This is a genomic window from Collimonas sp. OK307 (assembly GCF_900113705.1).
Taxonomy (GTDB): domain Bacteria; phylum Pseudomonadota; class Gammaproteobacteria; order Burkholderiales; family Burkholderiaceae_D; genus Collimonas.
This window is the reverse complement of record NZ_FOQI01000017.1, coordinates 1-57,073: the sequence shown is the minus strand read 5'-3', so window position 1 is coordinate 57,073 and position 57,073 is coordinate 1. Positions and strand designations below refer to the sequence as shown.

General features: G+C 55.0%; 54 protein-coding genes and 1 pseudogene. 22 read left to right on the top strand and 33 right to left on the bottom strand.

The genetic code is table 11. The annotated features are described in order from the left end of the window. Positions 1-46: 46 nt before the first annotated feature. Entirely contained in the window at positions 47-466 is a 420-nt protein-coding gene (locus tag BM205_RS19630) for a cupin domain-containing protein (protein ID WP_092416553.1), read from the bottom strand. A gap of 676 nt (positions 467-1,142) precedes the next feature. Between BM205_RS19630 and BM205_RS19625 the strand changes: the two are divergent. Beyond that, positions 1,143-1,577, top strand: a pseudogene (locus BM205_RS19625) (electron transfer flavoprotein subunit alpha/FixB family protein); the annotation flags it as partial. A gap of 63 nt (positions 1,578-1,640) precedes the next feature. Here the strand turns inward: BM205_RS19625 and BM205_RS19620 are convergent. From BM205_RS19620 to BM205_RS19595, 6 genes are all read right to left on the bottom strand, one after another. Further along, the gene (locus tag BM205_RS19620) at positions 1,641-2,729 is read right to left on the bottom strand and encodes a porin (protein WP_092416552.1); all 1,089 of its coding nucleotides are present in this window, start codon (positions 2,727-2,729) and stop codon (positions 1,641-1,643) included. 47 nt (positions 2,730-2,776) lie between these two features. Then, positions 2,777-3,421 (bottom strand): maleylacetoacetate isomerase, encoded by a 645-nt coding sequence (gene maiA, locus BM205_RS19615; RefSeq protein WP_092416551.1) that lies wholly within the window; start codon positions 3,419-3,421, stop codon positions 2,777-2,779. Continuing rightward, on the bottom strand, positions 3,418-4,785 hold the full coding sequence (locus BM205_RS19610) for an MFS transporter (protein WP_092416550.1): 1,368 nt from the start codon (positions 4,783-4,785) through the stop codon (positions 3,418-3,420). The genes maiA and BM205_RS19610 overlap by 4 nt, the downstream gene beginning before the upstream one ends. 85 nt (positions 4,786-4,870) lie before the next feature. Further along, a complete protein-coding gene (locus BM205_RS19605) occupies positions 4,871-5,581 on the bottom strand; it encodes a fumarylacetoacetate hydrolase family protein (protein ID WP_092416549.1) in 711 nt (236 codons plus the stop codon). Positions 5,582-5,607: 26 nt separating this feature from the next. Further along, entirely contained in the window at positions 5,608-6,657 is a 1,050-nt protein-coding gene (gene gtdA, locus BM205_RS19600; RefSeq protein WP_092416548.1) for a gentisate 1,2-dioxygenase, read from the bottom strand. Next, positions 6,650-7,879 (bottom strand): 3-hydroxybenzoate 6-monooxygenase, encoded by a 1,230-nt coding sequence (locus BM205_RS19595; RefSeq protein WP_092416547.1) that lies wholly within the window; start codon positions 7,877-7,879, stop codon positions 6,650-6,652. Before BM205_RS19595 ends, gtdA begins: the two co-directional genes overlap by 8 nt. A 113-nt stretch (positions 7,880-7,992) precedes the next feature. Here BM205_RS19595 and BM205_RS19590 point away from each other — a divergent pair, with 113 nt between their 5' ends. Further along, positions 7,993-8,907, top strand: a complete 915-nt coding sequence (locus tag BM205_RS19590; RefSeq protein WP_092416601.1) for a LysR family transcriptional regulator — start codon at positions 7,993-7,995, stop codon at positions 8,905-8,907. Positions 8,908-9,569: 662 nt separating this feature from the next. On the opposite strand, the gene BM205_RS19585 is transcribed toward BM205_RS19590, so the two are convergent. From BM205_RS19585 to BM205_RS19575, 3 genes are all read right to left on the bottom strand, one after another. Next, entirely contained in the window at positions 9,570-9,842 is a 273-nt protein-coding gene (locus BM205_RS19585; protein WP_092416546.1) for a helix-turn-helix domain-containing protein, read from the bottom strand. A 326-nt stretch (positions 9,843-10,168) separates the two neighbouring features. Beyond that, positions 10,169-10,333: a TetR family transcriptional regulator gene (locus tag BM205_RS19580; RefSeq protein WP_092416545.1), complete on the bottom strand. Its 165-nt coding sequence runs from the start codon at positions 10,331-10,333 to the stop codon at positions 10,169-10,171. 74 nt (positions 10,334-10,407) lie between these two features. After that, positions 10,408-11,028, bottom strand: a complete 621-nt coding sequence (locus tag BM205_RS19575) for a TetR/AcrR family transcriptional regulator (RefSeq protein ID WP_092416544.1) — start codon at positions 11,026-11,028, stop codon at positions 10,408-10,410. Positions 11,029-11,163: 135 nt separating this feature from the next. Between BM205_RS19575 and BM205_RS19570 the strand changes: the two genes are divergently transcribed. The 6 genes from BM205_RS19570 (at position 11,164) to BM205_RS19545 (ending at position 17,528) form a co-directional block, all read left to right on the top strand. Beyond that, positions 11,164-11,607, top strand: a complete 444-nt coding sequence (locus BM205_RS19570) for a hotdog fold domain-containing protein (RefSeq protein ID WP_092416543.1) — start codon at positions 11,164-11,166, stop codon at positions 11,605-11,607. A 263-nt stretch (positions 11,608-11,870) separates the two neighbouring features. Beyond that, complete coding sequence (locus BM205_RS19565) at positions 11,871-12,830, top strand: acyl-CoA dehydrogenase family protein (RefSeq protein WP_092416542.1); 960 nt, start codon at positions 11,871-11,873, stop codon at positions 12,828-12,830. Positions 12,831-12,860: 30 nt separating this feature from the next. Next, complete coding sequence (locus BM205_RS19560) at positions 12,861-13,712, top strand: AAA family ATPase (RefSeq protein ID WP_092416541.1); 852 nt, start codon at positions 12,861-12,863, stop codon at positions 13,710-13,712. Between the two features lie 27 nt (positions 13,713-13,739). Further along, a complete protein-coding gene (locus tag BM205_RS19555) occupies positions 13,740-14,927 on the top strand; it encodes a vWA domain-containing protein (RefSeq protein WP_092416540.1) in 1,188 nt (395 codons plus the stop codon). 129 nt (positions 14,928-15,056) lie between these two features. Then, the gene (locus BM205_RS19550) at positions 15,057-16,730 is read left to right on the top strand and encodes a long-chain-fatty-acid--CoA ligase (RefSeq protein WP_092416539.1); all 1,674 of its coding nucleotides are present in this window, start codon (positions 15,057-15,059) and stop codon (positions 16,728-16,730) included. Positions 16,731-16,922: 192 nt separating this feature from the next. After that, positions 16,923-17,528, top strand: coding sequence for a Crp/Fnr family transcriptional regulator (locus tag BM205_RS19545; protein WP_175511331.1), 606 nt, complete (start codon positions 16,923-16,925; stop codon positions 17,526-17,528). Here the strand turns inward: BM205_RS19545 and BM205_RS19540 are convergent. Further along, on the bottom strand, positions 17,498-19,522 hold the full coding sequence (locus BM205_RS19540) for an oxidoreductase (protein ID WP_092416537.1): 2,025 nt from the start codon (positions 19,520-19,522) through the stop codon (positions 17,498-17,500). The genes BM205_RS19545 and BM205_RS19540 overlap by 31 nt on opposite strands. 160 nt (positions 19,523-19,682) lie before the next feature. Here BM205_RS19540 and BM205_RS19535 point away from each other — a divergent pair, with 160 nt between their 5' ends. Next, complete coding sequence (locus BM205_RS19535) at positions 19,683-19,898, top strand: hypothetical protein (protein WP_092416536.1); 216 nt, start codon at positions 19,683-19,685, stop codon at positions 19,896-19,898. Positions 19,899-20,231: 333 nt separating this feature from the next. Here the strand turns inward: BM205_RS19535 and BM205_RS19530 are convergent, their stop codons facing one another. Then, positions 20,232-21,407, bottom strand: coding sequence for a hypothetical protein (locus BM205_RS19530; protein ID WP_092416535.1), 1,176 nt, complete (start codon positions 21,405-21,407; stop codon positions 20,232-20,234). Between the two features lie 161 nt (positions 21,408-21,568). On the opposite strand from BM205_RS19530, the gene istB reads away from it, so the two are divergent. After that, entirely contained in the window at positions 21,569-22,402 is an 834-nt protein-coding gene (istB, locus tag BM205_RS19525; RefSeq protein ID WP_092416534.1) for an IS21-like element helper ATPase IstB, read from the top strand. A gap of 1,029 nt (positions 22,403-23,431) precedes the next feature. Here the strand turns inward: istB and BM205_RS19515 are convergent. From BM205_RS19515 to BM205_RS19500, 5 genes are all read right to left on the bottom strand, one after another. Beyond that, entirely contained in the window at positions 23,432-23,677 is a 246-nt protein-coding gene (locus BM205_RS19515; protein WP_175511330.1) for an Imm32 family immunity protein, read from the bottom strand. 85 nt (positions 23,678-23,762) lie between these two features. Further along, positions 23,763-24,050: a hypothetical protein gene (locus BM205_RS24120; RefSeq protein WP_139227327.1), complete on the bottom strand. Its 288-nt coding sequence runs from the start codon at positions 24,048-24,050 to the stop codon at positions 23,763-23,765. A 506-nt stretch (positions 24,051-24,556) separates the two neighbouring features. After that, complete coding sequence (locus BM205_RS24115; RefSeq protein ID WP_139227325.1) at positions 24,557-24,877, bottom strand: hypothetical protein; 321 nt, start codon at positions 24,875-24,877, stop codon at positions 24,557-24,559. A 374-nt stretch (positions 24,878-25,251) separates the two neighbouring features. Continuing rightward, entirely contained in the window at positions 25,252-26,682 is a 1,431-nt protein-coding gene (locus BM205_RS19505) for an IS1182 family transposase (RefSeq protein WP_092416531.1), read from the bottom strand. Between the two features lie 178 nt (positions 26,683-26,860). Continuing rightward, positions 26,861-27,766, bottom strand: a complete 906-nt coding sequence (locus BM205_RS19500) for a LysR family transcriptional regulator (protein ID WP_092416530.1) — start codon at positions 27,764-27,766, stop codon at positions 26,861-26,863. Positions 27,767-27,849: 83 nt separating this feature from the next. Between BM205_RS19500 and BM205_RS19495 the strand changes: the two genes are divergently transcribed. Further along, positions 27,850-28,866, top strand: coding sequence for a zinc-dependent alcohol dehydrogenase family protein (locus tag BM205_RS19495; RefSeq protein WP_092416529.1), 1,017 nt, complete (start codon positions 27,850-27,852; stop codon positions 28,864-28,866). Positions 28,867-28,911: 45 nt separating this feature from the next. Beyond that, a complete protein-coding gene (locus BM205_RS19490; RefSeq protein WP_092416528.1) occupies positions 28,912-29,202 on the top strand; it encodes a DUF1330 domain-containing protein in 291 nt (96 codons plus the stop codon). A 497-nt stretch (positions 29,203-29,699) separates the two neighbouring features. On the opposite strand, the gene BM205_RS19485 is transcribed toward BM205_RS19490, so the two are convergent. After that, on the bottom strand, positions 29,700-30,902 hold the full coding sequence (locus tag BM205_RS19485) for a tyrosine-type recombinase/integrase (RefSeq protein ID WP_092416527.1): 1,203 nt from the start codon (positions 30,900-30,902) through the stop codon (positions 29,700-29,702). Between the two features lie 347 nt (positions 30,903-31,249). On the opposite strand from BM205_RS19485, the gene BM205_RS19480 reads away from it, so the two are divergent. Continuing rightward, positions 31,250-37,141: an alpha-2-macroglobulin family protein gene (locus tag BM205_RS19480; RefSeq protein WP_092416526.1), complete on the top strand. Its 5,892-nt coding sequence runs from the start codon at positions 31,250-31,252 to the stop codon at positions 37,139-37,141. After that, positions 37,126-39,387 carry a penicillin-binding protein 1C gene (pbpC, locus tag BM205_RS19475; protein WP_092416525.1) on the top strand — a complete coding sequence of 754 codons (2,262 nt, stop codon included), beginning with the start codon at positions 37,126-37,128 and terminating at the stop codon, positions 39,385-39,387. Before BM205_RS19480 ends, pbpC begins: the two co-directional genes overlap by 16 nt. A 10-nt stretch (positions 39,388-39,397) precedes the next feature. On the opposite strand, the gene BM205_RS19470 is transcribed toward pbpC, so the two are convergent. The 9 genes from BM205_RS19470 to BM205_RS19430 form a co-directional block, all read right to left on the bottom strand. Beyond that, a complete protein-coding gene (locus BM205_RS19470) occupies positions 39,398-39,859 on the bottom strand; it encodes a YccF domain-containing protein (protein WP_092416524.1) in 462 nt (153 codons plus the stop codon). 157 nt (positions 39,860-40,016) lie between these two features. Next, positions 40,017-40,619 carry a hypothetical protein gene (locus BM205_RS19465; RefSeq protein WP_092416523.1) on the bottom strand — a complete coding sequence of 201 codons (603 nt, stop codon included), beginning with the start codon at positions 40,617-40,619 and terminating at the stop codon, positions 40,017-40,019. Between the two features lie 15 nt (positions 40,620-40,634). Continuing rightward, complete coding sequence (locus BM205_RS19460) at positions 40,635-40,877, bottom strand: helix-turn-helix domain-containing protein (RefSeq protein ID WP_092416600.1); 243 nt, start codon at positions 40,875-40,877, stop codon at positions 40,635-40,637. A 7-nt stretch (positions 40,878-40,884) separates the two neighbouring features. Then, the gene (locus BM205_RS19455; protein WP_092416522.1) at positions 40,885-41,427 is read right to left on the bottom strand and encodes a DUF2975 domain-containing protein; all 543 of its coding nucleotides are present in this window, start codon (positions 41,425-41,427) and stop codon (positions 40,885-40,887) included. A 21-nt stretch (positions 41,428-41,448) separates the two neighbouring features. Next, positions 41,449-41,670 (bottom strand): hypothetical protein, encoded by a 222-nt coding sequence (locus BM205_RS19450; protein WP_092416521.1) that lies wholly within the window; start codon positions 41,668-41,670, stop codon positions 41,449-41,451. A gap of 130 nt (positions 41,671-41,800) precedes the next feature. Next, positions 41,801-42,682, bottom strand: coding sequence for a DMT family transporter (locus BM205_RS19445; protein ID WP_092416520.1), 882 nt, complete (start codon positions 42,680-42,682; stop codon positions 41,801-41,803). A gap of 129 nt (positions 42,683-42,811) precedes the next feature. After that, on the bottom strand, positions 42,812-43,156 hold the full coding sequence (locus BM205_RS19440; protein ID WP_092416519.1) for an AtuA-related protein: 345 nt from the start codon (positions 43,154-43,156) through the stop codon (positions 42,812-42,814). Between the two features lie 8 nt (positions 43,157-43,164). Next, entirely contained in the window at positions 43,165-44,508 is a 1,344-nt protein-coding gene (locus BM205_RS19435; RefSeq protein ID WP_092416518.1) for an acyclic terpene utilization AtuA family protein, read from the bottom strand. A 29-nt stretch (positions 44,509-44,537) separates the two neighbouring features. Further along, positions 44,538-45,836, bottom strand: coding sequence for a CitMHS family transporter (locus BM205_RS19430; RefSeq protein WP_092416517.1), 1,299 nt, complete (start codon positions 45,834-45,836; stop codon positions 44,538-44,540). 135 nt (positions 45,837-45,971) lie between these two features. Between BM205_RS19430 and BM205_RS19425 the strand changes: the two genes are divergently transcribed. Beyond that, entirely contained in the window at positions 45,972-46,913 is a 942-nt protein-coding gene (locus BM205_RS19425) for a LysR family transcriptional regulator (RefSeq protein WP_092416516.1), read from the top strand. An 11-nt stretch (positions 46,914-46,924) separates the two neighbouring features. Here BM205_RS19425 and lepB read toward each other — a convergent pair whose 3' ends face one another. The 3 genes from lepB to BM205_RS19410 form a co-directional block, all read right to left on the bottom strand. Beyond that, positions 46,925-47,593, bottom strand: coding sequence for a signal peptidase I (gene lepB, locus BM205_RS19420; RefSeq protein WP_092416515.1), 669 nt, complete (start codon positions 47,591-47,593; stop codon positions 46,925-46,927). 533 nt (positions 47,594-48,126) lie between these two features. Beyond that, positions 48,127-48,591: a cupin domain-containing protein gene (locus tag BM205_RS19415; RefSeq protein ID WP_092416514.1), complete on the bottom strand. Its 465-nt coding sequence runs from the start codon at positions 48,589-48,591 to the stop codon at positions 48,127-48,129. Between the two features lie 80 nt (positions 48,592-48,671). Next, a complete protein-coding gene (locus BM205_RS19410; protein WP_092416513.1) occupies positions 48,672-49,283 on the bottom strand; it encodes a cysteine hydrolase family protein in 612 nt (203 codons plus the stop codon). A 98-nt stretch (positions 49,284-49,381) separates the two neighbouring features. On the opposite strand from BM205_RS19410, the gene BM205_RS19405 reads away from it, so the two are divergent. From BM205_RS19405 to BM205_RS19385, 5 genes are all read left to right on the top strand, one after another. Next, positions 49,382-50,368: a GlxA family transcriptional regulator gene (locus tag BM205_RS19405; protein WP_092416512.1), complete on the top strand. Its 987-nt coding sequence runs from the start codon at positions 49,382-49,384 to the stop codon at positions 50,366-50,368. 102 nt (positions 50,369-50,470) lie between these two features. Then, complete coding sequence (locus tag BM205_RS19400) at positions 50,471-51,001, top strand: hypothetical protein (protein WP_092416511.1); 531 nt, start codon at positions 50,471-50,473, stop codon at positions 50,999-51,001. Between the two features lie 84 nt (positions 51,002-51,085). Beyond that, positions 51,086-52,009: a DNA/RNA non-specific endonuclease gene (locus BM205_RS19395; protein ID WP_254783966.1), complete on the top strand. Its 924-nt coding sequence runs from the start codon at positions 51,086-51,088 to the stop codon at positions 52,007-52,009. After that, entirely contained in the window at positions 52,002-52,256 is a 255-nt protein-coding gene (locus BM205_RS19390) for a hypothetical protein (RefSeq protein WP_371326514.1), read from the top strand. The genes BM205_RS19395 and BM205_RS19390 overlap by 8 nt, the downstream gene beginning before the upstream one ends. A 29-nt stretch (positions 52,257-52,285) precedes the next feature. After that, positions 52,286-52,855 carry a hypothetical protein gene (locus BM205_RS19385; RefSeq protein ID WP_092416509.1) on the top strand — a complete coding sequence of 190 codons (570 nt, stop codon included), beginning with the start codon at positions 52,286-52,288 and terminating at the stop codon, positions 52,853-52,855. Positions 52,856-52,880: 25 nt separating this feature from the next. Here BM205_RS19385 and kynA read toward each other — a convergent pair whose 3' ends face one another. Genes kynA through kynB form a run of 3 tightly spaced genes read right to left on the bottom strand, consistent with a single transcriptional unit; the run spans position 52,881 to position 55,687 of the window. After that, complete coding sequence (kynA, locus tag BM205_RS19380; protein WP_092416508.1) at positions 52,881-53,735, bottom strand: tryptophan 2,3-dioxygenase; 855 nt, start codon at positions 53,733-53,735, stop codon at positions 52,881-52,883. Between the two features lie 18 nt (positions 53,736-53,753). After that, positions 53,754-55,016 (bottom strand): kynureninase, encoded by a 1,263-nt coding sequence (gene kynU / locus BM205_RS19375; protein WP_092416507.1) that lies wholly within the window; start codon positions 55,014-55,016, stop codon positions 53,754-53,756. 38 nt (positions 55,017-55,054) lie between these two features. Further along, positions 55,055-55,687, bottom strand: a complete 633-nt coding sequence (kynB, locus tag BM205_RS19370; protein ID WP_092416506.1) for an arylformamidase — start codon at positions 55,685-55,687, stop codon at positions 55,055-55,057. Positions 55,688-55,821: 134 nt separating this feature from the next. Here kynB and BM205_RS19365 point away from each other — a divergent pair, with 134 nt between their 5' ends. Next, positions 55,822-56,298, top strand: a complete 477-nt coding sequence (locus tag BM205_RS19365; RefSeq protein ID WP_175511329.1) for an Lrp/AsnC family transcriptional regulator — start codon at positions 55,822-55,824, stop codon at positions 56,296-56,298. Positions 56,299-56,331: 33 nt separating this feature from the next. Then, the gene (locus tag BM205_RS19360; protein ID WP_092416504.1) at positions 56,332-56,556 is read left to right on the top strand and encodes a hypothetical protein; all 225 of its coding nucleotides are present in this window, start codon (positions 56,332-56,334) and stop codon (positions 56,554-56,556) included. Positions 56,557-57,073: the final 517 nt, after the last annotated feature.

Here is a 57,073-nt window from a genome sequence, read left to right as displayed (position 1 = left end):
CGCGCCTCGTGTTGCCGCAACTTGCAGGATCAGTTGATTCGGAAGGTCATTTACTGAGTGGAACGGTAACTTGCTTGCCGTCCTCGACCAATGACCACACTAACAACTTGGCGGGTTTTGTCGGACTGGCGTTTTTTGATATCAGGTGAGGGGTGCTTGGCGGCTCATACCACGACTCTCCGGTTTTGTATCTTACCGGCGCTTGCCCCTCCAACTGTGAAATAACTTCGCCCTCAAGCACGTAGGCAAAAATAGATCCTGGGTGCAGATGCGGGATTGACGATTCTCCCGGGCCATAGGCGACTGTGAGCATCACCCCGCTTTTCCCTGACGCATCCGCCAGAGACTGCTTTTGCAAAAGGGTGATGACTTCATCGCCATGTTTGTCATCATGTGCGAATGAGGCCATAGACAACGTCAGCGAGGCCAGCGTCAGCGCGTAGCGCAACGTTTTATTGAGTGTCATGTATTTCTCCTCAGACTGTCGGCATCTTGCGGGCGCTGATGGCAAGCCGTTTCGAGCAAAGACGGCTCCGGTCCGAGTCGTGCGACCGCAGTCTCCACGCCGGCAGTGCCTTCAGTGCGTCCGGAGACGATTTGTAGAAGTCGATGCGGGTATCCAAGAGATTCTCCTTTATGTACTTAAGTGATGTGAGTGAGAGAACTCATGATATAACTAGGAAAACCGTAGTTGGGTAGCCAATTAGACAGAAAATGGGAGTCCAATGAACGGACTTGGAATTGCTCCAGTTATATATTTCACCCAAAAAATGGGATAGGTAAATTTGCCGCACGGGCGGAAGGATAGGCGTTTGGAGAGAATGATTTCGTAGCTAGAAATTGCCGATTTGATCGCTGCTTATATTCACTAATTGCGGCAGGATTGGCAATCGAATAACGCTTGAAAAAAAAGCCCGTTGTTTCCGGGCTCAAGGGAGAGGACTGTAATGACACGTTGCATGCAACAGACTACGCAACTTTCGAGCTGGATATGAAGTGATTCGGAGGCTTCATGATAGAACCCCGTGAGCCTTAAAAGAGGGATCCATTTAGCAAAAAAATAGGAGTCCAACTAACGCATTTGGGGTGCGCCAGTAGCATGTGAAAGCGAGTGTTGCACGTCAGACGTCGCTTTGTTGCGTACCTCCGTTTTTGTTTGGCGCGAAGTGGCTAAGTCAGACCGGCCGGAACTGACGGCAGCCAAGGTTATCGTATCCTGCGGGCGCGGCATGGGATCGGCGGACAATTTCAAGATCCTGGAACCTTTGGCCGACAAACTGGGCGCCGCAATGGGTGCTTCGCGCGCCGCCGTGGATTCGGGCTTCGTGCCGAACGACTGGCAAGTCGGACAAACCGGCAAGATCGTTGCGCCGCAGTTGTACATCGCGGTCGGTATTTCCGGCGCGATCCAGCATTTGGCCGGGATGAAAGATTCCAGCGTCATCGTGGCCATCAATAAGGATGAAGAAACCCCGATTTTCCCGGTAGCGGACTACGGTATTGTCGGGGATTTGTTCGAGATCGTGCCGCAACTGGTGGATGAACTCGGATATCTTTACCGACGCGACGCCGTTTGAGCCCAAGACGCAGCGTGCGGAGCTGGCGGAGAACTACGTCGGCGTGCTCTGATAGAGTGTCGTTTAGAACATATGCCGTAAGCCCGCCATGACACCGTTCTGGCGCTTGCCTGCACCGACGGTGCCGCCGGCTTCGAGCGCGATGGCTGCGTTGCCCTCGTTGCTCATGGAGCCTATCGCCGAATACAGCAAGGTTCGTTTCGACAGGAAGTAGCTGAGCCTGGCCACCAGCATCGTGGTGTCATCGCTGCTGTCCTTGACATTGCGGCGCGCTGCCTGCACGTCCAGCTGTAGCAATGGCGACAAAGGCTGAGTCACGCCGGCATAGTACAAGTCTGAGGTGGTTGTGCCGGTGGCGGCGCGCACCCGGCGGGCTATTACGCCGGCGCCGATTTTGGTGGAGCCTATGATCACGTAGCCATTGGCAGTCACTCGCTGGTCGTGATTGTCGGCACTGGTCAATCCATTGGCGGCACCGGGACCGCCATACAAAATGTCGTAGGACGTATTGATGCCGTAGCGCGTGCTTTCATAGCCGATCAGCGCAGTGATCTGGCGACAGGCCTTGGCGTTGCCCGCCACTTCACCGGCGCAGCCGGTGCCGGCGGCGCCGCCAGCCGAGGACGTGTCGCGCCCGGTGCTGTAGGTGCCGCCGATCACGAGGTCGGAGAAATTGCCCAGATAGCCGATGGCGTTGTCGCTTCGGGCATTTGGCAGGTACGGGTCCATGCTGCTGATTGAGAACAGATTCGGTCCGAGCACGTCTGCTTTTTGCGTAGCGAGGTAAGTCATGTTGACCTGCCGGCCCAGCATCAGCGTGCCGTAGGCGTTTTTCAAACCAACCCAGGATTGGCGTCCGAACAGGCGGCCGCCCTGGTTGATGCTGCCGGAGTCGACGCTGAAGCCGTTCTCCAGCACGAACAGCGCCTGCAGGCCGCCACCCAGATCCTCCGTTACCTTGAAGCCGATACGCGATGGCAGACTGCCAGTCAGGCTGGGCATCTTGACCTGGGCGTTGCCGGCGGCATTGACATTTGTAGTGTAAGCCAGGCCGGTGTCGACGACGCCGTACATCGTAACCTGGCTTTGGGCCTGTGCCGTAACGGCGTTCAGAGTTGCCAGCGCGAGCGCGCCGTAGGTGATGCTTTTCATATTGGGGTCTCCGTTTTATGTTTTATGTTTTATGGTGCTGCGTGGTGTTATTCGGCATCTCGCTGGCGATCCGGTGCGGCGTCGCGGAAGGCTGGCAACGCTTCGCAGTTGGCGTCGATGCGCGTCAGCGTCGGGTAGGGCGAGAGGTCACATTCGAAGCGGCGCGCATTGTAGAGTTGCGGGGACAGGCAGCAATCGGCCATGGTCGGTGTGTCGCCGTGACAAAAAGCCCCGGTGGCGCCATCGCTTGCCAGTCGCTGCTCCAGTCCCTGCAGCCCGAGTGCAACCCAGTGGCGATACCATGCATTCTTCTGGTCCGGTGTCACCTGCAATTGCTCGCTCAGGTATTTCAGCACGCGTAGATTGTTTAGCGGATGGATGTCGCAGGCAATCGCCTGCGACAGCGCGCGTACGCGGGCGCGCCCGGCGGCGTCCGATGGCAGCAGCGGCAGCACAGGACGGGTTTCGTCCAGGTACTCGATGATGGCTAGCGACTGCGTCAGCAGCAGGCCGTCATCCTCCAGCACTGGCAGCAGGTGCTGGGGATTGAGCGCGTCAAACGCGGCGCTGAATTGTTCGCCGCCGTTGCGCGACAGGTGGATGTAGGCCTCATCGACATCGAACTGCTTCAGGTTCAGTGCAATACGCACGCGATAGGACGCGGAGCTACGGTAATAGGTATGCAGTTTCATGTTGCGGTACTTTCAGTGACTGTAGTAGGTGTGACAAAAGCTGCCTTCGCCCGGTCTTGCAGCCGGCCCATTGCTAGCAAGGCGCAGGCAGCCAGCACGGCGGGAATAGCCAGCAGCAGGAAAATGGTCTGATTGCTCAGTTGCGCAGCTAGCAGCGCGCCACCGACCATGGAGCCGACCACTGATCCGCTGCGGCCGACGGCTGAGGCCCAGCTGACGCCCGTAGCGCGGCTGGCAGTCGGATAGAAAGCGGCAGCCAGCGCGTTGGCGCCGACCTGCGAGCCGCTAACGCCGAAGCCGACGCCGAACACGGCCAGCACTAGCAATGGGACGTTATCGGTCGACAGGCCAACAGCCACGATGCACACGGCGGCCGCCAGGTAGGCGATCGCCAGCACGCGTTGGGGGCGGTAGCGGTCCATCCAGCGGCCCAGCAGGATGGCGCCGGCGGTGCCGCCGATCTGGAACGCGGAGCTGATGAAGGAAGCCTGCGACAAGCTGTGGCCCGCGCCACTGAGCAACGTCGGTAGCCAGCTGGAGAGCAGGTAGATAATCAGAAGACTCATGAAGAAGGTACTCCACAACAGCAGCGTGCCACCCAGCAGGCCGGGACGGAACAACTGGGCGACCGGGGAACCGGGTTGCTTGCGATCGCTGACCACCAGCTGTGGCAGGGCGTGCCCGGATCGCGCCTCGATCCGCGAGGCCAGAGCTGCGATAGCGACCGCGCCGCGACCGCGCATCACCATCCAGCGCAGTGATTCCGGCAGCGCCATCCACAGCGCCGGTAATAGCAACAGCGGCAAGGCGCCGCCGATCATCAGCACGCCACGCCAGCCTATCGATGCCAGAAGCTGCGCGGCGATCAGGCCGCCGAACGCGGAACCTAGCGTGAAGCCGCAGAACATCAATGTCACCAGACTGGCGCGGCGTGGCTGTGGGCAGTATTCGGAAGTCAGTGTGATTGCGCTCGGCATCGCGCCGCCCAGCCCCAGACCGGTGAGGAAACGCAGCACCAGCAGCATCGGCAGGCCGGTGGCGAAGGCCGATAGCAGGCTGGCGATGGCGAAGAAGCCGACCGACAGCAGCAGCACCGGCTTGCGGCCATAGCGGTCCGCCAATGGGCCGAGTAGCAACGCGCCGGACATCAGGCCGAACAGGCCGATACCGAACAGAGGCGCCAGGCTGGCGGCTGTCAGGTGCCATTCGGCGCGCAGCGCCGGGGCGATGAAACCGATTGATGCCGTGTCGAAGCCGTCGATGGCGACCACCAGAAAACACAGTACCAGCAGCTGTTTCTGGAAGCGGGAAAAGGGGTGGCTGTCGATGAACTGCTGGACATCCATAGTGGGTGAGGTAGGCATCATGTCTCCGTGCGTTGTGGTTGTAGCGTTGTCGAATGCGATCACCGCAGGCTTCTGTGGCCTGCTGGCTGGCCGCAACGAGGTATCAGACCATCTTGACTGTAATCGGCGTCAAGCCGGCGATGTGCGCGACCATGGTTTGGCCGCGCACCACCGGGCCGACGCCTTCGGGGGTGCCGGTCATAATCAGGTCACCCGGCTGCAGTTCGAACAGCGTCGACAGCTGGGCGATGGTTTCGCTGACGGACCAGATCAGGTGCGTGAGGTCGCTGCGCTGGGTGGTTTTGTCGTCGACTTTCAGCTCGATAATGCCGTTACGCAATTCGCCGCTGTCAGCCAGACGAGTCAGCGGGCCGATGGGCGCCGAATAATCGAAGGCCTTGCCAATCTCCCATGGCCGGCCCTGTTCGCGCATGCGCATCTGCAGGTCGCGGCGAGTCATGTCCAGGCCGACGGCGTAACCGAAGATGTGGGCTGCCGCGTCCTCTGGTGCAATGTCTTTGCCGCCCTTGCCGATGGCGACTACCAACTCAATCTCATGATGGTAGTTCTCGGTGCTGGCCGGGTATGGCAGTTGCGCCGTGGCGCCGGCGGGCACCGGTACCACCGAGGCGGCATCGTTCGGTTTGCAGAAGAAGAACGGCGGTTCGCGATCCGGGTCGAAACCCATTTCGCGGGCGTGCGCCGCGTAGTTGCGTCCGACGCAGTAGATGCGGCGCACCGGGAAGGTGGCGTCCGAACCGTTGACGGGCAGACCGACGATGGCTTGCGGTGGGAAGATGAAATTGGCAGTCATGATGTGCTCTTGATGTAATGAGAGGTTTAATCGGGTAGTAAGGCTTCGCGCAGCACGCCCATAGCTTGTTGCACCGGTCGATCGGAAAAGCTGAATAGCACCACGTCCTCGGGCGCGTCGAAGGCGACGGTGGCCCAAGAAGGCACCACGAAGGTGTCGCGCGGCGCAAAGATGAAACGGGTGTCGGCGATGGTTACGCTGCCGCTACCTTCGACTACGTTGTAGACGGTGCCGTCGGTGCTGCGGTGGCGCTGACCCCGGAAGCCTTTCGGCAGCAGCTGCATGCAGGCGCCGATCGTCGGCATTGGCGAACCACCGGTCAACGGGTTGATGTAGCGGAGCTTGACGCCGTGCCAGGCATCGACGGCCTGGGTGCGGTGCAGTGTTTCCAGTGCCTCGCGAGTACGGGCGTACGGATAATTGAACACCGGCGAGCTGAGTGTTGCATGCTGCTGTTTTACGGGTGCCATGTTGTTGCCGTATGCCGCGTAACTCTGGCCTTCCGGGCGCGCCACATGTTGGCTTGCTTCCTCGCCGTTTTCGGCAAAGCCGGCGTCGAAGAAGCGCAACATTGGAATATCCAGGCCGTCGAGCCAGACCACCGGTTCTGTGTGACCGTCGATGCCGAGATTGCCATGGTCGTGCCAGGTCCAGGATGGCGTGATGATGAAATCGCCGGGATGCATGGTTGTGCGTTCGCCGTCGACGGCTGTGTAGGCGCCACTGCCGCTAACGATGAAGCGTAGCGCGGCTTGCGTATGGCGGTGCGCTGGAGCGACTTCGCCCGGCAGGATCAGCTGCAGTCCGGCATACAGTGATTGCGTGATCGAGGCTCGGCCAGGCAGAGCGGGATTTTCCAGCACGAGTACGCGCCGCACGGCTTCCTCGGCCGAGATCAGTTCCCCGGCGCGGCGCAGGTGCGGCAGGATATTTTCGTAGCGCCACAGTGCCGGCACATACGGCGGTGTCGGTTCGTTCGGCACCAGCGTGTGCAACGAGGCCCACAGCGGCGCCAGGTGCAACTGCTGCATGTCGTCGTACAGGGACTGGCGGGCGGCGATCAGATCGTTATGCATGTTGCTGCTCCTTATTGGTGGCGATGGCCAGGCAGGTGGCGGCGGTCCAGCCATACAACCATTGGAGGGCGTCGTAGAAGCCGTTGGCATCGCGGCCCTTCCAAAGATCGTTGCGCACCAGGCGTTCGACGCCGGACGCGTGGTACAGCCGCCCCATTTCGCGCGCCGATAGCACTACGCGGGCGGTGCGGGCGATACGCGATCGCTGGTACAGCGAGAAGGCGGCCGTCATGTCGTGGCCGCAGTGACGGATCGCTTCGCCCAGCGTCACTGCGTCTTCCAGCGCCATGCAAGCGCCCTGCGCCAGGTACTGCAGCATCGGGTGGGCAGCATCGCCCAGCAGCGTGATGCGGTCGATGGTCCAGTTACCGACCGGCTGGCGGTCGGCGGTGCTCCAGCGGCGCCAGTTGTCTGGCGTCTCCAGCAACTGGCGCGGCAGCGCGTCAATGCCGGTGAAGTAGGACAGTACCTCTTCCTTGCTGCCGTCGCGTACGTCCCATACTTCCGCATCGCGGCTGTGGAAAGTGACCACCAGGTTGTACTGTTCGCCGCCGCGCAGCGGGTAGTGCACCAGGTGGCAGTTGGGGCCGACCCACACCACTGGCGCGTTCATGCGCAGCGGCATAGGCATGCGTTCAGCTGGCACCACGGCACGGTACACCACGTGGCCGGAGACGCGCACGTCGTCACCGACCACGTGCTGGCGCACCACCGACTTGACGCCGTCGCAGCCGATCAGGTAGCCGGCGCGGAAGGTGCGGCCCTGGTGATCGGTCACGGTGACGCCGGTGGCATCCTGCCTGACGCTGTCGATATGGCAGGAGGTGACCAATTCGACCTGCGGGGTTTTTTTCACCTGTTCCAGGATGGCAGTGTGGATGTCGGCACGGTGGATTACCGCATAGGGATTGCCGAAGCGCTGGCGGAACGGCTCGCCGACTTCGAATGTCCCGACTTCTGTGGCATCCACTGCATCCATCATCACCAGGCGCTCGGTGAACACGGCGCGATCGCGCACGGCGGCGCCTACGCCCAGCGCGTCCAGCGCGGCGAAGGCGTTAGGCCCAAGTTGGATGCCGGCGCCGATCTCGCCCATGACGGCGGCTTGTTCCAGCACTGTTACTTGTATGCCAAGGCGCGCCAGTGACAGCGCTGCCGCCATGCCGCCGATACCGCCACCGGCAATCAGGATGGACGGAAGTTCGGTGTTATCAGATTTCATGATGGTCTCCATACGTCTTGTGTATGGCATCACTCTGCGCTTTTTAAATTATTTAGGAAATGGATATAACTTGATTGTTATAATCATGTTTTTAAATAATGGTGGGTGATGTCATGGCCCGTTTTGACCTCGAATTGCTGCTGGTCTTCGACGAGATCTACAAGACTCGTAACGTGACGCGAGCAGCCGACAACCTCGGCCTGCCCCAATCGACGGTCAGCATTGACCTGGCCAAGTTGCGCGAACATTTCAACGACCGCCTATTCAGCCGTACGGCCAAAGGCATGGAGCCGACGCCGCGCGCGCAGAACGCCATCGCCGATGTGCGACGCTCAATTCAGGCGCTGCAGCATGCGCTGGCCGAACAACCGGTGTTCGAACCAGCCGACAGCCAGCGTGAATTCCGCATCTGTATGACGGACATCAGCGAAGTGGTGCTGTTGCCGCAGTTGCTGAATCATCTGAGGGAAGTGGGAGCGGGCATTCGCCTCGACGTTTCGAAGATTTCACAGGACAGCCCGGCCGAACTGGCTGATGGCACGGTCGATCTGGCGGTCGGCTTCATGCCGCACCTGGAGGCGGGCTTTTACCAGCAGACCCTGTTCAACCAGCATTTCACCTGCCTGGTGTCGGCCGACCATCCGCGTATAGGTAAGACTCTGCGGCTTGAGGCACTTCAGCGCGAGGCGCATGTGGTGGTGCGCACCTCCGGCACCGGCCACGCCATCGTCGACAAGGTGCTGGCGCAAGAAGCAGTGCAGCGTAACGTCGTACTCCAACTGCCGAGTTTCCTCGGCGTAGCGCGCATCGTCGCCGAGACTGAGATGATTGCCATCGTGCCGCATCGCTATGGCGCGGTAATGGCAGGACGCGAGCATATTCGCATGCTGCCGGTGCCGGTCAAGTTGCCCAGTTTCTCGGTCAAGCAGCATTGGCACGAGCGCTATCACGCGGATGCGTCGAACCGCTGGCTGCGCCAGGTGATGGCGCAACTATTTTCTGAACGTATCGTCAAAACAGATACATAATTGGCTTGCTAGTGGGCTGTAACATTTGAATCTAGAGTGATACGTTTGCTGGTGTCGAAGTATTGCTGCCCAACTCGAGGGGACCATGCTCGTCCTTAGGAGCGCTGATGAAGACACCGATGGCCATTCCGAATAGGAAGAGAGGCGTCTCGACTTCATATTAGCGATCGCCATGGGACGGCCGTGGCGAGGTTGAAGCATCAGCCAGCAGGAATGAACGACAAGAGAGAGAAACTGCAGAAAAAACGGGGGAATCTGCAGTTCGAATACCACAAGCGGATTCGAACTGCAGACGCGAATTAGAAATTCCCTGCTCATTCCCTAGTCGTTCCCTGTTCTGTAATTCTGCCAATTGCTTCAAATAGCCGGAAACGTGAGTACTGGCGCGGGTTTGTCCACGATACCCTTAACCAAAAGCAGGGCAAATTCGGTCAATTCGCTGTATTTTTCCCTGTTACAGGGAATAGGGGGCAGAGATAGGTTCGCGCAAGACTGCACCCACCGCCAAAAACGTCATTAAGCCCTTGATTTCATTGAGAAATCGAGGGTTTTTTACTTTTGACTATCAAAACAACATCAAATAGAAAGCCGCTACGTTTGCGCATTAGGCGAGCATTTGGTTCATCGGGGGGAAGGGCGTAAGGTTGTAAGTAATAAGCCTTTCAACGCATGAAATTTGTTGTCACCTTATGAGCGTTGAGTTGGGACGTCAATTGATCTAAAAAATCATGCGGATCGCTCTTCAAAGCGCGTAGCACATCGATCAATTCAATGAGATCCAGTCTTCGGCCGGCAGACTCATATTTTGAGACAAATGATTGGGGCTTGCTCAGCATTACGGCAACTTCAGCCTGCAACAAGCCTAACTCCTTGCGCCGCTCAGTGAGTAGTTCTGCAAGAACGATATACGATGGGGAATGAATAGGGTGAGCCATGGTTACATCCTAAATCCGAATATGAAATATCCCATATTGGGATATGATATAATATGTTTAAGCAGCACAAAATAGACGCTCCCCCAGTATTCTAGATAAATGCCTCCTATGTATTGCTAACGACGTAACGACATTTATTAAATTGGGGAATGCGTCGCGGCGTGATTGTTCGATTTGGTAATCTGAGAAATGTCGTATTAGGTTGTCTCATGCCTTTCAATTCACAGTTGACCCGTATATATCGATTGCTCAATCACTGCAGCTAATCGAGCATAGCTCGACATTTTGCGTAGCCCAGTTTTATCCCTTCTGTTTCACATCAATATCTAACCGTCCAACGAGCGACTACCTTTTACGGCATTTGCTTCTTGAAGGATTTCGCTTATTCCAACGGCCGAGAAGCCTTTTCCGGCGATAACATGGCGTGCCGCCGTAAGAATATTTTGGCGAGAGTCAAAGCCCTTTCCCGGTTGCAAATGTGCGTTGTTCATAGCGTATCCTGAGTTCAAATGCGCCGAAGACTCTAGTGACATGTCCTAGCTCTAGCGGTAACTTGCGCTATCGTTCACGGCGGGATGCCCAAGCCAAGAGCTGCCGCTTTGGCGAGTAGATCTCGATACGTCGAGGGCGACGCGATCGTCCGATTAGAGAGCCACGCGCGACAATAGCTTTCTGCTGGACCAATAATTATTGATGGCAACAGTTCTTCAGGAATTGTTGAGGTAGGCTTATACCCGCCATGTGAGAGCCACCAGGCCTCCATCATCTTCCGTCGAGAACGGTTCTTTTCTGTAAGAGTCTCCCGACTGGGCCCTTTAGCAACCAGTGACCTTGCCTCGTATTGAAAACGGGCAAGGTCAGGCTCGTCACTGACCCAATCCACGTAGCTGTACACGATTGCCGCGACCCCTTCCTCAGCCGTTTCCGCGTTGTCGAGGTATGCGGTCAGCAGGCGGTCCTGATCCTCCAGCGAACTGAAGAAGAGGGCGGAAATAAGCCCCTCTCTGCTGCCAAAGTGGTGATAGATGCTACCTACACTAGTATCGCAGCGGACCTTGATCATTTCAATGGTTGTCAGGCCTAGGCCATTTTGGTTGAAGCATGCCAAAGCGCCGAGCAAGATGTCCCGCTTGAGGGCTGCTCGTCTCCCAGGAAAATTTCGTTCAAGTATGTCTAGTGTTGTCAAAAGAAGCGCCTTCGAGGAGTCTCTCAAAAAAACATGATACCCCAGAATTTATATTGGAAATACTTGACATAGAAAATTATTCTAGAATATTATTCTGTAACAGAACATTTTTCTGTTTTACCCTAGGAGATGAAAATGAGTCAAGCGCTTGGCATGTTCAAAATGGTTGGTCCAGAGCAATTTAGCAAAACAGTTTGCCAAATGGCACCCTACTTTTCGACTATTGAACCTACGATCACAGACCTTCGGCCAAATTATGCAGAAGCCACGGTTCCGTTTCGCCGCGAGGTAACCAACCATCTGGGCACCATACATGCCATCGCTCTCTGCAATGCGGCCGAGTTGGTAGCCGGCATGATGACTGATGCTTCGATCCCCAGCGGTGCACGTTGGATTCCGAAGGGGATGACCGTGGAATATTTGGCAAAAGCGAAGACTAGCGTCCGGGCAATAGCCGACGGAAGTGGCGTGGATTGGAGTACTGCAGGCGACAAGATCGTACCCGTTGACGTGAAAGACGAGGCTGGCACGAGCGTGTTCACCGCTTCGATCACCATGAACGTTAAATTGGCTAGTTAGTTCGCAATCGATAATAAGATCGGGGAGGGGCCGATGATCGACACTGGCCAGCTTTCGAAGGGACGGTGTGATTTGCGGTCGGCCTCTCAAGTTTTCGATCATTTTGATCGATTGCATGAGCTCCCATACCCAGTTGAAAACGATGCTTTCCGCCCCCCCCCCGAGACTTCTGAGTCGTTCACGCTTTCGCGACGAAAGGAGTGTGACCAAGATGACCCAAGCATTGGAGAAGGGCACCGTAGCTTCTGCCCCAGGAGATAAGTATGAATGCGATATTGGAATGGTGCATGCAGCAGTCGAGCGAAGCGCCGGCTGTCGAAACAGCTGAGCAGTGGGTTTTGCATTGGCCAGCCCACGTGAACGACTGGGCATCCACAGTGATGCTTGCAATCGCTGGTGGGTTCAAGGCCGACCGCCTCGCATGGGCCTTCGCGAGCGGATACCAAGGCGCCATACGCGCCATAGTTCGGCAAGCGGAGGCTCATGAGATATTTGCATTTTGCGCTACCGAGACTGTTAGCAATCCTCTCATCGTCAACACAAAGTGGCGATATTCAGAATCAGGAAAAGTAATTGTTAATGGTATTAAAAGCTGGGCACCAATGGGCCATGTTTGCACCTCTTACTTGGTGGCATGCGCTGAACTTGGCGCTCCTGAACAAACCCGCCCACCGCAACGCGTAGTACGCCTGGCCAGTAGTACTCCGGGCCTAAAAGCTGACCCGCTTCCTTCGGGAGGCATCATCCCCGAGCTTGGTCGGGCTCGCGTACAGCTGCTAGATGCATCAACTGATGCGTCGAACATGTTGGAAGGTGACGGCTGGTCAACTTTCATCAAGCCCTTTAAACGCGTCGAGGCGCTACACGTTGCCGCCGCCGTCCTCGCCCACCTCTTGCGCGAAGGCCGTTCCCGAAAATGGCCCAGCAGCTATATGCAGCGGGTCCTCACCTCCCTCGCAGTCCTGTGTGACCTTTCGCGGGACTGGAGCGCAGCACCGATGACCAACGTAGTTCTGGCGGATGCCATTGATAACGCACACATGTTGGCCATTGAAGCCCAAGTGCATTGGACCCGAGGTGAACTGGACGAAAGTGCAGCAAGGTGGGAAAGAGATCGGGGTATGTTGAGTATCTCAGCTGCAGTGCAAGAGAGGAGCGCCGCGAGAGCATGGGAGCATTTACATGAATTGCAGCCGAGGCAAGATTCTCAAAACCGTACCTAAACCCGATTCACTTTTCCTGGATACACACTGATGATATTTGGTACGCACTTTGACGGCTCAGACCGTTACGTCGCCACTGGGGACCTAAAGTTGGCCGTGAACGCCGCACTGATGCTGCAACGCCCACTGCTAATCAAGGGCGAGCCTGGAACAGGTAAAACGATGTTGGCGGAAGAGGTCGCCGCAGCCTTAAATATGCCGTTAATGCAATGGCATATCAAGTCCACCACAAAAGCCCAGCAGGGCCTGTATGAATATGACGCGGTATCGCGTCTTCGGGATTCTCAACTCGGGGACGAACGGGTCAAGGACATCAATAACTACATCCTTAGGGGCGTCCTATGGCAAGCATTTACGGCAGACATGCAAGTCGTGCTGCTCATCGATGAAATTGACAAGGCGGACATCGAGTTTCCAAACGACTTGCTACGCGAGCTTGACCGTATGGAATTTTATGTCTACGAAACACGCGAGATGGTCAAGGCTAAGTTCCGACCGCTAGTGATCATCACCTCCAATAACGAAAAAGAACTGCCCGACGCTTTTTTACGCCGCTGCTTCTTCCATTACATCAAGTTCCCAGACGCCGCGACCATGCGTCAGATCGTCGCCGTGCATTTCCCGACCGTGGCAGAGGATCTAGTCCACGAAGCGCTTGAATCGTTTTATGGCATCCGGCAGATTGCGGGTCTCAAAAAAAGGCCGTCCACGTCCGAACTACTAGACTGGATGAAGCTACTGCTTGCGGAAAATATTCCCTCCAGTGCGCTACGAGATGAGAGCGCAAAGTCCGGGGCTCCAATATTCAATGGCGCGCTTCTAAAAAACGAGCAAGATTTGCACCTTGTCGAACGCGCCGTCCTCTCACGCGCAAAGCGCTGAGGTTTCGATGAGCGCAATGGTCTTGCCATGCTAGTTGATTTTTTCTTCCAACTTCGGAAAGCAAGAATTCCGGTGTCAACCGCGGAATTCTTGGTGCTACTTGACGCGTTGGGAAGAAACGTCATAGCACCATCGCTTGATGATTTCTATTTCTTGGCTCGCTTGACGCTGGTAAAAAAAGAGGCCCATTTTGATAAATTTGACCTGGTGTTTGCACAATATTGTCGAGCCATGCAAGCGACTTTCGATACAGCGGCATTGGGAAGACTTGAACAGTTAAAGGAACGCACCGCGCCGCAACATGGGGACGCCGAGAGGGGCGAGTCGACAAACCACAATGCTGATAAGTCCGCCGCCTGGCGCGAGCTACTGAACGCCAAAAAATCCGAGGCACTAGAGTCGCCGGACGGAGCCGGGAACGATCGTGGTGGCCGGCTACGCGAGACCAACAGCAAGAGTCCTACGAGCCAACGGATCTCGGGCAAGGGGGGGCAGCGGGGACCAGGCGGCAACCGTTCCGCGCCAAAAGTATGGGAGGCGCGGACCTATCGCGACTATGACGACCAGCGTGAACTCGGTACGCGCAATATAAAAATTGCTCTACGTCGCCTCCGTCGCTTTGCCCGTGAGGGAGCGGAGGAAGAATTTGCGCTCGATGGGACCATTCAAGCTACCGCGACCAACGCCGGCCAGCTCGATATCAGAATGCAGCCGGAGCGTAAAAACAAGGTGAAGGTGCTAATGTTGCTTGATGTCGGCGGGTCGATGGACGACCACATCGCTCAAGTTGAGGAACTTTTTTCCGCATCGAAATCGGAATTTAAAAACTTGGATTTCTATTATTTTCACAATTGCGTCTATGACTACCTGTGGAAGAGCAACGGTCGCCGGCAAGCGGAGCGCTTTTCGACATGGGACATACTTCGCAAGTTCAGGCCCGACACCAAATTGATCTTCGTAGGCGACGCTACGATGAGGTCGTATGAAATTTCACAGCCCGGCGGCTCGGTGGAATATAACAACCCGGAAGCCGGCGCCGATTGGCTTGAAAGATTTACGACCGCCTTTCCCAAGTACGTCTGGATAAATCCCGAGCCTGAAGGATTATGGAAAAACCGCCAGTCCATTGAGCTCATTCGCCAATTGATGAACGACCGCATGTTCCCGTTGACGATAGCAGGCTTAGAAAGGGCGATGAACATGCTCAAAAAATGACAGCCGCGGCTGTCGCATTTTTATAATCTCTGCGGTACCGAGGCATGACCCCGTCGCAGCTAGTAAAGCAATCGCCTCATTTCGATCGAATATGCATTTCCCTAGACCAAACATAAAACGAGACACGACATGGAAAAAGTATGGCTGAAGTCCTATCCCCCCAGCGTACCAACGAAAATTGATGCCCAGCAGTACCGATCGGTGGTGCACATGCTGGAAGAATCATTCACGAAGTACAAGTCCCGCGACGCCTATGTCTGTATGGGCACTTTTATGAGCTATAGGGAGCTGGACGAATACTCAAAAAGAATGGCTGCATGGCTACAAGGCTGCAGGATGAAGAAAGGCGCCCGCATCGCTGTCATGTTGCCAAATATTTTGCAGTATCCAATCGCCGCAGCAGCCATCCTTCGTGCCGGATTTATTGTCGTCAACGTCAACCCACTGTACACCCCGCGTGAATTGCTCCACCAACTGAATGATGCAGGTGCTCAGGCCATCATCGTTCTTGAAAATTTCGCGACAACCCTGGAGCAGGTTTTGGCGCAGACCGAAATTAAGCATATCGTTGTCGCCAGCATGGGGGACTTGCTTGGCGGATTGAAAGGAACTGTGGTCAATTTCATGGTTCGAAAAGTCAAAAAGATGGTGCCAGCCTTCAATCTGCCTGGTGCGGTTAGTTTTTTGAACATGCTTTCAATCGGGGCATCCTCACGTTTCAGCCAGGTACATCTTTGTGGTGACGATGTTGCATTCCTTCAGTACACCGGCGGCACCACAGGTGTGTCCAAAGGCGCGACGCTCACACATCGCAACATCATCGCGAACGTTTTGCAAAACGATGCGTGGGTTCGACCGGCACAAGACAAAGTGCCGGTTGACCAACCCATGACTATCGTATGCGCCCTTCCTCTTTACCATATCTTTGCGCTGACAGCATGTAGCTTGATGGGAACGCGGTGGGGAGCTCTGAACATCCTCATCCCGAATCCACGGGATATCACGAACTTCATTAAGGAACTGCGAAAGTATAAGTTTAATATGTTTCCAGCCGTTAATACCCTATACAACGGACTACTCAATCATCCGGACTTCGCGAAACTGGATTTTTCCGGACTGAAAATTTCGCTAGGTGGCGGCATGGCGGTGCAGCGCGCCGTTGCCGAACAGTGGATGAAAGTAACTGGATGTCCGATACTTGAAGCGTACGGGTTGTCTGAGACATCGCCTGGGGTTACGATCAATCGCGCTGACGCTACAGCTTTTACGGGCACCATCGGTCTTCCCCTTCCGTCGACAGAAGTTGCTATCCTCGACGAGAACGGGAAGCTTGTGGATCACGGCACCCCAGGAGAGATCGCAGTTAGGGGGCCGCAGGTTATGGTCGGCTACTGGAACAACCCGGGCGAAACCGCGAAGGCTATCAATGAGGATGGCTTTTTCAAGACCGGCGATATTGGAATAATGGATGAGCGGGGGTACATCCGGATCGTCGATCGCAAAAAAGACATGATTTTGGTATCAGGCTTCAACGTTTATCCAAACGAAATCGAAGATGTGATGGCAATGCACCCCGGAGTCCTTGAGTGCGCGTGCGTTGGCGTACCTGACCAAAATGCGGGCGAAGCCATCAAGTTGTTCGTTGTACGACGAGACCGGGAACTAACTGCGGAGCAGGTGATGGACTTCTGCAAAACGCAACTCACCGGATATAAGAAACCTAAATACATCGTCTTTCGCGCGGACCTACCAAAGTCAAACGTTGGGAAAATTCTCCGGCGCGAGTTGCGCGACGAGACCTGATTGGTAAGGGGCGGCGAGTGTTTTATCTGGGGATCCAACCTCGAATTGCACGTGCACAAAATCAAGGTGCTTCGCAGTCAAAGGCCTTGAAGTCCCCAGCGTTTGCGCAAAGTGCCAGCAGTGTTGGGACTGCACGAGGTCGGTCAACACCTGCCGCTTGAGAAACGATTAAAAAAGAATGGAGACATGTTGATGGACCGCGAAATAGGTGAGATGCGCCGTGTCCTAGAGCGTCAATTCAAGGCCACCATTACGGACTGGCCGGAACTAATCAAATTATTTTCTTGTGAGGCCTTAGAAGCTGGCGCGCACTGGATCCGCGCTGGCCAGCGGCGTGACGTTTTTTTTTATATTGCGCAAGGCCTGTTGCGCATCTACTATATCGATCAGAATGGCAAAGAGCTTAATGAAGGGTTCTATGACGAAAGAATGATGTTGGGCCCCGTGGCGAGCTTCGTTAGCGATGCCCCGTGTCCGTTCTATATCCAGGCGCTGGAGCCCACAACGCTTTGGGTAGCAAGCTACCCGCGCTTTCATACTTTTGCTATGGATAAGCCCGACATACTGAACTTCGAAATCACATTCATGCAGAACCTTTTCTACAGCAACGCCAAGCGCGACGCCAAGCGGCTGCTGAGTAGTGGTGAACAGCGGTATCGCTGGTTTTGTCGGGAATATGGTCACCTGCTTGAGCGATTGCCACAGTATCAGATCGCTTCCTTTTTAGGAATGACGCCGGTGAGCCTGTCGCGCCTGCGCAAGCAAGTTCAAATTTCAAGTGCCAGCCGCATCCCTTGATCGATCGCGCGCTTGGCGTCTAGTTCGGCAGCGACGTCAGCGCCTCCGATCAAGTGATGTGGTTTTGTCAGCCCATTGATCAGATCACGCAGCGGGACCTGCCCCGCACAAATTACGACGTGATCCACTTCCAGCAGCCGGGCTATCCCATCTACTTTGATATGCAAGCCCATGTCATCAATTTTTTCATACTCGCACGAAGCAATCATCTTGACGCCCTTTCGTTGCAAGCCGGTCCTATGGATCCAACCGGTGGTCTTCCCTAGGTTTGCACCAAGTTTTGAAGTCGAGCGCTGCAGTAAATAGACTTCCCGCCCGGATGCGGTATTAAATTTTTCGACATCGTCCAAGCCCCCAGTCGAGCGCAAGCTCATATCAACACCCCACTCTTTCATAAATAGTCCAATGTTTTGGCTTGTCGACTCACCTTGATGTCCCAAGTATTCCGCAACGTCAAAGCCTATACCGCCAGCCCCTATGATCGCGACACGGTCCCCGGCTTTCTTTTTGCCGTTCAATACTTCTAAATAACTTAAAACTTTACTATGTCCGATTCCTTCGATGTCGGGGAGCCGTGGAGACACGCCCGTAGCAATGATTACCTCGTCGAATTCACCCTTATTGAGGTCGTCGGCGCTTACAGACGTGCCAAGAACCAAATTAACGCCAGTTCGGGTGACCTCATTTTTAAAGTAGCGGATCGTTTCATAAAACTCTTCTTTCCCTGGGATTTTTTTGGCAACATTAAATTGTCCGCCAAGTTCTGTAGCTCGGTCATACAAAGTTACGAGGTGACCCCGCTGCGCCGCAGTAGTCGCAAACGAAAGGCCGGCAGGCCCTGCGCCAACCACAGCCAAACGCTTTTTGGTTCTAGCTGCCGAGAGAACGAGCTCGGTCTCATGGCAGGCCCTTGGGTTGACTAAGCAACTGGATATTTTGCCTTGGAATGCGTGATCCAAACAGGCCTGGTTGCACCCTATACATGTGTTGATCTCGTGGCTTTTGTTTTCAGAAGCTTTTTTTACGAAAAAGGGATCCGCCAGCAAAGGTCGCGCCATGGAAATCATGTCGGCATCGCCGCGTTCGAGCACAGCTTCAGCTACTTCAGGAGTGTTGATACGGTTCGCCGTGATGAGCGGAATGTTCAATTCTTTGCGGAACATAGCCGTTACCCAAGTAAAGGCCGCTCTGGGAACTTTTGTAGCAATAGTGGGTACACGGGCTTCATGCCATCCGATGCCAGTATTGATCATCGTCGCACCTGCCTTTTCAATGTTCTTCCCGAGGAGGACGGCTTCTTCAAACGTGCTGCCGCCTTCCACCAAATCGAGCATCGAAAGTCTGTAAATAATGATAAATTCCGCGCCAACCGCCTCGCGTACACGGCGAACAATCTCAACTGGCAGGCGCATTCGATTCTCGTATTCGCCACCCCAACGGTCCTCGCGCTGGTTCGTGCGCTGAGCCAAGAATTGGTTGATCAAGTATCCTTCGGACCCCATGACTTCCACGCCATCATAACCGCCGACTTTGGCAAATTCCGCTAACTGTACGATGTCTCGGATTTGCTTTTCGATACCGTCCTCATCTAGAGCGTGTGGTTTGAACGGATTAATCGGCGCCTTGATAGCTGATGGTGCAACAGACTGCGGGTTGTATGCATATCGGCCAGTGTGCAGAATTTGCATACAGATTTTGGCGCCTTCCTGATGGACCGCGTCTGTAATCAGCCGATGCTTCAAGGCTTCTTCTTTCGTTTTCAACAGCTTGGCCGTTGGATGAGTGGAGCCTTCGACGTTGGGCGCGAATCCGCCCGTGACGATCAGGCCGACACCACCGCGAGCCCGTTCAGCAAAATAGTGTGCCATTCGCTCAATCCCATCTGCTTCCTCCTCAAGGCCCGTGTGCATGGATCCCATCAACACGCGGTTTTTCAGTTGTGTGAATCCGAGATCAAGAGGCGCCAGCAGTTTTGGGTAGCTAACTTGAGACATTGCGTTTCTCCAGGGGATTTAAGTTGGGTCGATTCTATGGCTCATCTAAAATGACGTCGTTATCAATTGTTATTGAGGCAGAGATAAAGACATGAAACACTGAGCCTGTCTTTGCACCGTCGTGCAGTGGCTGTTTTTTCACTTAACCTTGGAGAATTTTATGTCTACATTTTCAACTCAGTCCAAACTTGGCGATCTGCTCAACAACGACGCTACTAAAGCTATCCTCGAGCAGCACATGCCTGGTATCTCAACTCATCCTCAGATCGCCATGGGAAAGGAAATGCCCCTCTCCGTGGTGGCAAGCTTCTCGGGAGGGCTGATCACCCCGGAGATGCTGAACAAGGCCGACGCTGACTTTGCTAAGCTGGCTTGATTAGAAAAGGTCTCCAGCCAAAAGAATGCCCGCTACTGCGGGCGTATGTTGGGTCTATCCATATTATTTATTCCGACAAACAAGTAATACTTTCAAAAAAATGCATCAGTCTTGAAGATAAACTCAACGCGATTTTCAGGACCGCAAGGCCTCGTTAAGCCTGTGAGAAATGGATGAAGTAATTGCCTTTTTTGGAAAGCGAGTATCCCAAAATAGAACCACCGGCGTCAGATCAATGCGTAGCGCTTTTATCGTCATCTGAACTGATGCACTTGGTTACGTTTTAGCTTGGGAATCGGCACAGGGAAAAATCACTCCAAATTGGAATACAGATCACTCCTCCTCGTCAGCATCCATGGCTTCCTTCACTCTTCGCTGGCGAGCAATTCCTCGCTTCGCTTCGCGAAGCAGCTCAGAGAACAATTCATACGCCGGGTCCAGTCGGCTCAAGGTGCCCAACATCTCCGTAGCGTGCTTCTCTAGGCGAAGATCTTCAGGGAATGGCTCGCCAGGAGCTGTCCCCCTTGGTCCTGACCAGGTGGCGCTAGATATTGCGGCTATGACATGTTCGACAGCTTCAGTGCCGATTACTTCTGCGGCATAGAGAATGTCTCGGACGAACTGCTGGAACTCATAGATCAAGTCTCCTTGGGCGTTCCGAAGTACGGCAGAAACCACCAATGCGTGCGCTTCTATGCCTTGCGACATCCACGAGAGGAGCAGGTCAAGTAGCCTTGCGTCATAGCTCCCGCAAAGACCAGCCACCACATCGCCTATTGTATACAGCATGGCGTCACATGAAGGCTCTTGGACGGCCCAATCAAGAAAATCTCGAAGTACCCGCTCCCCATTTTCATGGTTCATGAGTGCAAGTCCTTCTCCATTATGCTCTTTACGCAGAGGTGTATAGGCCCAGTTTTTGCTCTCCGCCGCAATGGCTAACCTGGCTTTGAGGAGGCTGATGACGTCATCAGGAATGATGCGAATCGCCTTCTTAAGGAACCCGCGTATCCAATAGCCATCCAATGTTGGTACGTTAACTAGAGCAGATACCACGTGGCGCCACTGGTCTTCGCGAATAGCTTCCGCCGGTATGGAGTTCTGGTGGGTGAGCCACATGAAGAAGTCATCAGCTACATCTCCTGCGGTCGTGAAATCAACTTTGCAGATGAGTTCCACAGCCAAGGTAGGATTTCGCTTAGCTACCTGCAGCGCCAAACTAGTCGCGAACCGAAGAACCATTGGGTCACCAGCCTCAAATATCATTTGAAGAATCAATATCTCGTCTTTGCTGTATTCGCCACTTGGCTCGTATCTAGCATAGGCCTCAGCAACTAGGTGAAGTTTGTCAGGAGACTTTAGGGCTATGGCCTCCGCAGCTGAAGCTGGACCGCCACACTGCGCCAGCACTTCAGTGGCTAACGTTTTGGCGTCGCTCTTGGTTAGAGGCCGAATTTCAACCGTCTGAACATGATTGCCGCTCAAGGTTACTGTCGCAGCTTGATGCATTAAGGACTCCTTCCCATAAGGACGGAGTGCAAGTAATAGCCGTGCGTTATTTTGCGCAATCGCGCAATAGCGCAACAAAGTGCCAATGTCCTCACGTTCAGCTACCTCAGTTTGCTCAGGCAGCCTGCGTTAGTGACGCAAGCCGGTATCGGAGGCCGCGTATGAACGCCGACATTGAACCGTCAATCGAGACCACCACGGTGGCACCGCAGGTGCTGTTGATCAACCACTTCAAAGCCCTGAAGTTGCCCACATTCGCCCGCGAGTATGAGAAGGTTGGGGCCGACTGTGCGCGTGAAGGCGTGGATTACCCGCGCTATTTATTACGGTTGTGCGAACTGGAACGTATCGACCGTGAACGCCGCACGATGGAGCGGCGCATCCGGCTGGCCAGGTTTCCGGTGACCAAGAGTCTGGAGACCTTCGACTTCATGGCGATGCCGACCCTGAACAAATCTCTGGTGCTGGAGCTGGCACGCTGTGAATGGATTGATAAGCGCGAGAACGTCATTGCGCTAGGTCCTTCGGGTGTCGGCAAGACGCATACCGCACTAGCGCTAGGATTAGCCGCCTGTCAGAAAGGACACAGCGTCGGCTTCACGACGGCTGCGGCCCTGGTACATGAGCTGATGGAAGCGCGTGACGAGAAACGGTTGCGTGCCTTGCAAAAGCAACTGACTAACGTAAAGCTGCTGATTGTCGATGAACTGGGCTATGTGCCATTCACGGCGGTCGGTGCGGAATTGTTGTTTGAGGTCTTTAGCCGGCGCTATGAACACGGTGCCACGCTGGTGACATCGAACTTGCCGTTTGACGAGTGGACCAGCGTCCTCGGTTCAGAGCGGTTGACCGGAGCGTTGCTCGACCGCCTTACCCATCACGTCCACATCCTGGAGATGAACGGCGAATCGTATCGATTGGCCACCAGCAAGAAACGGCAACAGCGCAATGCCAAACCAAACATCGCTGCTGAAAAAGGAGGGACCAATCCGTAACAGCAAAAACAACGTCTTGAGGAAACGGGCTACGCTGCGCTACGCCTGTCACCCCAATTCTGCCTTGCATAGAAATGTGAATTGGAAAGAGAAAACCCCAGGGCCTCAACGGCTCTATTTATTAACCCGGACTGGTACACTTTTAACGCACCATTTGGTACATCTTCACTCCGGCATTGACAGTTGATTGCAGCAATGAGGGCCTGAGGGCCTTTTTGCATCTCTACGAGATACTGTTCCGGCTAATTGAACAGGCCTGTCGCAGCCGTTAAACATCTTTTTTTGTCGCCGTGCTCCGTGCTAATGTCTTACGTGCGGGTTCGTTTCTAAATTGGATCGAAGACGGACGCGCTCACCTGAGAAATGATTTTGCGTTTTAACACAGCCTCGACCCAAAGCGGTCATAGCAGTTTCCTGAAACCTGCCGTTAAACATTGAGATAAACGAGGCGTCGTCTGCCAAAAATAGCGGAGTGAAATCGCAATCCGAGATTCAGAATGGCCGACGGAGCTGGATTATGAATTTCTCTCCGCAGGCGATAAATGCTGAACGTCAGACGTAAGGGGCGGCTTTCTCATTACCTGCGTGAATCCGTTGGAACGGAAGGATATGGTGCTATTCCGAGGCCAGTTGATTTCAATCTTCCACGCAAACGAAGAGTAGCCATTGGAGTACGTGACAATCTCTCGGTGAATTTCGTGAATAACCATTGGTTGAAACGCTGCAGTTGACGAAGCGTAATCAATAGAAATCACCAAGTTCGTAACATCGTAAAATGTCAGGTCCGCAGGAGCCACTCGGAACATAAACGCACTCTTTGGACTTTCTGGGGGCAGCCATTCAACGATGAAATCAATGTCTAGAATTAGCTCACCGCTGCATCCGTCCGCACCTTCGACGATGCGGAATCCGTGAATGGCGTTGTCGTGCCAATTGAATTTCTCGAAGTTATCAGAAATTATCACGGCATTACACCAAACAAACAGGTTGACTCGTGCGAAGCGCCAGCGTCGACCGACAATTTAGCGCTCATGCACCTGCCTCCGGGTTGTAAATAACGAAATGTGGCGAACGTTCAAAACCTTTTTGTTTATCTGATAAATGCTCATGTTCCCAGTCGCGACCAATTGCTTCCATCCCATCCGCCGAAGCCAAAATAAACTTCGCTATTTTCCGTAGCTCGTCGGGCGTCGCAACAAGCGTAATTTCGGCCAACTCGGCTAAACTCGTGTCCGCAGGTGCAAGTCCTTCATCTTTGTATCCGAATATCTTCATTAGAATTTGTGTATTTAACTGATGTATCAAGCCATACCAATCTTGTAGGATTCGCGAACGTCGCTTTTTGGCCGATTTACGCCTGTCACGTTCTAAGGTGCAGTTCGTTAGTCTTCTCTTTGCGAACCAATTCAAATTCATCTGGCAACAAGTAAAGGCCACCATGACCCGTAATTCCTTCTTCAACTTCCCATGAAATAGATACGCTTGCTTTACCGCTTTCTGGAAAATCATCAATCGGATATTCGTAATTGAGCATTCCAGCGATATGGATTCTTTCGTCATCAGGCAAGCAATCTAGAAATCCCTGACAGACCGAAACTACGCGAACGACATCTCCGATTTCAACTGAATGACCAAACCTATCTTTCATTTTTTCAATCCGTCGCAATTCAAATCATTGCGTGTAAAAGGTTGCCGGCTGTCCGCTCCTGGCCGATAGTCCTCGTTCAACCAAGACTCAATTAAATTTGGGCCGAAACACTAGGAACAAGAGATTTATCATAATGATGTAAATATATCCGATAACTATCGTATAGACGGCGAATGGCAGTAGCGGCGCCCATATTCCCTCGAGGTCTAGATTAGATATTCGTTCGTAGTAACCCCAAGCGACCCAGCCAATAGCCTGAATGGGAATGGAAATGAGCGGGGAAAGGAAGTCAACCATTGGATGTCCTCTACAGACTTTTGTCTGCCGATTGCGAAGAACATCAAGATTGTGAAGAGGGCATATTGTCCACCACCAAACGCCAAACTTAGCAATAGTGTTGCAACCACCATGTTCAGGCCAAAAGGCAGCATAGCCAACGGCAATACAATTGGTAGCGCCAGGCATGCACGAAAATAGGTGGCCGGGGTCACGATTTCCTAACGTTGTTAATGATATGGCCGTTTGAACAGTCGATACATCGTGCGGCATATCCAAACGAAATATGGTGATAGCAGCACGGCATACATAAAAAAATATGCAGCCCTATCAACCAGCAAACATGCTAGTACCCAAATTGGAACAGCAAAAAGGATTGCCTTGCGCCAGCTGGAAAGAATGACTAAAGCCGGTAACGGAATCAGCAACACAAATGAAAGCGCTAAATACACGCTTCCCATATCGTGGGCCATCGCTAGCGGAGAAATCAGGCTCAGCAAAAGTGGTGCGAAATAAAATCGCTGATGTGGATGGCACATTTCAGCGTTCATGCGTCGGTTTTAAACAAACGTCAATACGTTCAGTCATCGAACAGGCCTTCGTGGCGCGTGGTATAGGATTTTTATTTTAGGTGTGCTCAAGCTCACTCTCGTCGTGCACATTTCACCCAACTGCTGCGAACAATTCACACAATCCTGCCATACAAAACTTGGCAAAGCAACATTAGTTAGGAGACGGGTCCAAAGGGCAGCTATTGGCCCAGACTGTGTAAAAACGAAGACACGGCATAAGCATGCCATGGAATCTTCATTTTAAGATTAGATGGCCCCCTTAGGGCTGCGACGTTATGGCCCCTTGGATTTTAGACTGATTATAAAAAGCGGCGGAGCTGTCGCTATGACGTCGCTGCAAACGTTAAAAGCGCTTATGCGCTCATCACCTGGGTCAATCTGCCAACGCCGAGAATATTGATCAGCCGTTTTATGTTGTAAGCCAGCACATGCAAACTCATTTCAGTGCTGACGCGATTTATTGTTTTGGTCAGGAAGTGGGTTGAGCCCATCCAGGCCTTAATCGTCCCGAACGGATGCTCGACGGTTTGACGACGGATTCGCATTGCATCGGGTGTTTGATCCAGGCGGGCTTGCATCGTGTCGAGAACTGCTTCGTGCTCCCATCGCGTTACGCGACGCTGCGGACTGGGCGTGCATTGTTGCTTGAGTGGACATTGCTGGCAGTGCGAACTCCAATACCGATGCAGGTTCAGCCCTTTTTCTTTGCTTGTATATCGCCAGATCAGATGCTGTCCTGCAGGGCAGCGATATTCGTTTGTCTGGGCATCATAGATAAAATCAGCTTTACCAAACCGTCCTTCGGCAGTGGCATTTGATGTCACGGTCTTTGGGACGATCACATCAATGCCAGCATCATGACATGCCAGAATTTCTTCCCCCTTGAAATAGCCTCTGTCTGCAATTACCGTCAAAGACTCCGTCGCCATTGCTGTACGGGCCCGCTCGCTCATTGAAGAGAGTTGATCTCGGTCGATACCGATATTAGTCACGTCATGCGCCACAATCAGATGATGTTTCGCATCGACCGCTGTTTGGACGTTGTAACCGACGACGCCTGTTCCGCGGGTCTTCATCGAACGGGCATCTGGATCAGTCAGGGAAATTTGTTTATCGGGCGCCTGTTCAAGTTTGATCTCCACTTCCTTGAGTGCTTGCATCTGGACCTTGAGGGCAGCGATCTTCTCTTGTAAGCGCACCGTAGTGGCCTGTTTCCGCTCAGGCTCCTGCCGGTCCGCTGCATCAAGTGCGATGAGATAACGCGCAATGCTCGATTCGATCTCTTCCATCCGTCGTTGGAGCTTGGCGCTGGTGAAGTTTCGATCACGGTTATTGACCGCCTTGAATTTGCTGCCATCAACGGCAACAAGGGCTTCCGAGAACAAGCCAAGCTGCTGGCATATCACGACGAACTGCCTGCACACGCTTGAAATCGCTTTGCCGTTATCTTTACGGAAATTGGCGATCGTCTTGAAGTCGGGTTTCAGGTGGCCCGTCAGCCACATCAGCTCCACATTGCGTTGCGCTTCCCGCTCAAGACGCCGGCTCGATTGAATGCGATTGAGGTATCCGTAAATGTAGATTTTAAGAAGTACAGCGGGGTGATACGCAGGCCGTCCGGTTTCTGCTGGCTTGACGCCATAAAATCCCATTTGATCCAGATCCAGTTCATCAACGAAAACGTCGACCACCCGCACTGGATTGCTTTCTGTGACGTAGTCGTCCAGCTGCTCGGGAAGCAATATGCCTTGCGTCCGGTCCCTGCCTTCGATGAAGCGCCCCATATTGATCACCCGAAATATGACGAGATATCGCTATGACATGGCAAGGCTTATTTCGTTTACTCGGAAAACAAGAAAATTACGTTATATTTGAAGCCGCATCCGGATTGGATCCGTTTTTACACAGTCTGGGCCGCTTACCGTCATCGGCAGGTTACCTATGATACGCCCAGCTGCCGGATCAGACTTTGTTGGCCAGTACGTAATCGACAAAAGCGCGCAGTTTTGGAAGAGCTTTACTTCGACTGGGATAGTAAAGCGCCAATCCGGAAAACGTCATCGAAAAGCTGCTGAGAACAACTTCCAGTGTCCCAGCATAAATGTTGCGGGCCACTATGGAGCGGGGAAGTCTGAAGAGACCCACGCCTTGCTCTGCAGCGTGGATACAGGCAGGGACTTCGTCGAGGATCAAGGGGCCGCGGACGTGCACGCTAACTGCCGCTCCATCGATACTGAATGCCCAGTCGTCCAGCACGATGTCTGCCTGTTTGAAGATGATACAGGGAATGTTTCGGAGATCGTCCGGTGTTGCTGGTCGCCCGTAACGTGCTAGCAACCCAGGTGAACCCACCACCACTTGCGGTTCGCCAGGCGTGAGAGGCACCGCCACCATGTCCCCATGAATGATCGAACGAGGACGCACACCAGCGTCACATCCCTCAGTGACGATGTCTACCATCCGATCGTCGCCGACGAACTCCAGTTGTAGCTGTGGATGTGCGGCAAGGAATCCCGCAACGAATCGCTCAGTCAAAACCTGGATACTTGCCCTTGGAGCACTGATGCGCAACAAGCCTGTCACCGAATGGCCAAGACTGCGCGCCGATTCAATTCCATGTAGCAACTGCTGCGCTGCGGGGCGAACTTGCAGCAACAGCCGTTCTCCCGCCTCGGTCAAGCCGACGCTGCGCGTCGTTCGGGCCAAGAGCGTCACGCCAACGCGAGCTTCAAAAGCGCGGATTGCTTGACTGACGGCAGACGGAGTAATGCCCAGACGCCTGGCAGCTGCGCGGAAACCGCGCTCCTCGGCCACTGCCAGGAATACGACCACGCCGTCCAGATCGCCTCGACCAATTGTGTAGTTCATCTACACAGTATAAGCAGTGGAGAACGGATTCTCAAGAGCGTTCACCTAGCGCAAGATAAAGACTTCAACATCAAGGAGTTCTTATGAATACTAAATCCAAACAATCCCGCGCCTTCGGCATTGATAACGCAATCGGCGTTGCAGGTCTTTCCGTTCGGTCGCTGCCCATTCCCACGCCAGCACCAGGCGAAGTTCTTGTGCATGTGCGCGCTTCGTCAGTGAACTATCGGGACGTGATCATCCTAGACGGAAATTACCCCATTCCCAATACGGCAGGCCGGATTCCGCTCTCGGACGGCGCTGGAGAAGTTGTAGCGGTAGGAGAGGGGGTCACCCGCTTCAAAGCAGGCGACCGGGTGACCAACGCATTCTTCCCGGAATGGATCGACGGCCCTTTCACCGGGAAGTACTCGCAGTACGCAGGCAATATTGACGGTTGGCTAGCCGACTATCGCGCGGTGGCCGCAGACGGATTGATCTTGATTCCAGACAGCCTCGATTTCGAAGCAGCTGCTACGTTGCCCTGCGCCGGCCTTACCGCATGGTCTGCCCTCAAAGGCTTGAAGGCAAGCGAAACCGTTGTCACCCTGGGAACCGGCGGCGTGTCGCTGTTTGCCGTCCAACTGGCAAAAGCGATGGGGGCCAAGGTGATTGCCACGACGTCCAGCGACGCAAAGGCCGAGCAACTCAAAGCGCTGGGTGCGGATGCAACAATCAACTACAAGGAACAGCCCGCGTGGTCTGAACTGGTACGCAAGCTGACAGATGGAAGCGGTGCGAACCGCATCGTGGAAGTCGGTGGCGCAGGAACATTTGAGCAATCGATCAAGGCCATCGCCCTGGGCGGGCAAGTATCGATGGTCGGTGCAGTGGCAGGATTTCAAGGAACAATTGAAGTCCTCCCCATGTTCATGAGCCAGGCGCGCTACCAGAGCATTGCGGTGGGTAGCCGCCAAGATCTTGAAGATTTGGTACGATTTATTTCAGAGCACAGCATCCGCCCGGTCATCGACAGCAGTTTCGTATTCGACGATGCGAAGCTCGCATTCGAACGACTGATGACACGCGACGTATTCGGCAAGGTGGTGATCATTCACTGACCATCAACTCCTCCACAACGAAACCTTATTGATCAAGGATCCGCCATGACTGCCTACGTTATTTTTATTCGGGAAAAGACGCTGGATCAACGCGAAATGGACATATATGCCGAAAAGGTTCCCGCCACGTTGCCCAGTATCCCCATCGAGATGCTCGCTGCTTACGGTCGTTTGGAAGTCTTCGAAGGGGAAACGCCGGAAGGCGTTGTCTTGTTCTCTTTCCCGACCGTTGAAGACGCTAAGACTTGGTACTACAGCGAAGCCTATCAGTCCGCTGCCGAGCACAGACATGCAGGTGCAACGTACAGAGGATTTGTTGTAGAGGGCTCGACGTAAGAGTTACGCACTTCTTTTAGAAGCACTTCCGTTCGGAAATCGTCAAGATCTCCACAATTTAGTTCCCTCCTTTGCCGTGGTTGCGGCCGTCGTGTGCCATCAAGAGGCGGAAAAGGAGTCAAGTGTGGTACTGTTTTCTCGTACCACTCGACGTACTAGGCTGACTCGGGCTGAAGTGTTTTTCCTTGGACCCGCGCGTCGCGTGTTCATTTCCCGATAACAAGCGCGGGGCAGCGTGAAGCCCGAGTCAACGATTCTTTCTTAGAGCGACGCAGCCCAGAAATCAGGGAAAGAGCTGCGGCGGCACAACTTTGGGATCTTCAGGTCGATTTTTCCAGAGCGGGTTTCATTGACGCGGTCACAAAAAAACATTGCGGCTGATGATGCATTCCTCGCTTCGTTCAGCTTACGCTATCCCGCGAGGATGCGAGCGCAAAAACGGCCATGCTACCTTGCAGAACTATTCATTGATAGAGCATTTGAAACACGGCGCCTCGTTAATTTTTTGGTGCAATTCCGCTGAGATAGCTAGCCCAGTCTTGCATCATTTTTGCGCGCTTGATGAACAGATCTCCTCGCGCATACGCAGCCTCTACCTTATTTTTTACGGTATGTGCGAGGGCGGCCTCAGCTACTTCACGGGGATAGTTCGTTGTTTCTCCCACCCAGTCGCGGAACGTACTGCGGAAGCCATGAACAGTGATATCAGTCCGCTCGATACGTTTTAGAAATTGTAGGAAGACCATATTCGACATCGGGCGGCCATCGCGCTGACCTGGGAAAATATAGTCCCCCTCGGCACCTTCTTGTTGCGTCTTCAGGATTTCCATCGCGGGTTTTGATAAAGGAACGCGGTGTTCTTTTTCTGCCTTCATACGTGCAGCCGGAATTATCCAGATCCTATTTTCCATATCTATTTCGTCCCAACTCGCATTAAGAACTTCATTGGTGCGTGTAGCAGTGAGAATTAGCAGTTCCAGCGCTAGTGGTGCAGTTCCACCCTGATCACGTAGGAGTGTGATGAAACTTGGCACTTCAGCATAAGGAAGGGCAGGGTGATGGACAACTTTCTTTATCTTGGAAGGCTTCGCCAACAGATGATCAAGATGACCTTTCCAGCGCGCCGGATTTTCTCCGGAGCGATAACCGCTCACTGTCGCCCAATCTAGTACTGATTCGATGCGGCCGCGCACTCGTGTCGCTGTCTCATTCTTCGTTGTCCAGATCGGTTCTAAGGCTTTCATCACCAATGCCGTATCAACTGCAGAGATAGGTAAATCGCCGAAGACAGGTCCCGCATACGTTTCGAGAGTACTTTCCCACTGAGCGCCGTGCTTTACATTCTTCCAGCCAGCACGATGGGCTTCAATATAAGCTTCGGCGCATTCGCTAAAAGACTTCGTTTTAGCGGCTACGATTTTCTGTGTCACTTGCCTGGTTTGCTTCTCATCCAATGGATCAATATCGTCCAATAGCTGACGGCGGCAATTTAGAGCTTTTATGCGCGCCTCTGCTAAAGTGACGGTGTGCAAAGGGCCAATACCCATCCCTCTGGCTTTACCATTGCGCATGTATCTGAAAAGCCATGACTTGACGCCTGCCCGTGTTATTTGCAAATACAAGCCACCCCCGTCGCTATATAACCCGGGCTTAACATTGCGCGCGACGGCCTGCGCGCTTAAGCGATTAATTGTTCGCATTCGAATCTTTCAACTATCAAAATGACTATCAAAAGTATAGCGGAATAAGCCATACTTGTCTAGACTGCAATGGACTGTTGTTTTGTATAACTTATTGAAAAATATATGTTTTTTGAATTGTGAGGAACGCTATGGACAATATGTTGTATGTCCGTCTCTCCGCCAAGAATTACTAAACCCCTGGATCCAGGGGTTTTTTTACGTCTATTGATATTGAATTTCAACCGCCAGTATCCGATTTTGTCATAATTGCAAGCATTATCCAAACTGTAGAATTGCCATAAAGACACAAAAATACTGTATTCTCGCAAGGACATAAATCATATTTTCCTAGCCCGAGGGTAGCCATGCAATCAGCGACAGAGCGGAAAAAAACCAACTGCAGCGCCGTGAGATTTTCGGAGCTGCTTTTTTTCGGCCGCAAATTCTTCGGCGCCGGCGGCGCACGCAATACCCTCGCGCTGGTCATGGCATTGCTGGGTGCTCAGATGGCGCCGGCAGCCGATGCGGCCAATATCAGCAGTTTTGCGCCGCAAGGCGAGATCGCCCAAGTGCGCCAGGTGCGGGTTAATTTCTCCGAAGCCGCTATCAAATTCGGCGATCCGAAGGCGCCCATGCCGTTCGATATCAGTTGTTCTGAAGCAGGCAGCGGGCGCTGGGCCGACGAGCGTAACTGGATCTATGATTTCGTGCGCGATGTACCGCCGGGGACGCGTTGCAGCTTTGCCCTGAAGCCGGGATTCAAATTGCTATCCGGCGCGGCAGTCAGCGGCAAGAGCACATTCCAGTTCAATACCGGCGGTCCTGCTGTCATCAATGCCATGCCGTACGGGGACAAAATCGATGAAGAGCAAGTTTTCATCCTGATACAAAACGGCGCCGCCACCAGCGACAGCATATTGAAACATGTGTATTGCGAAGCTGAAGGTGTGCATGAACGGATTCCGGTCAAATTCATCGCCGCTGCAGAACGCAAGCAGCTGCTCGACCATTTTGCCGACAAGATCAATCCCGAAAGAGTCAGCACTGTGCAATGCCAGCAACGCTTGCCTAACGATGCCGCGGTTCGCCTGGTATGGGACAAGGGCGTAAGCACGCCATCAGGCATCGCCAGCAGCCAGCCGCAGGTGTTCAAGTTCACGGTGCGGCCGGTATTCACCGCCAGCGTCAGCTGCGAGCGCGAAAACGCCAACGCCGCTTGCGCACCGATCCTGCCGCTGCGCATACTGTTCACCACGCCGGTGCCGCGCAAGCTGGCTGAAGGCGTGACGCTGCACGCCGACAATGGCAAGCTGAAACCGTTTTTTGAAAAAAACGATAACGATGACACCGTCTCGCAATTGACATTCAAGCCGCCGTTTGCCGAGAAGGCGGAGCTTAGCGTCGAACTGCCGAACGGTTTCCAGGATGAGACCGGCCGGCCACTGTCGAATGCCGCTGCGTTTCCGTTGAAAATACGGATGGCGGATTATCCACCGCTGGCAAAGTTTCCGTCGGCTCCGTTCGGCATCATTGAGCTGAATGCCGACGCCACGCTGCCGGTCACCTTGCGCAGCGTTGAAACCGGCATGCTGGTGCGCAGCGCCGATGGCAAGGTCAATCCCGGCACGGTCAGTAATCTGAAAGTCAGCGACGACCAGAGCATCATCGCCTGGCTGACCAAACTCAGGCGTTATCATGAAACCAGCATCACCATCGACAAGAAGCAGGTTGAAACGCGCAGCATCGGTTTGCTGGCAAAGCAGGCTGGCGCGAAGACCTTGACCTTGCCGCCGTCGCCGGATAGCAAAGACGGCGTGCGGCCGTTTGAAGTGATCGGTATTCCTCTCAAGGATCCCGGTTTCTATGTGGTCGAACTGGAATCGCAAAAGCTGGGTGCGGCCTTGCTGGGTAAAGCAGCCCCAATGTATGTACGGACCAGCGCGCTGGTGACCAATTTATCGGTGCACGTCAAGATCGGTCGGCAAAATGGCGCGGTGTGGGTCACGACACTGGATAACGCAAAACCGGTGAGTGATGCCGACGTGCGGATCTCCGATTGCCGCGGCACCGAGCTGTGGCGCGGTAAGAGCGATAAGCAAGGCGTCGCCATGGTGCCGGAGTTCCCGGTCGATGGCTGCCGCAATGGCGCCAGCAACCAGCCGGGGCAAATTGACGGCTTCTTCGTCAGCGCCCGCAAGAACGATGAGAAAGGCCGCGCCGATATGGCATTTGCGCTGACCTCATGGAATGACGGTATCGAGTCCTGGCGTTTCAATTTGCCGACGGACTACGATAAATCGGCCACGGTGCGTGCCCACACGATATTCGATCGCACACTGTTCCGTGCCGGCGAAACGGTGTCGATGAAACATGTGATCCGCACCGAAACCATGCAAGGTTTCGGCTTGCTGCCAAACGATAAACTGCCGACACGGGCGCGCATCACGCACCAGGGCAGCGGCCAGGAATATCAGTTTGCATTGACCTGGCGTGGCCGGAAAAATGCCGAAACCGTGTTCCAGATTCCGAAAGAAGCCAAGCTCGGCAGTTATGAGGTAGTACTGGACGGCGGCAAGGTCAAGAGTGGCGTCAGCGGCGCTAACAACACGGATGCTGATGACGCGGACACTGACAGCGCGAATAACGACGATGGCGGCTACGACCAGGGCCGGCGCAGCTACAGCACCGGCAGTTTCCGCGTCGAAGAATTCCGTTTGCCGCTGCTGCAGGGACGGATTACGCCGCCGAAGACATTGATCGCGCCCAAGGAAGTGCCATTGGGCGTGCAACTGAATTATCTGAACGGCGGCGGTGCCTCCGGCCAGGCAGTGCACATTACAAGCCTGTTGCGCGGCAAGGATGTCAGTTTTGCCGGCTACGACGGTTATTCTTTTGTGAAGCGCAATGACGATGACAATAGCGCCGACAACCAGAAGATCGTGGCCGACAAATTGCCGGTGACGCTGGATAAAAACGGGGCCGGAAAAACGGTGGTGAAGGATTTGCCGACGATCACGGCGCCGAAGGAATTGCTGACTGAAATGACGTATGCCGATCCGAACGGCGAAATCCAGACTGTATCGAGCGTCACGCCGATATGGCCCTCGGCGGTGGTGGTCGGCTTGAAAGCGGGGGAGTGGGTTTCGGTCAAAAAGAAATTGACTTTGACTGCGGTTGCGCTGAATCCGGCAGGCCAGCCGCAAGCCGGCGTGCCGATTGAAATCAGCGGATCGAGCAAGCAAACCAACTCGCACCGCAAGCGTATGGTCGGCGGCTTCTACGCCTACGAAAATACCGCTACCGGCAGCGACCTTGGGCCGCTGTGTTCCGGTAAAACCGATGCCCGCGGTTTGATGATCTGTACTGTCGAATTGCTGGAGCCGGGTAATATCGAATTGACCGCCAAGGGCCAGGATGGCAACGGCTATCCGGCGCTTGCCACCAGCTCTGTATGGGTGACCAAGCAGGGCGAACTATGGTTCGATGGCGAGAACCAGGACCGCATCGATATCCTGCCTGAAAAAAAGATTTACCAGCCCGGCGAAAGCGCGAAGTTCCAGGTGCGCATGCCGTTCCGCTATGCTACCGCGCTGATCGTGGTGGAGCGCGAAGGCGTGATCGAAACCCAGGTGGTGCAACTGAATGGCCAGGATCCAACCTTCAGCCTGCCGGTAAAGGCTAGCTACGGCCCTAACGTGTATGTCTCGGTGCTCGCGGTGCGTGGCCGCATGCGCGATGTGCCGTGGTACTCCTTCTTTACCTGGGGTTGGAAAGAACCTTTGAACTGGTGGAGCGAATTCAAGGAATACCAGGCGCCAAGCGCAACCGTCGACCTGGCCAAGCCGGCCTACAAATACGGCATCGCTGAAATTACGGTCGGTACTGCTGCCAACCAGTTGGCAGTGACGGTCAAGGCGGATCAGCCTAGTTATGCGATCCGCACCACCGCCAAAGTGAATATCCAGGTCAATCTGCCTAACGGCAAACCGGCGGCCGGCGCTGAAATCGCCTTGGCGGCGGTCGATGAAGCCTTGCTTGAGCTGGAGCCCAACAAGAGCTGGAATCTGCTGGAAGCGATGCTGCAACGGCGCAGCTATGGCGTGGAGACCTCGACCGCGCAGATGCAGGTCGTCGGAAAGCGCCATTACGGCCGCAAAGCTATTCCGGCTGGCGGTGGCGGCGGTAAATCGCCGACCCGTGAATTGTTCGATACCCTGTTGTTGTGGAAGCCCGCCATTGTGCTGGATGCCAACGGCAGGGCGCAGGTTGACGTACCCTTGAACGATGCCTTGACCAGTTTCAAGATAGTCGCGGTGGCGCAAAGCGGCGACAGTCTGTTCGGCACCGGCGCCGTCAGCATCCGCTCGACTCAAGATTTGCAACTGATTTCCGGCTTGCCGCCGCTGGTGCGCGAAGGCGACAATTTCAGTGCGCTGGTAACAGTGCGCAACACCACCACCCGTGCCATGCAAGTCCATGCCACGGCGCAGGCTGGCGGTTTGCCGGCTGCCACGCCATTGCCGGCCAAGGACGAGAATATTCCTGCCGGTGAGACGCGTGAATTGACCTGGACGGTGACGGTGCCGCCGGACGTCGGCCAGCTGGTATGGGAAATCAACGCCCAGGAACAAGGCGGCCTCAAGGTCAAGGACAGCATTAAGTTCACTCAGCGGGTAGTGCCGGCGGTGCCGGTGACGGTGCAGCAAGCTACTTTGTTCCAGCTCGATAAGCCGTTCAGCATGGCGGTAGCGCCACCTGCCGATGGTTTGCCGGGTCGTGGGGGCTTGGCGATTTCGCTGGCGCCGTCGCTGGCTTCCGGTAGCGATGGATTGCGCCGCTATTTCGTCAGTTACCCGTTCTCCTGCCTGGAGCAAAAGACATCGAAGGCGATCGGTTTGCGCGACGAAGCGATGTGGCAAAAGGTATTGAACGATTTGCCGACTTATCTGGATAGCGACGGCCTGGCTTATTACTATCCGCCGAACGAAGGTAATGCGCGCCGCGGCAGCGATACCCTGACCGCCTACTTGCTGGCGGTGACGCAGGAATCCGGTTTTGCGATTCCGCAGCAAAGCCGCGACAAGATGCTGGATGGCCTGGCGGCGTTTGTGGAAGGCAAGATCACCCGTGATTTCTGGTCGCCGCAGAAAGACCTGGATGTGCGCAAGCTTGCCGCGCTGGAAGCGTTGTCGCGTTACGACCGGGTGCGGCCGGCGATGCTGGATTCGATTCAGTTGTCACCCAACCTGTGGCCGACTTCGGCGGTACTGGACTGGATCAATATCCTGCAACGGGTATCCAGCATTCCGGACCGCGTCAAACGCCAGGCCGAAGCCGACCAGATCATCCGGGCGCGCTTGAATTACCAAAGCACGCGCATGGGCTTCTCGACCGAGAGCAGCGATTACTGGTGGTGGCTGATGGCCAGCGCCGATGCCAATGCCAACCGGCTGGTGCTGACCATGCTGGAAAATCCGGCCTGGAAAGAAGACATGCCGAAGCTGATCAATGGCGCTATCCAGCGGCAGCAGCGCGGTCACTGGTCCACCACCACGGCTAATCTGTGGGGCTCGCTCGCACTGCAAAAATTCGCGCGCAAATTTGAATCTGAAAAGGTGAGCGGTGTTACCAAAGCCAGCCTGGAGCAGGGTGCAACTGTGGGTGGTAGCCAAAGTTACAGCTGGCCTACCGCCGCGGCCGAGGTCGGCAAGCTGCAACTACCGTGGCCATCGTCCGCTGCGCCCGCAGAACTGAAATTAAGCCACGCCGGTAGCGGCGCGCCTTGGGTGACAGTGCAAAGCCTGGCAGCGGTAGTACTGAAGAAACCATTCTCCAGCGGCTATCGGATCAGTAAAAAAATCGTTCCGGTAGAACAAAAGGAAAAGGGGAAATATACCCGTGGCGACGTGGTACGGATCGACCTGGAAGTCGATGCGCAATCCGACATGACCTGGGTTGTGGTCACCGATCCGATTCCGGCCGGCGCTACCTTGCTGGGTTCGAGCCTGGGACGTGATTCGGCCATCGCCACCAGCAGCGAACGGCCCGCCGGCAATGCCTGGGTGGCGTATGAAGAACGCAGCTTTGAAGCATTCCGCAGTTATTACGAATACGTGCCGAAAGGGAAATTCACCATGACGTATACCTTCCGCATCAACAACCCGGGCGAATTCAGTTTGCCGCCGACTCGGGTGGAGGCGATGTATGCGCCGGAAATGTTTGGTGAAAGCCCTAACCAGAAATGGACGGTGAAGTGAGTTCGACCCGCATTTCGGCTAGCGTCACGCGCTGGTCTTCGGGCGCTGTGCTGGTGCTGGCCTTAAGCGCCGGACGGGTGCACGCCCTGCAAAGCTTCGCCGATGTGCAGCACGAATTCCGCTCATCCGAAGCCAGCTTGTATGATCGCAAGGGCCAGTTGCTGCAACAGATTCGTCTGAATCCGAATGAGCGCCGGCTGTCATGGATAGCACTGGAGGATGTGTCGCCAGCGTTGCGCAACGCGCTGGTAGCATCGGAGGACCGGCGCTTCTATCAACACAGCGGAGTTGACTGGAACGCTGTGGCCGCCGCCGCTTGGGGCAATTTATGGAACACAAGAACCCGCGGCGCATCGACCATCACCATGCAGCTTGCGGGTTTGCTGGACGACGATCTGAGACGCCGCAACGCGCCGCGTTCAATCCAGCAGAAGATGTCCCAGGTTATGGTGGCGCAACAGCTGGAGCGCAACTGGCGCAAGGACCAGATCCTGGAAGCTTATCTGAACCTGGTCAGTTTTCGTGGAGAACTGGTCGGCATACATGCCTTGTCGCGGGTACTGTTCGGCAAGCATCCGAGTGGCTTGAGCCAGCGCGAAGCGGCGATAGCGGTGGCGTTGATTCGTGGCCCGAACGCGAAGCCGGCGCGTGTCGCCGAACGCGCCTGCCGTATCTTGCAGGAGCAGCATGCGGCGCAGGAATGCAAGGGGCTGGAAGATTTTACTTTACTAGCCCTGGTCCGGACTGGCTCGAATTCAGAAGTCATCGTCACCACCAGCGCGCCGCAATTGGCGCCGCATCTGGCGCGAAAACTGTTGCGCACGCCAGGACAAACTGTGCGTTCAACACTGGACGCCGGCGTTCAGCGTTTTGCCAATGACGCGCTGCGGCGGCAGCTGGCCTCTCTGGTCGAGCGCAATATTGAAGACGGCGCCGTCATCGTGCTCGACAATGCCAGCGGCGACGTGCTGGCCTGGGTCGGTTCCAGCGGTTCGTTTTCCAACGCTGCCGATGTCGATGGCGTGGTAGCTTTACGACAAGCAGGTTCGACCTTGAAGCCGTTCTTGTACGAGCTGGCCATCGAAAAAAAATGGATGACTGCCGCCTCGATATTGAACGATGCGGCGATCAATCTGCCCACCGCCAGCGGCTTGTATATCCCGCAAAACTACGACAAGCAATTCAAAGGCCTGGTCAGCGCGCGCACGGCCCTGGCTTCATCCTTGAACATTCCAGCTGTGCGGACCCTGGTGACGGTCACTCCTACGATTTTTTTCGAACGTCTGCAAAAACTAGGTTTTCAGTTACGCGAATCCGGCGATTATTACGGTTACAGCCTGGCGCTGGGCAGCGCCGATGTCAGCTTGCTGGCGCTGAGCAACGCTTATCGCACGCTGGCCAATCAGGGGCGCTATAGCGGTGTGCGTAATACATTGGCGGATCCTGCCGTAAAAATGAGCAAAGTGATGGAGCCCGGCGCCGCTTTCATCATCGGCGATATCTTGTCTGACCGTAGCGCCCGCAGCCGCACCTTCGGCCTTGAGAATGCGCTTTCGACACGGATCTGGACGGCGGTAAAAACCGGCACCTCGAAAGACATGCGCGACAATTGGGCGGTTGGTTATTCTGATCGGTATACGGTTGGCGTCTGGGTCGGCAATGCATCCGGCTTGCCGATGTGGGATGTGTCCGGCGTCACCGGCGCCGCGCCGATCTGGCAAGAAGTGATGCAATACCTGCATGGCCGTGATCAGCTGCGTCAGCAGATTCCACAAAAGCCGGCTGGCGTGGTGCAACAAGAAATTCGCTATGCCGACAAGATCGAAGCGCCGCGCCAGGAATATTTTCTGGCCGGAACCGAGCAGAGCCTGATCACGACCGCCAAATCCGACGATATCGCCATCGCCATACGTTATCCGACGCCTGGCATGCTGGTCGCACTCGACCCGGATATTCCGCCGCAACGGCAGCGCATACGTTTTTCTGCAGACGGTCTCTCCAGCGGCTGGTGGCGGCTGGATGGCAAGTTGCTGGCGCCGCCTGCGGTGAAGGCGGGCGGGAAGGCCAATCACCGGACGGCTTCTGCAGATCCGCAACTGGCTTTAGATTGGATGCCATGGCCCGGGAGGCACGTGCTGGAATTGCTAGACCATAAAATGGCCGTGGTCGACCAGGTTCGTTTCGAAGTGCGCGGTGCGGTCGAGAATCTGGTGCAGCAGAAGTCCGTTCGCACCGGAAAAAGATAGATTCAGCTTATCAGCCGTTGTTTCGCATTCTGGTGACATGTTCTTCCGCACCTTGTCTACGTGTGGCCGCCGCAACTTCTTTCGTCACAATGGTTTTCCCGATCGGCGCCAGTGCAATACCTGCCAGCTTCAGGTGCTGGATCCCGAACGGAATGCCGATGATGGTGATGAAGCATGCGATGGCCGAAAGTAGATGGCCGATAGCCAGCCAGATTCCGGCGAACACGAACCAGAGAATATTGCCGACAAGGCCAAGGCCGCCGGTGCCGATATCGTCTTTCTTCGTCAGTTCCTTTCGGCTTACCGCTTCTTTACCAAAGGGGAAGAAAGTAAATTGTCCGATCACAAAACAGGCCTTGCCCCATGGGATGCCGACTATCGTGATGAAGGCCATTACGCCAACCAGCCACCAGCCGAGGCCCATGAACACCCCGCCCAGAACAAACCACAGAAAATTACCGATGGCGCGCATATTTTTTTCTCCCTGATGAAAGCATGACAAACAGGCTCGTGGCCCTTTGTTGCTGGAAATTGCGAAGGAGAAAATGTAACATCGTCAGTAACTGATCACAAGACAATCTGTGCTTGTGCCGCAGGGCGTTATCGGACCAGCGGGCGTTGGCAGGCCACTACCACTTGCATCCAGCATCTTTCTTTGATAGCACCGCATCGGCGGCCAGCACCAGCGGCGCGAATAAGCCAAAGGGCTGGCCGATAACCTTGCAGTCGGCGCGCGCGCTACGTTGAATGTCTCGCGCCAGGCGACTATCCGACTGGGCTTCGAGCGGATGCGTTTGCAATTGCGCGACGGCTGTCCCGTTACGCCTCTCGTTCGGATCGATTGCTATTTTCCTGGCCATTTTCAACGCAGCTTCAAGATCCACGTGAGGCTGCTGATCTGCTGGCTGGGAGGTGATTATGGCGTCGTTCGAGCTGTTTTTCAACGACGCTGGAGGCAAGGTTTGCGCTATCGCATTTGCACGAGCAGGGGATTTCCCGCGCCGCGAGTAGCGCTGCTCGATGGACTGCGTAACTACTCGTGTTACCAGCGCTGCCGGCGGCAACAGCAATAGAGTTATCTCTGGCCGTGAGCTGCGGGCTGGTGTGATATCGGCCGCTTGATGGCGCCCAAACAATTGCATCAAACCGATATGCAATAGCAAGGACAGCAGTATGCCTATGCTCATTGCGCGCGGATGTACGGCAGCAGGCCAGCCAGTCTTGTCAGACATTTTTATCAACGCCGTTCAGGGTAACGGATCCGCTTCTGTTGCGGCGGCTGAGTTATCCGGCTGATAGCTCAACAGATCACCCGGCTGACAGTCCAGGTATCGGCAGATCGCCTCCAGGGTTTCCAGGCGTACTCCTTTTACCTTGCCTTGTTTTAACAATGACAGATTCTGCTCGGTAATGCCTATCGCCGCGGCCAGGTCTTTCGATTTCGCCTTGCGTTTTGCCAGCATGATATCCAGTGTAATGACGATGCTCATTTCGCCCTCATACAAACTGCCGATTTTCTGCATCGACCTCGCTGGCACGCTGCAGGATGCGGGCAATCACGGTAATGCACGCCGCCATGAACAGGGCGACTATCATATTGTAGTCAAAGTCGATGTTGACCAGGCGATGGCCGACCGGCCGCGTTATTGTCAGCCACACTGACGATAACGGTCCGCACAGAAAATTCAGCAAGACCCACCACGCTAAGCCTCGACCGACATGGCCCAGATGGATGGCAGCTGCCGGCGAAAAATATTCGCCTTGAGCGTAGCGCTGGAACAGCGCGCGCAACTGGAATAAACCGTATCCCAACGCCAGCAATGGGATGTTAGTCAGCACCATTGCGCCCAGCAATTGCCATAACGGCAGGCTGGATGGATCGATGCCGAGTTTAGTCCCGGCATTGTCGAAGCTCGAGATTCCGCATAGTGCGTCAGGGAACAGCCAGCTGCCGATATTGAAGGCCAATATGCCCGCTAACAGCAGCATGGTGATGCTGGCCATGCGCTGGCTGGTTCGCGCAATATGATCTTGTTTCATGAGGCGTCCTCCGGGATGTCCCTATTGTTTATCATTGAGATGAATGGAAATGCGAAAGGTATTGCCAAGACGCGCCACTGCCTGATCGGCCAAGGTGCTATGGAAAGCCATGTCGAGCGACGCGCTGATGCCAAGGTGAGGCAGGATTTTGCTGAAGAGATAGAGCCCCAGCATGGCAATCGCAAGCCAGGAACAAAGCGCGGCCAGGAAGCGACGGACCATGGTGATGATGTTTTGCTGCACGACGCCTCCTTTTCTATGGGATGGTCGCATTCTAATATAAAATTATCGTAAAACAATAATAAATGTCTATTTTTTGGTCATTTATCGCTAATTATTATTATTATTTGAAGCGATCTCGATGGGCCTTGAATTACGTCGATTTTCGTTTCCCCAGCCAAAAGTCGTTGAGTTTCCCACTGGCGAGCGCAGTCCCGAGCAGGGTGATGGCACATCCGGCCAACATCGCCGGCGTGACTTTTTCATTCAGGAAAACAGCACCCCAGACCAGCCCGAAAACCGGAATCAGGAAAGTTACCGATGCGGCATAAGCGGCGCCAACTCGTTCGATCAATCGAAAATAGAGAATGTAGGCAAAGCCGGTGCAGATAACGCCAAGTGCCGCAACGCAAGCCCAGATGGACGGTGCGATAGCTTGTTGCGGCCAGTACAGCAGCGCCGGTGGCAGCAGTACGATAGAAGCGAAGAACTGGCTGCCAAAGGCGACCACCAGCGGTTTGACGCCGACCAGATGGCGTTTCGAATAATTGACTGCAAATCCGTAAAATCCAGCAGCCAGGAGCGCGGCGGCGATCGCCAGCGGTACGCCGGAGACACCTGCGCCCAAGCTATCCCAAACCAGCACCACAACGCCGGCAAGACCCAATAATAGACCGCATATTTGCTGGCGGCCCAGCGCTGACTGGAACCATGCCGCAGCGATCAATGCTGTCCAGATCGGCGTCGTTGCATTCAAAATCGAGTCGAGGCCTGCATTGACGTATAGCGTCGAATAAGCAAACAGACCGAACGGAATGGCAGAATTGGTGATGCCGACCACAAATAGAGGCCATGCCCTGCTGCGGAACTCGCTGCGAGCGGTGGCGGTGCGTAGCACCGGTAACAGTACCAGCGCGGCAATGCCGACTCGCAGGGCGATCAGCGCGAACGGGCCGAACTCGGGCGCAGCAATGCGCAGGAATAGAAAGGATGCGCCCCAGATTGCGGCGAGCAGGAGCAGTTCGATAAAATTCATGGCGAGTGTCCGTCAGTTGGCGAGCAGCGGATGCCGCACAATTGAAACATAGGCCATATCCGAGCTCTGGACACTCTGGTTCTTGCGTTCGAATTCGGTAAAGTGACGGCAATGACAACGATAGTCAGGCTATGGCGAATGCTGAAATTGGCTTGACTGGATATTTATTTCGTCAGGGATTTCCAAATTCAATATCGCTGAACTCAAGCATTTTCCATGGGCGTCAAGAGCCAGGGACCGCGTGACGCCTCCGCCCAGGGCGCGCTGCATGACGAAATTCAAGGCACTCAGATTCGGCAGCGCATAGCGCACCACGTCACCGTACACGACGCCGGCGAAATGCGCCTTGACTAGTTCAGGGGTCAGGTTTTTTTCCAGCAGCGCATAATCTTTTTCCTGGTAGGCAATCACCGAGATATTCGAGATGTCGCCTTTGTCGCCGGCGCGGGAATGGGCAAGGTCGCGTAGTTTCATTTTAACTCTCACTCGAAATGAACTGAAGTTGTTACGTGTTGGCGCGGTAGCATGCAGGATTGCACGGCCACCACTTCTTTGGCCGTTTTGGTGACGCCGCCACCGGCTGCGGGGCCGCAGGTGTACAGTGTTTCAACTTCGTTGCCGATGCGGATCGCGTCACGCATACTGTCGCAGCGGGCGCTTACCCGCACTCGAACTTCGTATGGCTCGGACGGCTGAGCCGACTCAGCGGGAGCCGACAATGCGGCGCCGTGGATGGCGTCGACGCCCAGCAGATCGTAACGGCATTCATTGAATGCCACTGCGCTGAGTTTCAATCTTTCTGCGACGATGGCTTGTGCCAGTTTGCCGCGTGCCAGCGCTCCCGGCCCCGCATAGGAAATTTGTCCTTCGCCGATGTAGCTGTCGATATAGCCTATCGATATTTTCAAGGTGTCTGGCCTGGCGCGGCCGGTAGCGCCTTGCACCAGTACCCGGTCGGGGCCGGTTTCGCTCATCGTCACAGCAGAGAAATCGGCCACCACATCTGGTGTCAGATAGCTGGCGGGATCGTGTATTTCATACAGCAACTGCTCTTTGCAGGTGGCGGTTGTCACCTGGCCGCCGGAGCCCGCCACTTTGGTGATAACGACTGCCCCGTCTTCCGCTACCTCACCGATGGGGAATCCCAGTCGCGCCAATCCTTGCACATCCTTATAACCGGGATCGGCAAAATAACCGCCGCTGATCTGGCCGGCGCACTCAAGCAAATGACCGACCAGCGTGCCTTGTCCAAGCTTGTGCCAGTCATCCATGGCCCAGCTGAATTCGTGAATCAACGGCGCCAGGAACAAGGCCGGATCGGCGACACGGCCGGTGATGATGACATCGGCGCCTTGCGCCAGCGCCTCGACCAACGGCGCGGCACCGATGTAGGCGTTGGCCGAAAGCAGCTTGTCACCCAGGCTGCTGACCGGTATATCCTGGTCGCTGATGTAGGCGCCTGATTTCAGGGTGTCCAGCACATCGTCGCCGCAGATCGCCGCCACTTTCAGCTGAAGATTCATCGATAGTGCAATCTGCCTGACTACGGCGGCTGCAGCCAACGGGTTGGCCGCGCCCATATTGGTGATGATCTTTATCTTTTTCTCGCTGCAGATGCCAAGCACAGCGTGCATCCGTTCTGCCAGCAACGGATCGAAGCCCATAGAGGGATCTTTCATTCTGGTTTGCTGGGCGATCGCGATGGTGCGCTCGGCCAGGCATTCAAAGACCAGATAGTCGATCTCACCTTTTTCCGCCAGTTCAATGGCGGGTTCGATGCGATCGCCGGAGTAGCCGGCGCCGGCGCCGATTCTGATATGTTTCATGATAATTTCCTCAGATGCTCGTCTTCGTCTTACAGGGGAAAGACGCCGATCACGACACAGGTAATCGTCATGATGACGGATGCCGCGAACAGGTATTTGAATGTGTATTTCTGGTGATCGGCCAAATCAATGCCGGCCAGGCCTGCGACCAGGAAGGTTGCCGGCGTCAGCGGGCTGACAGGGAAGCCGGTAGTCATCTGGCCCAGCAGCGCGGCTTGCGCTACATGCAACGGTTGTACCCCCAGCATGTGACCGACTTCCGCAATCACCGGCAGCACGCCGAAGTAGAAAGAGTCGGGATCGAACAGCATGGAGAGTGGCATCGACAGCAGACCGAGCGCCACCGGAATATGCGAAGCCATGGATGGCGGAACCAGCCCGACCGCCATCTTGGCCATCGCGCTCAGCATCCCGGATTTGGTCATGATGCCGGTGAATACGCCGGCAGCGAACAAGATGCTAGCCATCAGCAAGGCCGCCTTGGCATGAGCATCGATGCGGCTGCGCTGCATGTCGGCGTTGCGGTAATTGATCATCAGGGCCAGCACTACGCCGATCATGAACATCACCACCGGATCGACTTTTCCGCTGATCATCACGCCTAGTACGAACACGGTCAGAACGATATTGATCCAGAAGTTTTTCGGACGACGGACACTCTTTTCAGCTTCGGTCAATTCATGGGTATGGACGAATCCCGTTGGGGCGCCCTTGGTCAGGCCGAGGCGCCGCTCTTCTTTCAAGCCGAGGTAGTAAGCCACCGAGAAAACGAACACCAGGCCGACGATCTGCACCGGGATCAATGGTGTGAAAATTTCGCTGACCGGAATATGCAAGGCGGCAGAGGCACGGATCATGGGGCCGGTCCAGGGCAGGAAATTCACACCTGCCGCGAGCGATGCAACGCAGGCCAGGATGCGTTTGTCTATGCCGAGGCGTTGGTATAGCGGCAGCATGGCGGGAATTGTCACCAGGAAGGTAACCGCGCCGGAACCGTCCAGGTGGATTAGCAAGGCCAGCAACGCGGTACCCGGAACGATACGGGTAGGGCGGCTGCCGACGATGCGCAGGATGCCGGAGATGATCGGGTCCAGCATGCCGGCATCGGTGACAATCCCGAAAAACAGGATCGCAAATACAAACATGCCGGCCACCGGAGCAATGCTGGTGATGCCTGACACGATGAATTTGGATGTTTCAAGTCCAAATCCACCTACCATGGCGGCAATGATGGGAATCGCGATCAGGGCCACTAATGGCGACATTTTTTTGGTCAAGATCGCCGCGAGCAGGGTGGCGATGGTGATGAAGCCGAGTAATGCCAGCATATTGTCTGTCTCCTATCCTTTGGATATTTTTTGGAATACTTGTTTTTAATCTTGTTTTAACTGCATTCTGGTAGTTGAGCTTTGTGCTGTAAAATGGTTTTTTCCGATAGATTGATCGTAAAAAGAGATTAATCGATGAAGCTCAACATCTCTACCCGTTCGCTGCATGCTTTCCTGGCACTGCGGGAGTGCAAGCACTTCACTCACGCGGCAGAACGTTGCTTCATGTCGCAATCCGCTTTCAGCGTCATGATTCAAAAACTGGAAGTGGCGGTAGGCGCCAAACTGTTCGAGCGCGATACGCGTAACGTTACGCTGACCGCAGAGGGAGAATTGTTTGCCGAAGTGGCGCGCTCGCTAGTGAGCGATATCGAGGCTGCCTTTGCCGATATGAGCGACTACGTCGCACGCCGCAAAGGCAGGGTGGCGATCGCGGCCTTGCCGTCGCTGGCGGCGAACGGCCTGCCAGCGGTGATTGCCGAATACAAGCGGGCTTATCCAGGAATTACCGTGCAACTGTTCGACGCCTTGTCGGATCAGTGTCTCGCCATGCTGCGTCAAGGTAAGGTCGATATCGCCCTGACCGCACCGGGTTCGGGTTTGACCGAGTTCGATACCAAAACCTTGTGCAGCGATCCTTTTTACCTGGTGTGCCGGCAGGATCACGCGCTGGCTGGCAAGCGCCGTATCCGTCTGTCTGACCTGAGCGGTTGCGAACTGATTCACCTGGCGCGCAGCACCAGCGTGCGTCAGCACGTCGAGTTACTGCTGCGCGGCATCCCGGTGATGAATTCAGGTTTGGAGGTGGAGCATCTGGCTACCGTAGCGGGTTTGATTGAGTCCGGTTTGGGTGTCAGCATTGTGCCGGAACTGACCTTGTTCCAGTTCCGCCATATGAACCTGGTGAGCATCCCGGTCGACGCGCCGGTCGATGCGGATGAAATTGTGCGGCCGATCCTGATCGTGAAAAAGAAAGAGCGTTCTCTTTCCATTGCTGCTCAGGGCATGTCGGAGTTGATTGAAAAGCGGCTGCATAGCATCGGCAGCCGCACGGCGCCGAAGCGCATCAAGGGTTAAGTCGACAGATCCTAATGCAATTCCATGCCGAAGCGTTCGGTCCTTGGCATCCAGTTGCCTTTGATGTCGGCCGATACCAGCACGCGCTCGGCGCGACCGATCAGCAGCTCGCGCGGTACGAAGCCGAAGCGGCGGTAATCGCCGCTGTTGTCGCGGTTATCGCCTAGCATCAGATAGTGATCCTGCGGTACCGTGATCGGGCCGAAATTGCGGTTGGCGTTGACTTGTGGCAGCAGCTGGATACGATGTTGTTCGGCTCCCATCTTTTCGTTAAGGCGCAGGGCGACCAGGGCGCCGCCTTGTTCCAGCGGTTCGGGGGCGGTGCCGAGCATGGCGTAGCTGGCTTCGTGGCCGTTGATGATCATTTTTTCATCGCGCATTTCGACGGTGTCGCCGGGTAGCGCAATTACGCGTTTGATGAGGCGGGTGTTGTCGAGGGGGGAGAAAAAGGTGACGATGTCGCCGCGTTTCGGTTCACCGAGGTGGCTGATGACGATATTGGTGAGGGGGACCTTGAGATTGAATGCGAGGCGGTTGACGAATACGACGTCGCCTTCTAGCAGGTTGGGGCGCATGGAGCCGGAGGGGATAGGGTTCCAGTCGGCGACTGCGGTGCGGAAAATTCCGAAAAGAAACAGGAATAGCAGGAATCCCTTGTTGAGACGAATCCAGTTTTTCATTTTAATTCCGCCTTTCAGTGATTGCCGTCGACGGCATCCGACCCATGTATTTACATAGTATGCCACTTAATTCTCCACGTATTCTACGCAAGCCGAGACCGGCCCTGAATTCGTAGCTGAACCGGGGCTTGACGGCCTTCAAGCCTATTCAATGCAATGCAATGGCAGAATATTGATTTGCACGCAGCTGCAGAAAGCGTGGGAATCGATGGTGTGAGTGCTGTATCGTCTGAGGTTATTTCCGTGAATACCTTGCTGCCTTTGGAGAAAATGCATGCTGTAGCGTGATGACGGTTGTTGTAAGTAGCAAGTAGCAAGTAGCTAGTAGTTAAGGGACATGCAGGAAGAGTGATTACCTGTACGCCCGTATTTCATTTGGAATTGCTTGAAAACACGTCAAGCAAAAAAATCTCCTGTCGTAAAACGAGAGGAGAGTGCTTGGAAAAATCGCCATAGCTGACGATGATAGAGAGTGAAGCGAGCAACTCCATCATCATCACAGCTTACCTGTGCCGATTATTCAAACTCCGATTTTATTTCTTTTGATCCAGTGGAACCAGGTCGAAATGATCTGCCTGATATTGGAACAGCAAACAGTCTTCATCTTTGGTGCAACCGCTGTAGTGAGGCAGCTTTGCTGGCAGGTCATAGAAAGAGCCGGCCGGATATTCAGTGCGTTTTCCGTCGATGACTGCATAGAACGTTCCTTTCAACACTACGGTAGGCAGGTTTTGCGAGTGGGTGTGGAAAGGGTTGTCTTTACCGGCAGGGAAGATCACAAAAGCTTCGTACGGCCCTTTGCCGGCCAGGTTACCACGTACGTTGGCGAATTTGATGCCGCCGGTTTCAGGGATTTCAGTCCACTTCAGGTTTGCCGCAGGCAGGGAAATCAATTGTGTCGCTGGCGTTGCATTTGCCGGAGCGGTGTTTTTCGCAAACAGCTGGGTGGAACACAGGGCTGCAGTGACGAACAGCAAAGTCTTTAAATTGAATTTCATTTGATACCTTTCAATAGTAATAGTGAAAAACGCGGTGAGATACTTGAGTGAGCGTCAGGTTGATTTTCCAGACAGAATGTTTAGGCCAACGGCAATTGCAGGATCTGCGCCGTCGTCATCACATCGCCGAAGGTGTCGGCGATGGTGGCCAGGGATGCGTGATGCAGTAGGGTGTGCGGCACGATGCTGCCGTCGGCCATGTCAAGGTCGCGGGTGGCGCAGGCGTCGTCCGCAACGATGACTTCGTAGCCGCGTGGCACGGCGTCTCGTGCGGCGCCGGCTACGCAGGCATGGGTCATCAAGCCGGTAATGATGAGTGTCTTGATGTTGGCTGCTTTCAAGCGGGCGTCGATGTCGGTGGTAGGGAAGACACTGACGGAAGATTTTTGCAATACCGTGTGATGCGCTGCCGGTTGCAGCGCGCTGTGGAATTTAACGGTATCGCCGTCTTGGGCGAAAATCGGCGTGCCGGCCGGCGTGACGTGCTGAATATGGAACACCGGCAGCTTTACCTGGTCGGCGAATGCGGCCAGTTGCCTGGCGTTATCGAGCGCGCGCATGCCGTCGGGGATGGGCATCTTGCCGCTGAAGTATTCGTTCTGAAAATCGATTACCAGTAATGCCGTGCTGTTGGCGTCTATCTTGTTTGGGGCGGTGGCGCCGGCGATGGTACGAATTGTTGGGTGGTTCATTTTGGAACTCCTTGTTAATCATTTGACAGGGCAAAGTATCGGACTTTGGCGCAGATGACGAAAGCGTCCCGATAGACAACATGTGATAGGATCGGGCCATGTTTGCTACCGCCACCGCCATCAATCCCGAGAGCGCGCATACCGTCGCGGTGATCGCCTTCGACGGCATCAGCCCGTTCCATCTATCCGTGCCCTGCATGGTGTTTAGCGACGATCTGGCCAGGCTGGGCGTGCCGCGTTACCGTTTACTGATATGCGGGGAGAAGACGGGCTTGATTCCCACCATGTCGGGATTCAATATTGACGTGCAGCATGATTTATCCGTGCTAGCCCAGGCCGACACCGTGATTGTGCCGGCCTGGCGAGATCCCGATGAACGGCCGCCGGAGGCTTTGCTGAAGGCGTTGCGCACGGCGCACGCGCGTGGCGCCAGGATTGTCGGCTTGTGTCTGGGCGCTTTTGTGCTGGCCGAGGCTGGTTTGCTGGATGGCCGTACCGCCTCTACCCATTGGGTGTGGGCCGATGACTTTGCCAGGAAATACCCACGCATAAAACTAGATCGAAAAGTATTGTATGCAGATGACGGCGATATCCTGACCTCGGCCGGCACCGCCGCCGCGATCGACTGTTGCCTGCATCTGCTACGCTGCGATCATGGCGCTGAAGTGGCGAACCGGATTGCCCGTCGCATGGTAGTAGCGCCGCATCGGCATGGCGGCCAGGCGCAATATATTGAACAGCCTTTGCCTAAAGCCAGCGGTAGCGACCAACTCACCGTCACCCTGGATTGGGCCATCGCCAACCTTGAACAGCCCTTGAGCCTGGATGTGCTGGCAGACAGGGCGGCCATGAGCCGGCGCAATTTCACCAGGCGCTTCAAGATGAAGACCGGCGCCACCGTATCGCAGTGGCTGCTCAATCATCGGCTGGCTGCGGCCCAGTGCTTGCTGGAGACCAGCGACCAGGCGATCGACCGCATTGCCGAAACGGTGGGCTTCGGTTCCACCGTGTCGCTGCGACAGCATTTCGCTGCAGCATTTTCGGTTTCTCCCGCGGCCTATCGTAAGCAATTCCAGCGCTCGTGAACTGCTGCGCCTGGCGCTATTCCTTTCTGCTATACAATTCGCACTCACCGGTTTTTTCACGGTTTCCCTTTTGTACCCCTATTAGCAGTGAAGCATTCAGTAATGACAGATCATTCCGCACCAGCCCCCGATGAATACGTTGACGACGATACCGGCGCCGGCAACGACCAGAAAACCCAGGAACCGCGCTTGTGGCGTGATGATGGCTGGACCGCGCGCATCATCAAGAACGACGACGATGACGGCTGGGCGGTAGCCATGATCAAGGATGGCGAACCGGAGCCGGCGCTGATCGGACCGTGGACCATGGGGCGCGACAAGAAAAATCCGAAGCCGCTGGATCCCTCGGCTTTCATCACGCTGGTCAAGACTGCATCGGAATTTGTGCGCAGGCACGAGCAGCAGTTGCATGCGATGCTGCACAAGAGCATTGTGGTGAGTGATGTCGACTCTGATGCAACGTTCAATGTCACGCTCGATATTATTCCCGACGATGATTTTCCCTATGCGTTGCTGACTGCGCACGATGCAGACGGCGAACAGACAGCGCAAGTGCGGGTTGCGGCAACTTTCAAGCTCAGCGAGAGCAGCGCAAGCGCATGGATTGCCAACGAATTTCGCACGCCGCATTAAACACTTCGACAAAAATTCAGGGATAGTGCTTGGAGTGATTTAGGATAAACCTTATACTGGGTATTTATACAGTTTTGGTGAACAATGCCGCACAAGTTCCGTCACGTCCTGCTGTCCCTGTTATTTCTTTTATTTCTCAGTTCGCCGGTTTTCGCCACAGATTGTCCCTCGCATTACGCCGCCGGCCGCGCCCCTGAAATCCTCAACGACAAGCTGGCGCGCCAGACGCAGGAGTTGTGCTACCAGGCTTTTGCAGTCATGCATTCAGGTATCACGCGCACCCCGTTATGGTCGGCCGAGCATTTGACGCGCAATAATATCGACGCCGCCCGCACGCTGTCGCGCGAAAATTCCTTTCATCCGGAACCAGCCTTGCTGATCAATGGCCGTGCCGAATTGAAAGACTATGCACGCTCCGGTTTCGACCGCGGCCACATGAGTCCGAACGGCGACATGGCAAACCGTACTTCGCAGTATGAAAGTTTTAGTCTTGCCAACATGATCCCGCAGAATCCGCAAAACAATCGCCATGTCTGGGCTGCGATCGAAAGCGCAGTACGGCGCCTGGCAGAGAAAGACGGCGAGCTGTATGTGATTACCGGGCCCGCCTTCCTTGGCCAGGATCTGCAAAAGATCGGCAATGTGCTGGTGCCGACTTATATCTATAAAGTGGTCTATAGTCCCAAGAGACAGCAGGCCGCTGCTTATTTCATCAAGAACGAGGATACTTCCAGCTATCAGGCTTTGTCGGTAACGCAGCTGGAAAATACCTTGCACATCGATCTGCTGCCAGGTGTGCCGAAGCGCATCAAGGACGTGGCGATGTCGTTGCCGAAAGCGGGGAGCGGGCAACACGGTGGCAGGAACCTTGCTGAAAGAACCGAGGAGCCGACTGCCCAGGTTAAAAAAATAGAGGCGGATCTGAGGACCAGGTTATTCAATGATGCGTTGAAAATGCTACTCAATTTCGTCACAAACTTGATACATAAAGGATGGTCGCATGGTTAATATGGCTAAATTTATTCCGTTCGCCGATGAAAGCGCAACTCTCTCTATCGGCAAGCTGAACGTTGAAAATCGGCTGGACCGGGTCAGCTTGTTTGGCGACGTCGACCTGACGCTGGACCAGCGTGGACTGGAGCAGGCAAAGGCACTGCAGGTGCTGATCAACCAGGTGGTGGCAGAACTTGAATCGAGAACATTGCCTGAGGTGCTGGCTGTTGCGCCGGTGGCGAAGGTTAGCAATCCGTTTTAAGCAAGCGGAAAATCAATGAGGTAAGCAAGATGGATGACACAACAGCCGATACGGGACTAAGCGATGTCGGCATGCTAGGCAACGGCGCCCCCGCCAGCCAGGTACTGGAGACGGTGGCGATGCGCAAGCACGGCGATCCGGCTTGGGAGCCTTTTCACTACGAGAAGATTTCCGAAACCGAATATGAAGTCAGCGGCGGTACGCCGGCCGTGATCGGCGGTGTCAAGAAATGGCCCGGTCCGCATAGCACTGTGCTGGTGTCTGCGGATGAAATTGCAGAGGAACAGCATGCAAGCGTTCCTGTGGAAATTGTACCGACGCCGTCTCAGGCGGTGCCGGCGACGATATCCAAACAGAGCGCAGTTGATGGCCTGGGAACAAATTACCTGACGGTGGTGTTGCAGTTGCCAGCCGATGAGCCGGGCCGCAAACGCATCTGCAATGCACTCAGCCTGGACGCCGATTTTTTCGGCGCCAAGGTGACGGCAACTTCACTGGCCGACGAGATCGCTGTCAATCAGTTGCTGGAACTGCGTTGCGACCCGGCCGATGTGCAAGATGTACGAACACGGGTCGCGAAGCGCAATCAGACTGCTTGAAAAAGCTGTTTGAATGCGGCTTGACTCAGAGAGAAGTCCGTAGTGAAAACAACTCCGGAAACAGCACCACGTCCAGCATCATCTTCAGATAGCTGGCGCCTTCGGTGCCGCCGGTGCCTTTTTTGAAACCGATGATGCGCTCCACCGTGGTCAGATGGCGGAAGCGCCAGTAGCGGAACGACGTTTCGAGATCGACCAGTTTCTCGGCCAGCTCGTATAGCTCCCAATGGGTGTCCGGCGCTTTATAAACTGCCAGCCAGGCCGTTTCCACTGAATGGTCGGCCACGGTGGCTTGCTGCCAGTCCCGGTTCAGGCGGGACTGGTCGACCGGCAAGCCGGCACGGGCCATCAGCATTACCGCTTCATCGTAAATCGACGGTTGTTGCAGCGCGTCCTGCAGTCGCGCATACGATTCCGGCGAATGCTGGTGCACCTGCAGCAGCGCGGCATTCTTGTTCCCCAACAGGAATTCGATTTCCCGATATTGAAACGACTGGAAACCGGACGACTGGCCGAGATAAGGGCGGATTGCGGTGTACTCCGGCGGCGTCATGGTCGCCAGCACATCCCAGGCATGCACCAGCTGGTCCATGATGCGCGCCACTCGGGCCATCATCTTGAATGCCGGCGACAAATCGTTGCTGCGCAGCTGCGCGCGTACCGCATGCAGCTCATGCAGCATCAGCTTCATCCACAGCTCGCTGGTCTGGTGCTGGATGATGAACAGCATTTCATTGTGATTGGGTGAGCGCGGCCGCTGCGCCGTCAAGACCTGGTCCAGCGCCAGGTAATCGCCATAGCTCATGGTCTCGCCGGCGGCCTCGCCGAATTTCATCTGGGCGCCATGCCACGACTCTTTTGGGTTGAAAGGGCATTCCATCTTGTGACTCCTGAATAATTAGGTAACCGCTTCTTGCTGCGCGTTGATTTCGTAATCTTTGTCGGCCAGGATCTGGTGCAAAGTGTCGACCGCATCCCAGACATCGGTGAACCGGGTGTATAGCGGAGTGAAGCCGAAACGCATCACTTGTGGCTCGCGGTAATCGCCGATGACGCCGCGCGCGATCAGTTCGCGCATGATGGCGTAGCCGTGTTGATGGGCGAAGCTGACGTGGCTGCCGCGCTCAGCGTGCGGGCGTGGCGTCACCAGCGTCAGATCGAGACCGGCGCAGCGGCTTTCGACCAGTGCGATGAACAGATCGGTTAGCGCCAGCGATTTGCGGCGCAGGGCTTGCATGTCGGTTTGTGCAAAGATGTCCAGGCCGCACTCCACCATCGCCAGCGATACGATCGGCTGGGTGCCGCACAGTGCGCGGCGTATGCCTTCACCGGGCGCGAATGCCGGCTGCATGGTGAACGGCGCGCGATGGCCCCACCATCCGCTCAGGGGCTGCCGGAACTGCGCATGATGGCGTGGCGCGATCCACGCAAAGGCCGGTGCGCCGGGGCCGCCGTTCATGTACTTGTAAGTGCAACCCACTGCGAAGTCGGCATTGGCCGCATGCAAATCTATCGGCACCGCGCCGGCGGAATGTGCCAGGTCCCAGACTACCAGCGCACCTTGTGCTTGCGCAGCTTTGGTGACTGCCTGCATGTCATGCAGATGGCCGCTGCGGTAGTTGACATGGGTCAGCATCAGGATCGCGGTTTCTGCATTGACGGCGGTGGCGAGTTCTTGCGGCGTGTCGATCAGGTGGATGCGGTAGCCGCGATCCAGCCATTCGGTCAGGCCTTGCGCCATGTAGATGTCGGTCGGGAAATTGTCGCGTTCGGTGACGATTACTTTACGGGTTGCCGCATCGGGTTTGGCGACCTGCATTTGCAATGCACCGGCCAGTACCTTGAACAGATTGATGGAGGTGGAATCGGTCACCACGACTTCGTTTTCGCCGGCGCCGATCAGGCCCGCCAGCTTGTTGCCCAGCTGGCCGGGAAGATCGAACCAGCCGGCTTTGTTCCAGCTGCGGATAAGACCGTCGCCCCATTCTTGCTGGATCACTTGTTGTGCGCGCTGCAGCGCTGCATGCGGGCGTGCGCCTAGCGAATTGCCATCCAGGTAGATCACATCTGGCGGCAAGTCGAATAGGGTTCGCAGCGGCGCCAGCGGGTCGTTGGCATCCAGGGCTTGGCATTCTGCCCGGGTCTTGATGTTGTTTGTCATGGTTGCTGTCGTAGTTGTTGTAGTTGTATTTCTGAAGGTCAAAGAGGGCGCAAGATAGCGCGTACCGGACTGGCATCCATGTCGGCCAGTCGTAATGGCAGTGCAATCAATTCATAGTCGCCGGCGCTGATGGCATCGAGGACGATGCCCTCCAGTATTGCCATGCCGTGCCGCCTTACCGCGTGGTGCGCCCGCATGGTTTTGGATTCTTGCGGATCGAGCGAAGGCGTGTCGATGCCTACCAGGCGTACGCCGTGTTGCGCCAGCAGCGCGATGGTTTCGGGTGCTACTGCGGCAAATGCCGGATCCCATCGTTCTTGCGGTGCGCTGGCATAGGTGCGTAACAGGACGCGTGGCGGGACGTCTGCCAATGCATGTTCGATATCTTGCGGTGTGACTGGTGCGGCGCCAATGCAATGGATTACACGGCAGGGACCGATATAGGCGTCCAGAGCTACCTGGTCGATAGGCAGGCCTTGCGGATCGTAGTGGCTGGGCGCGTCGCAGTGCGCTCCGGTGTGGGTGGAGAGCGTGATGCGGCTGACATGCACCGGGCAGCCGTCGCTGATTTCCCAGGTTGTTTGGGCGCTATAGGCGGTGTCGCCCGGCCACACCGGAGTCTGGGCGGAGAGGGTGGGGCTGATGTCCCAGATGGGCTTTGAGGTAGTGATGGCGTTCTCCCATGCTGATTTGATGAATTATTTTAGGTGAGCTTGCTGGAATTTTTATACGAAATTAGTAGGTGATTTTTATATTATTTAGAATAATATGGAGAATATATACTTAATATTGAAAGATAATTTCAATGCAGCTTGATACTATCGATTTAAACATATTGACGCTATTGCAGCAGAATGGCCGGATCAGCAATCAGGATTTGGCGGAGCAGGTGTTTTTGTCGCCTTCCTCGTGTTTGCGCCGCGTGCGGATTTTGGAGGAGGAAGGCATTATCAGTCGCTATAGCGCTTTGCTGAATCCGGAAAAGCTGGGACTGGAGCTGGATGTGTTTGTGCAGGTGACTATGCGGAGGGATGTTGAGAGCTGGCATGAGAATTTCATGCAGGCGTTGCAGAATTATCCGGAGGTGGTTGGTTCTTATATCATCACTGGCGATGCCAACTATCTGTTGCGGGTGAAGGCGCGTAACCTGAAGCACTATTCTGCTTTTGTGTTGGAAAAGTTATATAAAATACCGGGCGTGCAGGATATCCGCTCGAATATCGTGCTGCAGGCGATCAAGGAAACTTACGAGTTGCCGCGTGAATTGCTGCGCGATTCCTGATCGCGAACAATTCCCCTATATCAGATTGAAATTATGGCTAAGACGATTGAAGAAGTTCTGGCAAGACAAAAAGAGGGCGCGCAATTCGTGCTGTCGGCGCCCTTGCTTGGGCTGGAGCTGGAGGATTTTGATACGGTTGCCAAAATTTGGGTGGCTGAGGGTGGTCCGGGATTCAGGGTTGCGGGGGTGCCGCATCGGAAGTGTGTCGACGGCGAATTTTTCATAGACCGTGTGACAGTACAAAAATTGCCGGCGTAGTAGTTAATTGGGATCAGAGTTTTTTTACGACAGTCGTATCGTCGTAAAAAAACTCTGATCCCAATTAACGGCCCACGGAGTACGTTCGTTGACGTTTTACGGAAATGCACGTTACCTGAAACGGTTGCTGCTCCGTAGGTACGTGCGCCGGGGGTAGCCCGGCAGCTACTCACTTTTATATGGACGCCTCCTATTTGCCAAGGTTTTTTTGTGTACTGCCAAACAGATAAGGATGCAGTTTTATATCCGGCCCTGTTGCAGACTGAACCCTGCTGGCCTTGATGGAATCCGCTGACTCACACCTAATTTCTTTGACGAGCTCTTGGCTCTAAAGTAAGTTCAGGTTTCGTGAGTCCCGGTCTGACCTGTTTGCCATCACACTCAATTACCTTGCGCAACCTTTCAACGTACTCATGTTGTAAAACTCATCAACTGCTACGTAACGATCTGTTCATGCGGCTCTGGTGCTGACGTAAGCGCGCTCATACTTTCGATCGTGCGCCAATAGCGCCCAGAT

Bases quoted from the DNA above. Each gene is read 5' to 3' on its own strand.
- BM205_RS19610 (WP_092416550.1), bottom strand. From the start codon at position 4,785: ATGCCTACCTCACCCACTATGGATGTCCAGCAGTTCATCGACAGCCAC.
- BM205_RS19425 (WP_092416516.1), top strand. From the start codon at position 45,972: ATGAAGCTCAACATCTCTACCCGTTCGCTGCATGCTTTCCTGGCACTG.
- BM205_RS19435 (WP_092416518.1), bottom strand. From the start codon at position 44,508: ATGAAACATATCAGAATCGGCGCCGGCGCCGGCTACTCCGGCGATCGC.
- BM205_RS19500 (WP_092416530.1), bottom strand. From the start codon at position 27,766: ATGAACTACACAATTGGTCGAGGCGATCTGGACGGCGTGGTCGTATTC.
- BM205_RS19595 (WP_092416547.1), bottom strand. From the start codon at position 7,879: ATGAAATCTGATAACACCGAACTTCCGTCCATCCTGATTGCCGGTGGC.
- BM205_RS19400 (WP_092416511.1), top strand. From the start codon at position 50,471: ATGACAGATCATTCCGCACCAGCCCCCGATGAATACGTTGACGACGAT.
- maiA (WP_092416551.1), bottom strand. From the start codon at position 3,421: ATGAAACTGCATACCTATTACCGTAGCTCCGCGTCCTATCGCGTGCGT.
- BM205_RS19620 (WP_092416552.1), bottom strand. From the start codon at position 2,729: ATGAAAAGCATCACCTACGGCGCGCTCGCGCTGGCAACTCTGAACGCC.
- pbpC (WP_092416525.1), top strand. From the start codon at position 37,126: ATGGACGGTGAAGTGAGTTCGACCCGCATTTCGGCTAGCGTCACGCGC.
- BM205_RS19395 (WP_254783966.1), top strand. From the start codon at position 51,086: ATGCCGCACAAGTTCCGTCACGTCCTGCTGTCCCTGTTATTTCTTTTA.
- BM205_RS19550 (WP_092416539.1), top strand. From the start codon at position 15,057: ATGGAAAAAGTATGGCTGAAGTCCTATCCCCCCAGCGTACCAACGAAA.
- BM205_RS19365 (WP_175511329.1), top strand. From the start codon at position 55,822: ATGCAGCTTGATACTATCGATTTAAACATATTGACGCTATTGCAGCAG.
- BM205_RS19540 (WP_092416537.1), bottom strand. From the start codon at position 19,522: ATGTCTCAAGTTAGCTACCCAAAACTGCTGGCGCCTCTTGATCTCGGA.
- BM205_RS19390 (WP_371326514.1), top strand. From the start codon at position 52,002: ATGGTTAATATGGCTAAATTTATTCCGTTCGCCGATGAAAGCGCAACT.
- kynU (WP_092416507.1), bottom strand. From the start codon at position 55,016: ATGACAAACAACATCAAGACCCGGGCAGAATGCCAAGCCCTGGATGCC.
- BM205_RS19630 (WP_092416553.1), bottom strand. From the start codon at position 466: ATGACACTCAATAAAACGTTGCGCTACGCGCTGACGCTGGCCTCGCTG.
- BM205_RS19440 (WP_092416519.1), bottom strand. From the start codon at position 43,156: ATGAAACTACGCGACCTTGCCCATTCCCGCGCCGGCGACAAAGGCGAC.
- BM205_RS19590 (WP_092416601.1), top strand. From the start codon at position 7,993: ATGGCCCGTTTTGACCTCGAATTGCTGCTGGTCTTCGACGAGATCTAC.
- BM205_RS19535 (WP_092416536.1), top strand. From the start codon at position 19,683: ATGTCTACATTTTCAACTCAGTCCAAACTTGGCGATCTGCTCAACAAC.
- kynA (WP_092416508.1), bottom strand. From the start codon at position 53,735: ATGGAATGCCCTTTCAACCCAAAAGAGTCGTGGCATGGCGCCCAGATG.
- BM205_RS19580 (WP_092416545.1), bottom strand. From the start codon at position 10,333: ATGAACAACGCACATTTGCAACCGGGAAAGGGCTTTGACTCTCGCCAA.
- BM205_RS19605 (WP_092416549.1), bottom strand. From the start codon at position 5,581: ATGACTGCCAATTTCATCTTCCCACCGCAAGCCATCGTCGGTCTGCCC.
- BM205_RS19430 (WP_092416517.1), bottom strand. From the start codon at position 45,836: ATGCTGGCATTACTCGGCTTCATCACCATCGCCACCCTGCTCGCGGCG.
- BM205_RS19385 (WP_092416509.1), top strand. From the start codon at position 52,286: ATGGATGACACAACAGCCGATACGGGACTAAGCGATGTCGGCATGCTA.
- BM205_RS24115 (WP_139227325.1), bottom strand. From the start codon at position 24,877: ATGAACGCTGAAATGTGCCATCCACATCAGCGATTTTATTTCGCACCA.
- BM205_RS19565 (WP_092416542.1), top strand. From the start codon at position 11,871: ATGAATGCGATATTGGAATGGTGCATGCAGCAGTCGAGCGAAGCGCCG.
- BM205_RS19505 (WP_092416531.1), bottom strand. From the start codon at position 26,682: ATGGGGCGCTTCATCGAAGGCAGGGACCGGACGCAAGGCATATTGCTT.
- BM205_RS19530 (WP_092416535.1), bottom strand. From the start codon at position 21,407: ATGCATCAAGCTGCGACAGTAACCTTGAGCGGCAATCATGTTCAGACG.
- BM205_RS24120 (WP_139227327.1), bottom strand. From the start codon at position 24,050: ATGAAAGATAGGTTTGGTCATTCAGTTGAAATCGGAGATGTCGTTCGC.
- BM205_RS19560 (WP_092416541.1), top strand. From the start codon at position 12,861: ATGATATTTGGTACGCACTTTGACGGCTCAGACCGTTACGTCGCCACT.
- BM205_RS19485 (WP_092416527.1), bottom strand. From the start codon at position 30,902: ATGCGAACAATTAATCGCTTAAGCGCGCAGGCCGTCGCGCGCAATGTT.
- BM205_RS19415 (WP_092416514.1), bottom strand. From the start codon at position 48,591: ATGAAATTCAATTTAAAGACTTTGCTGTTCGTCACTGCAGCCCTGTGT.
- BM205_RS19555 (WP_092416540.1), top strand. From the start codon at position 13,740: ATGCTAGTTGATTTTTTCTTCCAACTTCGGAAAGCAAGAATTCCGGTG.
- BM205_RS19445 (WP_092416520.1), bottom strand. From the start codon at position 42,682: ATGAATTTTATCGAACTGCTCCTGCTCGCCGCAATCTGGGGCGCATCC.
- BM205_RS19495 (WP_092416529.1), top strand. From the start codon at position 27,850: ATGAATACTAAATCCAAACAATCCCGCGCCTTCGGCATTGATAACGCA.
- lepB (WP_092416515.1), bottom strand. From the start codon at position 47,593: ATGAAAAACTGGATTCGTCTCAACAAGGGATTCCTGCTATTCCTGTTT.
- BM205_RS19410 (WP_092416513.1), bottom strand. From the start codon at position 49,283: ATGAACCACCCAACAATTCGTACCATCGCCGGCGCCACCGCCCCAAAC.
- BM205_RS19480 (WP_092416526.1), top strand. From the start codon at position 31,250: ATGCAATCAGCGACAGAGCGGAAAAAAACCAACTGCAGCGCCGTGAGA.
- gtdA (WP_092416548.1), bottom strand. From the start codon at position 6,657: ATGCATAACGATCTGATCGCCGCCCGCCAGTCCCTGTACGACGACATG.
- BM205_RS19405 (WP_092416512.1), top strand. From the start codon at position 49,382: ATGTTTGCTACCGCCACCGCCATCAATCCCGAGAGCGCGCATACCGTC.
- BM205_RS19515 (WP_175511330.1), bottom strand. From the start codon at position 23,677: ATGAAGATATTCGGATACAAAGATGAAGGACTTGCACCTGCGGACACG.
- BM205_RS19490 (WP_092416528.1), top strand. From the start codon at position 28,912: ATGACTGCCTACGTTATTTTTATTCGGGAAAAGACGCTGGATCAACGC.
- BM205_RS19545 (WP_175511331.1), top strand. From the start codon at position 16,923: ATGGACCGCGAAATAGGTGAGATGCGCCGTGTCCTAGAGCGTCAATTC.
- istB (WP_092416534.1), top strand. From the start codon at position 21,569: ATGAACGCCGACATTGAACCGTCAATCGAGACCACCACGGTGGCACCG.
- BM205_RS19465 (WP_092416523.1), bottom strand. From the start codon at position 40,619: ATGTCTGACAAGACTGGCTGGCCTGCTGCCGTACATCCGCGCGCAATG.
- BM205_RS19360 (WP_092416504.1), top strand. From the start codon at position 56,332: ATGGCTAAGACGATTGAAGAAGTTCTGGCAAGACAAAAAGAGGGCGCG.
- BM205_RS19460 (WP_092416600.1), bottom strand. From the start codon at position 40,877: ATGAGCATCGTCATTACACTGGATATCATGCTGGCAAAACGCAAGGCG.
- BM205_RS19455 (WP_092416522.1), bottom strand. From the start codon at position 41,427: ATGAAACAAGATCATATTGCGCGAACCAGCCAGCGCATGGCCAGCATC.
- BM205_RS19470 (WP_092416524.1), bottom strand. From the start codon at position 39,859: ATGCGCGCCATCGGTAATTTTCTGTGGTTTGTTCTGGGCGGGGTGTTC.
- BM205_RS19570 (WP_092416543.1), top strand. From the start codon at position 11,164: ATGAGTCAAGCGCTTGGCATGTTCAAAATGGTTGGTCCAGAGCAATTT.
- BM205_RS19585 (WP_092416546.1), bottom strand. From the start codon at position 9,842: ATGGCTCACCCTATTCATTCCCCATCGTATATCGTTCTTGCAGAACTA.